Genomic DNA, 56,545 nt, shown 5'->3' with positions numbered 1-56,545 from the left:
CCGGTCGTGGCCCAGCGTCACGTGGGCGACCCCGTCCGGCAGGGCCAGGCCGATCTCCGGCCAGTCGTCGGCGACCACCACGTCGGCCCGGCCCCGGATCAGCGCGTCCATCGCCTCGTAGGGATTGGTCTCGGCGATCCGGGTGGCCAGCTGCGGGTGCTTCGCCGCCAGCTCGGCCAGCGATCGGGGGAGCAGGCCCCGGCACGCGGTCGCGAACGCCGCGATGGTGATCGTGCCCGTGACGTCCTGGTGGTACGCCGCGAGCGCCGACTCGGCCTCGTCGACGGCGGCCAGCACCCGGGCGGCGTGGGCGGCGAGGATGTGCCCGGCGTCGGTCAGCCGCAACCCGCGACCGTCTCGTTCCAGCAGCCGCGTACGCGTTTCCCGGTCGAGCTTGGCGAGCTGCTGGCTCACCGCCGACGGGGTGATGTGCAGGGCGTCGGCCGCGGCGAGCACGCTGCCGTAGGTCGCCACCGCGTCGAGGGCCCGAAGTCGTCCGAGATCCATGTAGCGCAGCTTAACTCAGAATGAAGAACAATTCGCTGGTGCTAAATCGTGCCGTGAGCTGGGATGAGACCATGCGACCGCGCGACATTCTGCTGGCCGTCGGCATCGCCGCCGTCTGGGGCCTGAACTTCCTGTCGATCAAGCTCGGCCTCGACCGGATGCCCGCCCTGCTGTTCTGCTCGCTGCGGCTCTTCGCGGTCGGCCTGCCCCTGCTGGTGCTGCGCCGGGGTCCGGGCGTTCCATGGCGGTGGGTCTTCGCCTCGGCGCTCGCCTTGGGCGTACTGCACTTCTCGCTGTTCTTCTGGGGCATCGCGGAAGGCATGCCGGCCGGGCTCACCTCGCTCGTGCTGCAGAGCCAGGCGATCTTCACCGTCCTGCTGGCCGCCCCGCTGCTCCGCGAACGCCCCGGCTTCCGCCAGATCGCCGGGCTGCTGCTGGCGACCGGTGGGATGGCCGTCGTCGCCGCCGGAGTGGGCGGCGAGCGTCCGCCCTTCGCCTTCGCGCTGGTCATCGCGTCGTCGGCGTTCTGGGGGCTGAACAACATCATCATGCGGAAGGCGGCCCCGCCCGACATGGCGCGCTTCCTGATGTGGGTCGGGGCGGTCGGCGCACTGCCACTGCTCGGAATCTCGTTCGCCGTCGACGGGTACGCCGCCGACCTGGCCGCGCTCCGTGGGATCGACGCGACCGCGGTCGGGGCGATCGCGTACACCAGCGCCCTGTCGACCATCCTGGGCTTCGGGCTGTGGGGCGTGCTGATCCGCCGTTACGGCGCGGGCACGGTCGCCCCGTTCTCGATGCTCGTCCCCTTCTTCGGGATGTCCAGCGCCGCCCTCTTCCTCGGCGAGCGGCTCGAACTCACCGACATCCTCGGCGGTCTGCTGGTCGTCGGCGGCATCCTCCTCGGCGCGATCCGGCGGGTGACGCGTTCGTCTCAGCGGCCGGACTCCGACCGGGCCGGCGCGCCGGAGCCTGTACTTTCGAGGACATGACGGTTGCCGTACGGGTCATCCCGTGTCTCGACGTCGACGCCGGACGGGTGGTGAAGGGCGTCAACTTCGTCGACCTCCGCGACGCCGGGGACCCGGTCGAGCTGGCCGCCGCGTACGACGCCGCCGGGGCGGACGAGGTGACCTTCCTCGACGTCAGCGCCAGCTCCGAGGGGCGCGGGACGATGCTGGAGGTCGTCCGGCGTACGGCGGAGACGGTGTTCATCCCGCTGACCGTCGGCGGCGGCGTCCGCAGCGTCGAGGACGTGGACGTGCTGCTGCGTGCGGGCGCGGACAAGGTCGGCGTGAACACCGCCGCACTGGCTCGCCCGGAGCTGATCAGCGAGATCGCCCAGCGCTTCGGCAACCAGGTGCTCGTGCTGTCTCTGGACGTCCGGCGTACGCTCGACCGTCTTCCGCACGCGCCGAGCGGCTTCGAGGTCACCACCCACGGCGGGCGCAAACCGGCCGGGGTGGACGCCGTCGAGTGGGCCCGCCGGGTCGCCGAGCTGGGCGCGGGCGAGATCCTGCTCAACTCGATGGACGCCGACGGCACCAAAGGCGGATTCGACCTGGAGCTGATCGCCGCGGTCCGGGCGGCCGTCGACATCCCGGTGATCGCCAGCGGCGGAGCGGGCCGCGCGGAGGACTTCCCACCGGCGATCGACGCCGGCGCCGACGCCGTGCTGGCGGCCAGTGTCTTCCACTTCGGTGAGGTCAGCATCGCCGAGGTCAAGGACGCGCTCGGCGCGGCCGGGTACCCCGTCAGAATCTGACGTTCTCCGATGTCTGCTGGTGCGGTAGCGTGCCGAGCGTGACCCAGACGACCCCCGTGCTGCGGCCACCGGCGCCCGGACCCCGCCCGCAGACCCTGCTGTGGGTGCTGCTCGGTGCCCTGCCGCTGCTCATCGCGATCGGGTACGCCTCCGGCGTACTGCTGGCCAAGCGAGCCAACGCGATCGACGCCGAAGCACGGCACCGCCCCTCGGCGGCTGCGCTCGCCCCGTCGGCGTCCGTCTCGCGTACGCCGTCCCCGTCGCCGGTGCCCGCGCCGACCTGGCTCACCTCGACGAAGGCACCCGTGCTGCGGCCGGTCACCGGCAAGCCGGTGCTGGGACCGGCGTACGTCGACCGGGACACCACCTACACGGCCGCCTTCCCCGGATGGCCGTTCGCGTTCCGCCTCCCGGACGGGTGGAACTGCGTCAACGGCGACACGCTCCGGTCCGCCCCCGCGGCGTACCGCAAAGTATGTGTGGACGAGCTGACCCACTCGCCGGACCGGGCGGTGGTCCTGAGCCTGCTGCGCTGCGAGCGGGACTGCACTACGGCCCGGATGCGCGCACTGGCCCTGAGCTGGCTCGCGCAGGCCGGGACCCCGGTACGCGACGGCACGCGGACCTGGCACGTCGAGACGCCGCAGGACGGCAAGGGGTTGTGGGTCCTGGACCTCGCGCACGTGTTCACCTGGAACGGCGACGACTACCTCGTGGTCCTGTACGCCAACATGCCGCCCGCCGAGAAGGACGTCGCCCTCAAGATCGTCAACGACATCGTTGCGCAGGCGGGCTAGCCTGCGTTGCGCGCGTTGCTTGGGGCGGCCGCGTTTTCCGGGGATAACGCGGCATTGCGCCGCCGCAAGGGGACGTCATCCCGGGATATCGCCCTCAGACCTCGACCGGGACGGGAGCAGAAGCGGGCGTGACCACCGGAGTGCTCCGCACCGCGAACAGCGGGATGAAGACCTGCGCCAGCGGCCCGATGGCCAGCGCATAGAGAACTGTGCCGATGCCGAAGGTTCCGCCGAGCAGGAAGCCGATGGCGACGACCACGACCTCGATCGAGGTACGCGCGACCCGGATCGACAGCCCGCGCTTGGCCAGGCCGGTCATGAGCCCGTCGCGGGGGCCGGGGCCGAAGTGGGCCCCGATGTAGAGGCCAGTCGCGATCGCGTTGAGCAGTACGCCCCCGAGCAAGTAGGCGATCCGCACCCACATGGCCCGGGGCTCGGGCAGGACCAGCGCGGTCAGGTCAACGAACGGGCCGATGAGCAACATGTTGGCGATGGTGCCGAGGCCGGGCTTCTGCCGGAGTGGGATCCAGCACAGCAGAACGACCGCCGCCACAATGACGACGATCGTGCCGATCGTGAGCCCGGTCTTGGTGTGTAAGCCCTGGTCAAGCACGCTCCACGGCTGGTTGCCGAGGTGGGCGGCGATCATCAGCTGGATGCTCACGCCGTACAGGGCGAGGCCGGTCACGAGGCGGAGCAGGCGGCTGACGGTCTTGTCACCAAAGCGCATGCATGCCACTCTAGGGCCGAGTGGCCTCACGTAAAGCGGCCAATCGGCGGGAGGTGGCCTGATGAGTGGCTTGGTACGCGGTGGCCAGCTGGCCCGGCTGCTCGGCGAATGGCACGCGCTGCCGGCCCGCCGGCGCAGTCCGGACTACCTGGCGCTCGCCGGGTCGGTGCGCGGCCTGCTGACCGACGGCCGCCTGGCTTTGGGCGTACGCCTTCCGGCGGAACGCGAACTCGCCGAGGCGCTCGGGATCTCCCGGACGACGGTGTCCGCGGCGTACCGGGAACTGCGCGACTCCGGGCACCTGGCCAGCCGCCGCGGTTCGGGCAGTTGGACGACCCTCCCCGAGGGTATGCGCGTCGGGGCGAGCGGGCTCTGGGGACCTTCGCCCCAGGTGGAGCCGGGCGTGATCGACCTGAGCTGTGCCGCACCGGCTGCTCCGCCGGAGTTGGTGGAAGTGGCGCGCGCCGCCGTCGACGACCTCCCGGCGTACCTGGGTCAGGTCGGGTACTGGCCGTGCGGGCTCGACGTGCTCCGGGAAGTCGTCGCCGACCGGTACACCGCGCGGGGTCTGCCCACCCGGCCCGAGCAGATCCTCATCACCAACGGCACTCAGCACGCCCTCGACCTGGTCATCCGGCTGCACGTCCACCCCGGCGCGCCGGTGCTGACCGAGTCGCCGACCTACCCGGGTGCGCTCGCGGCGCTCGCCGGGGCGCGGGCGCGGATCGCGACGCACGGGCTGGGACACGGCGGCTGGGACGGTGAGCTGCTGCTCGACACGCTCCGGCAGACCCGGCCGCGGCTTGCGTACCTGGTGCCCGAGTTCCAGAACCCGACCGGTCACCTGATGCCGGTCAAGCTGCGCGAACAGCTTCCCGCCGTGGCGCACAGCGCCGGAGTCGACCTCGTCATCGATGAGTCCTTCGTGGACATGCACCTGTTCGACGACCGCGGCTCGATGCCGCCGCCGGTGGCCGCTTTCGACCGGCACAGCCGGGTCATGACCATCGGGGGACTGTCCAAACCGTACTGGGGCGGCATGCGCATCGGCTGGATCCGGGCCGCCGCACCACTCGTCCAGCGCCTCGCCGCGGTGCGGGTCGGCGTCGACATGGCCAGCCCCGTGCTCGACCAGCTCGTCGCGGTGCGGCTGCTGGCATACGGGCCGGGGGTGGTCGACGCCCGTCGGCCAGGTCTGCGGGCCCGGCGCGACACCCTGGTCCAGGCGCTCGCCGACCGCCTGCCCGAGTGGCGGGTCAGCGTCCCGGAGGGCGGGCTGACCCTGTGGGCCGAACTCGACGCGCCCGTCTCCAGCGCCTTGGCACGTGCGGCCGAAGCTCATGGCGTACGCCTCGCGCCCGGCCCTCGATTCGGCGTCGACGGGACGCTGGAACGGTTCCTGCGCATCCCGTTCACGCTGCCCGAACCGGAGCTGGTGGACGCGGTGGACCGGATCTCCGCCGCACGCTTCGACCTCGATCGGGCGCCGGATCGGGCGATCTACGCCGCCGACCAAGCCCTCATCGCCTGACGCCTGCCCGCCCCGCTCGCGCTGCCAGCCCCGCTTGGCCTGCCCCTTTCCGCGCGCCCCGCCCCTTTCCGCGCGGCCCGCCCCTTTCCGCGCGATCATGAACTAATGGTCGTGATCGGCCGGCGTGTCGTGTCCCGGGTGCCCTGATCGACTCCCCGGCGGCATGATCGACAACGACGGAAAACGCCTCCGCGCCGGGCAGCGCGGAGGCGTCTGGAGCGGGTGGAGGTCAGACCTCGGCGAGGCTGCCGGCGTACATCGCCTCGATCTCGGCTTTGAAGTTCGCCTCGATGATCCGCCGCTTCAGCTTCAGCGACGGGGTGATCTCGCCGTCTTCGATGGTGAGGTCCCGCGGCAGGATCGTGAACTTCTTGATGGTCTCCCACCGGTTGAGGCGGCCGTTCAGGTCTGCCACGGCGGCGGCGACGACCTCGTTCGCCTCCTTCGACGCGACGATGTCGGCGTACGACTTGCCTTCCAGCGGGCCGCCGTGCGACCAGGTCGTGACGGCCTCGGGATCGAGCGTGACGACCATCGTGCAGTAGTTGCGCGACTGGCCGATGACCAGGACCTGAGAGACCAGCGGGCACAGCGCCTTGAAGACGCCCTCGATGTGGCTGGGCGCGATGTACTTGCCGCCGGACGTCTTGACGAGGTCCTTCTTGCGGTCGGTGATCTTCAGGAAGCCGGCGTCGTCGAGTTCGCCGATGTCGCCGGTCCGGAAGTAGCCGTCCTCGGTGAACGCCGCGGCGGTCTCGTCGGCCAGGTTGTGGTACCCGCGCATGATCGGCGCGCCCCGCAGGAGCACCTCACCGTCGGTGTCGATCTTGATCTCGAGGTCGCCCAGGGCCGGGCCGACCGTCCCGATCCGCAGCGCTCCCGGCCGGTTGACGCAGTTGCCCGCGCTGGACTCGGTCAGGCCGTAGCCCTCCGAGATGGGCAGGCCTGCCGCAGCGAAGAACTCGGCGATCGGCACCGACAGCGGCGCCGAGCCGGAGACGAGGTAGCGGATGCGACCGCCGAGGCGGGCGCGCAGCTTTGAGAAGACCAGCTTGTCGGCGATCCGGTACTTCAGCGCCAGGCCGCCGGGCACCGGCCGGCCGGCCTGTTCGAGGGCCACCTTCTGCTTGCCGACGGCCACGGCCCAGCCGAAGATCTTCAGCTTCGCGCCGCCGTCTTCTTGTACGCCGGTGACGACGCGGTTGTAGACCTTCTCGAAGATGCGGGGCGCGGCCGCCATCAGCGTCGGGCGTACGAGGCCGAGGTTCTCGCTGATCTTGTCGACCCGTCCGTCCACATAGGTCTTCACGCCGACGTGGATGATGCCGCAGATCAGCGTCTTGCCGAAGGAGTGCGACAGCGGCAGCCAGAGGAACTGCAGGTCCTCGGGGATCAGTACGCCGACCTCGCCCTGCACGACACCTTCCCAGCACCAGCCGCGGTGGAGGAGCTCCACGCCCTTCGGGCGGCCGGTGGTGCCGGAGGTGTAGATGAGCGTCGCCAGATGGTCGGGCTCGATGCCGGCGACGAGGTCGTCGATGAGGCCGGGGTTGTCGGCGAGCGCCTGAGCGCCCTTGACCTCCAGATCGGCCAGGGTCAGCTGCGGTACGCCCGCCGCCGGGTCGGCCTCGCCGTCGATCAGCACGACGTGGGTGATCGACGGAACCGGGGCGGCGGCGAGCTTGGCGGCCTGCGCCGGGTTCTCGGCGATGAGCACCTTGGAGCCGGAGTCGGCGATGATGTAGCAGGCGTCTTCGGGCTCGGTAGTGGGGTAGACGGTCGTGGTCGCGCCGCCCGCGCACATGATGCCGAGGTCGGCCAGGATCCACTCGAGCCGAGTGCCGGCCAGGATCGCGACCCGGTCCTCGTGACCGATGCCGAGCGTGGTCAGCCCGGCGGCGATCTGCCGAGCCTGCTCACCGACCTGGGCCCAGGTGAGGTACTGGGGCTGCCCGTCCGGACCGGGACCGCCGAACGCCTCCTTGTCCGGGGTGGCGGCCACCCGGCTCAAGAACATCTCCGGAATCGACCGGTAGGGGACCTGGGTCGTGGTCATGGCCGAGCTGCCCTCCGAAATTCGGAACGTGATTATGGGTGACGTGCGCCACGTTTCTCTGGTGTTACCGAAGGGTAGCCGCACGTTCTCCCCTAAGCCATACCCGGCCGTATGGTTTCGGCTGCGTTGTGTGTTCGGCTGAGCCGTTCTTGGCCGGATTGTGACGCCACCCACAGCGGATTCCGGATAGCTTCGGCGCGCACTCTCAGTAAGGATGAACACCGGGTTAGGAACTTACGAGGGACAAGCGGGGCGTGGTGGCCGAGAGCGCGGCAGGCAGCAAGTCAACGGAGGACGGCCGAAAAGAGATCACCGGGCGCGACGTCATCGGTCGCGGCCTGCGGGTTCTCTGGGCCGGCGTACGTCATGAACCGAAGATCTTCACGATCGCGACGATCGGGAGCATCCTGTTCGGTCTCCTGACGATCGGGACGGCGTACGCGCTGGGCTACGTGGTGGGCCACGTGGTCGAGCCGGCTTTCGCCACGAAGCGTTACGAGTGGGGGACGCTGCTCCTCGCCGCCGGCCTCGTCCTGGCGGTCAGCGCCGGGAAGGTGATCGGCATCTTCGGCCGGCGGCTGGGCTCGGGGTTCATGCAGTTCCGGCTGCAAGCGGCGTACCGGCGCAAGGTGACGCGGCGCTATCTGGAGCTGCCGCCCGCCTGGCACGCCCGGCACTCGACCGGCTCGCTGCTGTCCAACGCCAACTCCGACGTCGAGGCGACCTGGTGGCCCATCGCGCCGCTGCCGTTCGCCATCGGCAGCATCGTGATGATGTTCGCCGCCGTCGTGGTCCTCTTCTTCACCGACTGGGTGCTGGCGCTGGTCGGCCTGGCGGTGTTCCCCGCGCTGTTCACCCTCAACGTCGTCTACTCCCGCCGGATGGCCCCCCGCCAGGCGAAGGCCCAGTCGTTGCGGGCGGCCGTCAGCGGGATCGCGCACGAGAGCTTCGACGGCGCGCTCGTCGTCAAGACGATGGGCCGCGAGCAGGCGGAGACCGAGCGGTTCGCGGCGAAGGCGCGCGAGCTTCGTGACGCGCTGATCCGGGTCGGCCGGCTGCGCGGCGTCTTCGACCCGTCGCTGGAGAGCCTGCCGAGCGTCGGCACCCTCGCCGTACTGGTGGCGGGGGCCTGGCGGGTCAAGACGGGTGCGATCGACCTGCAAGAACTCATCTCGGTGACGCTGCTGTTCACGGTGATGGCCTTTCCCGTCCGCTCGATCGGCTGGGTCCTCGGCGAGTTGCCCCGCTCGGTCGCGGGCTGGGACCGGGTGCAGCGGGTGCTGACCGCCACGGGGGAGATGGCGTACGGGGAAAGCGGTGTCCCGGGCAGCGGAGCGGCCGAGATCGCCTTCGACCGGGTCGACTTCGCGTACGTGGCCGGCGAACCCGTGCTGCACGACGTGACGTTCAAAGTGAAGCCCGGCAAGACGGTGGCCCTCGTCGGCCCGACCGGATCGGGCAAGTCCACCGTCGCCACGTTGGCCGCGCGCCTGCTCGACCCCGACTCCGGCGAGATCCGGCTGGGCGGCGTACCGGCGCCGAGTCTCGCGGCCGCCGACCTCGCGCAGACCGTGGCGCTCGTGCCGCAGCTGTCGTTCGCCTTCGACGACACCGTCCGGGCGAACGTCACATTGGACCGGCAGCACGCCGACGGCACGCCCATCTCCGACGAAGAAGCGTGGGCGGCGCTCGCGACGGCCCAGGTGAAGCCGTTCGTCGAGCGGTTGCCCGAAGGGCTCGACACCGAGCTCGGGGAGCGCGGCACGACGTTGTCCGGCGGACAGCGGCAGCGGCTGGTGCTCGCCCGCGCCCTGGCCGGGAAGCCGCGCGTACTGATCCTCGACGACGCGACCAGCGCGGTCGACCCCCGCGTCGAAGCGGCCATCCTCCGGTCGCTTCGGTCCGGCACCGACTCGGGCACCGGCGGGGCGACGATCCTCGTCGTCGCGTACCGGCGCGCGACCATCGCTCTTGCGGATGAAGTCGTCTATCTCGAGCAAGGCCGGGTTGTCGCGCACGGCACGCACACGCAACTCTTGGAGAGCGTCCCCGGGTACGCAGGCCTCGTGACCGCGTACGAGAAGGCGGAAGCCGAGCGGGACCGGTCCTATGACGCGGAGGAGCCCGAAGACGACCTCGAGGAGCCCGACACAGCGATGGAGATCGTCCGATGACCGCAGCGGCCGTACCTGACTCGACCGCCACCGCGACCACTTGGCAGACCCTGAAACGAGGCCTGTCGCTCTCGCCCGAGCTGCGTACCGGTCTGCTCGGCACATTGGGGCTCGCCATCTTGTCGATGGTCGGCCGGGTCGCCGTCCCGATCGCCATCCAGCAGGGCATCGACGAGGGCCTGCAGGCCGAGCACGGACCGGACCTGGCCCGCATCACCATCGGCGCGCTGCTCACCGTCGCCATCCTCGTCTGCACTACGGCCTGCGGCTACCTGATGATGAAGCGACTCTTCACGGTGTCCGAGACGGCGCTGGCCTCGTTGCGCGTACGCACCTTCCGGCACATCCACGATCTGTCGATGCTGCACCAGCAGACCCAGCGGCGGGGCGTACTGGTCGCCCGGGTCACCTCCGACGTGGACTCGATCACCCAGTTCCTCCAGTGGGGCGGCGTGATCCTGCTGGTCAACAGCGGCCAGATCCTCGTGACCACCCTCGTGATGGCGTTCTACTCGTGGGAACTGACGCTGGTGGTGCTCGCCGCGTTCGTGCCCTCGGCGTACCTGATCAAGAAGTTCCAGCCGATCCTGTCGACCTTCTACGTCGAGGTACGCAAGCGGGTCGGCGCGCTCTACGGTGCGGTCTCCGAGGCGGTCGTCGGCTCGGCGGTCATCCGCGCTTACGGCGTCGGTGCGCGTACCCAGGAGAAGCTGGACGAGACGATCGGCAGCTACGAGCGGGCCCAGAAGCGAGCCTTGCGGATGAGCGTGACCAGCTTCTCCACCGGTGAGCTGGCGGCGGGCCTGGCGATGTCCGCGGTCGTGATCGTCGGCGTGGTGCTGGGCGTGGGCAAGCACCTGGAGCTCGGTGAGCTGGTGGCGTTCCTCTTCCTGGTGACGCTGTTCATCCAGCCGGTGCAGATCGCGACCGAGGTGCTCAACGAGGCGCAGAACGCGATCTCGGGCTGGCGTCGCGTGCTGGACGTCCTCGACGAGAAGCCGGACGTGGCCGACCCGGCGCACGACGGTGTGGACCTGCCGTCCGGCGCGCTGGACCTCACCTTCGAGCACGTCAGCTTCAACTATCCGGCCGGGCCGCGCGTCCTGCACGACGTCCACCTCGAGATCCCGGCGAAGACCAAGGTCGCGGTGGTCGGCGAGACCGGCAGCGGCAAGACCACCTTCGCCAAGCTGCTCACCCGGCTGATGGACCCGACCGAGGGCCGCGTCCTGCTGTCCGGAGTGGACCTGGCGACCGTGCGCTTCGAGTCGCTGCGGTCGCACGTCGTGATGGTGCCGCAGGACGGCTTCCTCTTCGACGACACCATCGGGGCGAACGTACGCTTCGCGCGGCCGTCGCTGACCGACGACGAGCTGACCGCCGCCTTCGCCGAACTCGGGCTCGGCGACTGGCTGGCCGGTCTCCCCGAAGGCCTCGCGACCTCGGTCGGGGAGCGGGGCGAGGCGCTCAGCGTCGGTGAACGGCAGCTCGTGGCCCTCGCCCGGGCGTACGTGGCCGACCCGGATCTGCTCGTCCTCGACGAGGCGACCAGCGCCGTCGACCCCGCCACCGAGGTGCGCCTCCAGCGCACCCTGGACGCGGTCACCCGCGGCCGGACGACCGTTGCCATCGCCCACCGGTTGTCCACGGCGCAAGCCGCGGACGAAGTGATCGTGGTGGACAAGGGCGTCATCGTCCAACGTGGACCGCACGAGGAGCTCGTGGCCCAAGAGGGTTCGGTGTACGCCCGCCTCTACGCCAGCTGGCTCGAACAAACCCGCTAGGTCGTTGCGACCGGATCAGGGATCTGGGTCGTATTCGCGCCAAGATTCGACCCGGAACCCTGATCCAGCGCGATAAAACGGGGGGTGGGAGGGCTCAGCCGAGCGGGTCGGCGAGCAACTGCTCGAAGGCGAGTTCGGCCGCGCCGAGCAGCGCCGCGTCGTCCCCGAGTTGCGGCGTACGCAGCCGAACGTGCTCCCGGCAGGCGGCCAGCGCGTTGTGGTTGAGGCGGCTACGGACCTGGGCGGCCGACGCGAGATAGACGTCGCGCATGGTGCCGCCGAAGACGACGAGTTCTGGGTTGAAGATGTTGACGAGGTTGGCGACGCCGAACCCGAGCCAGTCGCCGACGTGCCGGACGGCCGCCTGCGCTTCGGCGTCACCCCGGGCGGCGGCGTCCACGACGGCCAGTACGGCGTCCCGGCCGAGCTGACCGGTCCGCCCCGCGTGCCGGAGCAGTGATTCCTCGCCGATCTCGGTCTCCCAGCAACCCCGGGAACCGCACCCGCACGGCCGTCCGTTCGGGTTCACGACCATGTGGCCGACTTCGCCGCCGTAGCCGCCGTGCCCGGTGACGCGCCGGCCGCCGGCGATGATGCCCGCGCCGATGCCGACGTCGCTGTACACGTAGATGATGTTCGAGCAGCCCTGGGCCGAGCCCCGGGTGTGCTCGGCCAGCGCCGAGAGGTCGGCGACATTGCCCACGACCACGCTCGGCAGCAGATCGGGCAGCTTCTCCCGCAACTCCGCCCCGACCGGCTGATCTAGCCAGCCCAGGTGGGGACCGAGGCGTACGACGCCGTCGGCGCGGCGGACGAGGCCGCAGACGGCCACCCCCGCCCCGATGCAGCGAGCGCCGGGGCCGACGCCGGCCTCCATCGACTCGATGAACTCCCGCAACGGGGTGACGACGTCCTCCGCGGGACGTTCGGCCTCCCGGCGATCCATGATCACGCCGCCGAGCCCGATCCGGGCCGCGCTGATCCGGTCGACGCCGATGCTGGCGGCGTACGCGTAGACCTGCTCGGAGGACGCGCGGACCACAAGGGACGGACGGCCCGCGCGCCCGGTCTCCCGAGGCGCCTCCTCGCTGACGAGGCCGACGGCCGCGAGCTCCGCGGTGAGCGCGCCGATGGTGGAGCGGTTGAGACCGAGCTCGGAGGTGAGTTCCGCGCGGGAGATCTGGCCGCGCACATGCACGAAGCGCAGCAGCGCCCCGAGGTTCTGGCGCCGGATCTCCTCCTGGCTCGGTCCCGCCCGCATTCAGCGTCCTTTCCGGACAGTCATCTCGTCGCGTTCGCGCTGGATCACGGTTCCCGGTCGAATCTTGCCCCAAGATTCGACGCGGAACCCTGATCCAGCCAGCGGCATCTCAGTCGTCCTCGGCGCGCCCGGCTAGGAGACCGCCGAGCGTCGCCGAGACAGGGCGTCGACGCCCGCGGCGAGCAGCAGCACGGAGCCGGTCACAACGTACTTGACCCAGGAGCTGTAGCCCATCAAGCCCATGCCGTTGTTGATGACGGCGACCACCGCTCCGCCGAGGACGGCGTCGAGCACCCGGCCACGGCCGCCGAAGAGGCTGGTGCCGCCGACGACCGCTGCGCCGACGGCGTACAGCAGGACGTTGGAACCACCGGTGTTCGGGTCCACCGAGCGGGCTTGGCTCGCCGCGATGATGCCGCCGATCGCCGCCATGCCGGAGCAGATGACGAACGCCGAGATGCGGATGCGGTCCACCGAGATGCCGGCTCGGCGGGCCGCCTCGACGTTGCCGCCGACGGCGTACACGTGGCGACCGAACCTGGTGCGGCGCAACACGACCGTCCAGAGGATGAGCAACACCGCGATGATCGGGACGATGATCGGCATGCCCTTGAGCGAGCCGAAGATCAACGGATTGCGCGAGCGCTCCTGATTGAGCACGGCGACGGCGACCCCGAGCAGGACGGCCAGACCGCCGATGCGGACGGCGATGATCTCCCACGGGTCGGAGTTCAGGCCGCGGCCCATTCGCTTGATCTTGATGACGATCTGGACGACGGCGAGTGCGGCCACGGCGACAGCGGCGAAGACCCAGCCGAGCAGCGGCGAGAGGAACTCGTTCTCCAGCGCGATGATGACCGTCTGGTTGTCGCGGATGGAGATGTTGGTGCCCTCCTTCAGCAGCTTGAGGACGACACCCTGGAAGGCGAGGAAGGCGGCCAGCGTGACGACGAACGAGGGGATGCCCACCTTCGCCACGAGGAACCCGAGCAGGAAGCCGATCGCGACGCCGGTTGCGATCGAGACGCCGACGGCGGCGTACCAGGGCCAGCCCTCGTTGGTCAGCAGGATCGCGAGCACGGCCGCGCAGACCCCGGAGGTGAACCCGGCCGACAGGTCGATCTCGCCGAGCAGCAGGACGAAGACCAGGCCCATCGCGATGACCGTGATCGGCCCGCCCTGGGTGAACAGGTTCGCCATGTTGGAGGGCGTCAGGAAGTTCGGATTGGCCAGCGTGAAGACCGCGCACAGCACGATCAGGCCGGCGACCGCAGGCAACGCGCCCATTTCACCGCCGCGCAACTTACGGCCGTAGTTCTTCGCGTACGCGAAGAGCGGGCTGTCGGCGCCCCCGTCGGACGGGGCGACCGTCGTGGTGGTCGTCGCGGTGCTCACAGTGCCTCCTCCGGCTGCAGGCCGAGGCTGCCGCTGCGACCGGCGGTGATCAGCTCTACGACTTGGGCGTGGGTGACGTCGGTCGTCTTGACCTGGGCCGCCATACGTCCCAAGTAGAGGGCGGCGATCCGGTCGGAGACGGCGAAGACGTCGTTCATGTTGTGCGAGATGAGCACGACGGCGAGGCCGTTGTCGGCCAGGCGGCGTACCAGTTCGAGAACCTGGGCGGTCTGCGCGACACCGAGCGCCGCGGTCGGTTCGTCGAGGATGACCAGGCGGCTGTTCCACAGCACGGCCTTGGCGATGGCCACGGTCTGGCGCTGACCGCCGGAGAGGCTGGAGACCAGCTGGCGCACCGATTTCACGGTACGCACCGACAGCCCGGCCAGGGTCTTCTGGGCCAGTTCCTCCATGCTCGGCTCGTCCAGGATGATGCCGCTCAGGCGTTCCCGGCCGAGGAACATGTTCTGGACGATGTCGAGGTTGTCGCAGAGCGCGAGGTCCTGGTAGACGATCTCGATGCCGTGGTGGGCGGCGTCCCGCGGGCCGTGGATGTGCACGCGTTCGCCGGCGACCAGCACTTCGCCGGAGTCGCTGGTGTATATGCCGCTGATGCACTTGACCAGGGTGGACTTGCCGGCGCCGTTGTCACCGACGAGCGCGGTCACCTCGCCGGCCCGGACGGTGAAGTCGACGTCGCGCAGCACGTGCACGGGGCCGAAGCTCTTGTTCACGCCCCGTAGCTCCAGCAGGGGAGGGGCGGTGGTGTCGCTCACTGGTGGTTCTCCTCGGGGTGGGGCGCCGCGACGGGGTACGGGCGGAGGAAAGGCTCGCCGACGTCAGCAAACGCCGGCGAGCCGTCCAGTCTTGCAGCGGAAGGTCAGCTGATGCCGGCCTCGGTGCACTTGGCCGCGAACTCGGCGGTGCACAGCTCAGCCTTGGTGACGTAGCCGTCCGTGACGACGTCCTTCACGTTGGCGAAGGTGATGGCCTGCGGCTCGAGCAGAACCGACGGGATGGCCTTCTGGGTGGTGGGGTCGGTGACCGTCTTGCCGGTCTCCTTCTTCTCCCCCTTGGCCAGCGCGATCGCCAGGGCGGCGGCGTTGTCCGCCTCCTTCTTGACCGCCTTGTAGACCGTCATGCACTGGTCACCCGCGAGGATGTTCTGCAGACCCTGCACGGTCGCGTCCTGGCCGGTCACCGGGACCTTGCCGTTCAGCTTGTTCTTCTTGAGGATGGTGATCGCCGCGTTGCCCAGACCGTCGTTGGCCGCGAGGACCCCGTCGATCTTGCCCTTCTGCCGGGTCAGCATCTGCTCGAAGATCGTGCCCGCGGTGGTGTTGTCCCAGTCCGGGACGGACTCGTCCGGACCCTTGACGTAGTCGCCGCTGTCGTACTTCGGCTTGAGGATCGAGTCGTAGCCGTTCTTGAAGAGCGTCGCGTTGTTGTCCGTCGGCGAGCCGTTGAGCTCGGCGATGACCGGCTTGGTGGCGTTCTTCTTGGTCAGGCAGTCGACCAGGCCCTGGCCCTGCAGCTTGCCGACGGCCTCGTTGTCGAAGCTGACGTAGTACTGCGCGTTGCCACCGAGCGTCAGGCGGTCGTAGTCGATGGTGGCGACGCCCTGCTGGCGCGCCTTGTCGATGACGGCCTTGCCCGTACCCGAGTCCAGGTTGACGATCATCAGAACGGTCGCGCCGTTGGTGATCATCTGGTCGGCGATCGTCTGGAACGCCGCCTTGTCGTTCTGCGCGTTCTGGATGTCGTACTTGACTCCCGCGGCCTTGAACGCGGCCTCGAGGTACTTGCGGTCCGCGGTCTCCCAGCGGGCCGAGGACTTGCTGTCCGGCAGGATCACGCCGATCTTCGGCTCTTTCGTGGTGCCGGAACCGGTGTTGTCGTCGTTGCCGCCACAGGCGGCGAGGGTGCCGACCGTCATGACGCCGACGGCGGTCAGGGCAAGGAGGCTCCTGCGCATCTTCGCTCGGTTTCCTCTCGGGGGATGGGCGGGGCGCGGGTTAGGGGAAACGTGCGACCGGTCACACGATGGTTTGTTGTGCCCGGCAACGTATGTTGTCGCGAGGTGTCCGCGCAAGGGCATGGTTTGTTGCTGGCGATAACAATTCAGTCACACAGTTTTTACTTGCGAAGAAACCCAGGTGGCGTCGTATGCGGATCACGGATACGCAGGCTTCCGGGGCGGTCGGAAGCATGCATAACCGTGATCTGCAGCTAAAAGGGGCGCAGCGAGCGGCGCGAGCGGGCGGGCGAGCGAGGGGGCTACGGCGAGGAGCCCGCCAGGGCGTCGCCGATCGGCGTACGCCCATAAAGGACAGATCGCCCGTCCCGGGCCCGCCGAACGAGTCCGGCCCGCAGCAGGACGGCGAGGTGATCGCCGACGGCTCCGGTGGCCAGGCCGAGGCTGCGGGCGAGTTGGGTCGTGCTGGCCGGATCGTCGAGGGCCAGCAGCAACCGGGCGCGTGACCGTCCTAAGAGGTCGGCCAATGCGTCCGGGGCGGCCGGTGGCTGCCGCTCCCACAGCGCGGCCACCCCTCGGGCCGGATAGATGATCGCCTTCGGCCACGGCGAGTCGGAGTACGCCGCCAGCCCAGGCCAGATGTGTGCGGACGGGATCAGCAGCAGGCCCTCGCCGCCGAGGTCGACGTGGCCCCGGCTGCGCAGCGCGCGTACGTCGATGCCGCCGTCGCGCCAGCTGACCTCGGGATGCAGCCCGTCCAGCGCCGCCGCCCAGCCGGATCGGGCGAGCAGTCCGGCCCGATGGACGACGTCGCGTTCGCAGATCGCCCGCAGCTGCGGCCAGTCCGGTGCGATCAGTTCGTGCCAGGCGGCGTCGAGCGCCGTCGCGATCCGTTCGACGACGTTCCGGCTGCGCAGGACTGCGAGCACCCGGGGCTCGGCGGTGGGCCGGCGGCGGAGGCAGTCGGCGATGTCGGCTCGGGCCACCCGCAGCGGAGTCGCCCGGGTGGCGGCCAGGTCGTCGGCCCAGGTCTGGGCCAGGCCCGACGGTGGCCAGGCGGTGAAGTTCGGCCCGCCATGGGCGTAGTTCAGCGCCAGCATGGCGTCCAGTTCGGTCTCCCGGCGCAGACGCTCGAAGGCGGGCCGGAACCGGTCCAGCGACGGACGCGTACCGGAGTGGCGGTCGAAGCCGCAGAGCCGGCGCAGCACCTGTGCCAGCTCCATCGCGGGGGACAGGGCGAACCGGCTGTGCAGCAGGTCGTCCGGTCCGGCCTCGAATCGCATCACAACTTGACCTTACGTCGCTCGGCGAATCATTCGAGCCGGTCCGCCGCCGCCACCAGGCTGTCCCCGTGACGACACTGCTCCAGCCCGAGGTCCAGCGGGCGACCTACCGCGAGGTACTCGCCGACCCGATCTACCGCCTGCTCTTCGTGACGCGCTCGCTCGCGATCGCGGCCGACTCGCTGCGCATACTCGCGCTGTCCGTGCTCATCTACGCGGCCACGTCGTCGCCGCTCCTGGGTGCGCTCGCGTTCGGCGCGGGGTTCCTGCCCCAGCTCATCGGCTCGACGCTCGTCGGGTCGCTCGCGGATCGCGTCCGCCCGCGCTTCGTGATCTTCATCGGGTACGCCGTGGAATGCGTCTCGGCGGTGCTCCTGGCGACGGTTCCGCTCCCGGCGTGGGCCTGTCTCGTGCTGGTGGCGGTCATCGCGACCTTCGTACCCGTCTTCGGCGGCGCGTCGGCGCGGGTCGTCGCCGAGACGCTGACCGGGGACGCGTACGTGCTCGGGCGGGCGCTCACCTCGATGTCGGCCTCGGCGGCGCAGCTCGTCGGCCTGGCCGGTGGCGGGGCGGCGATCGCCCTGCTGGGCAGTCCGCAGCACGCGTTGCTGGTGAGCGCGGTGCTCCACGCGATCGCCGCGATCACGATCCGGCTGCGGATGCCGAACCTCCCCGCCGTCCCGGCGGCTCCCGGCGGTGGCGTCGTCCGGCACAGCTGGCAGGCCAACCGCACCCTGCTCGGGGATCGCGCCGTACGCCGTCTCATGCTCGCGCAATGGCTCCCACCGGCGTTCTCCGTCGGCGCGGAGGGGCTGCTCGTCGCGTACGCGGCGGAGCGGGGATTCCCGGCGGGGACGGCCGGCTATCTGCTGGCCTGCCTGCCCGTCGGGATGTTCGCCGGGGACCTCGTCGTCGGGCGGTTCGTCGCTCCGCGTACGCGAGAACGGCTGGCCGCGCCGCTCGTGGTGCTGCTGGGGTTGCCCGTGGTCGTGCTCGGCCTGGAGATACCCGTGGTGGTCGTCGCCGCTTTGCTGGTGCTGTCCGGCGCCGGTTTCGCATACACGTTGGGCTTGCAACGGAGCTTCGTCGACGCGTTGCCGGAGGAGCTGCGCGGCCAGGCGTTCGGCGTGCTCGGCTCGGGTTTGATGACCGCGCAAGGCCTGGGTCCGGCGGTCTTCGGGGCCATCGCGCTGACCACCGGAGCAACCGCGGCCGTAGCGCTGGCGGGTGCGGCCGCCGCGGCCTGTGCGCTGATCGTCCGCGCGAGTTCCGCGCGATCATGAACTAGTCGGGGTGATCAACGGCGTTTTCCCAGGTCGCCATTCCGGTTTCCGGGTGATCAACTCCACGACCGAGTGATCACCCGCCGAGCGTCGGAAGCGGGTCGCTGATGTAGCGCTGAATCGTCGGCCCGATCATGGCGACGAGGTCCTCGACCGGCGCGCTGGCGATCGGTTCGAGCTTGATGATGTACCGCATCATGGCGAGCCCGGCGAGCTGCGAGGCGACAAGCGCCGCCCGGGCCGGAGCTTCGGCCGGATCGAGGCCCAGCTGCTTGATGACTCGCCGAAGGATCTGGGTGACGAGGAATTCGCGCAGCATCCGCGCGCCTAGTTCGTTGCTCATTCCCGACCGGATCAGCGCCGCGCCGACACTGCCGGCAGGGGAGTCCCATACTTTGACGAACATCCGGATCAGCGTCTCGCCCGCGTGCTCCACGCCGTTGCCGGCGATTCCGTCGATGATGGTGCGCGGGTCGATCGGCACCTTCATCGTGGCGAGGAACAATTGCTCCTTGGAGCCGAAATAGTGGTGTACCAGGGCGGGGTCGACCTCGGCTCCGGCGGCGATCTGGCGTACGGTCGCCCCGTCGAAGCCGCGCTCGGCGAAGGCCTGCCGCGCCGACGCCAGAATCGCCTCACGCGTGTCCGGGCTGCCAGGGCGGCGGCCGGTCCTCTTCGCCATCACGGTGATCCACCTTAACGTCGCGCTGCTTGCCGATCGGCGCCCCGCGCCCCCTCCCGCCCCGAGCCCCGAGCCGCCTCCCGCCCCGCCCCGAGCCCCGCGCCGCTTCCCGCGTTGATCATGGACTTCGGGGCGGCGAATCGCCGGCGAACCGAACCCTAGGTTCATGATCAACGCGGGAGGGGGTCACGGCGTACGCCGTCGCAGGGTCAGCGAGGCGAGCACCAGGGCCAGCACCACGACTCCGGCGACGATGCCGAGGTCACGCCACATCGTCGCGGTGGCGTCGGCGTGCGCGCCCACTTGCTGGAGGGCTTCGACGGCGTACGTCAGCGGCATGACGTCGCTGATCGCCTGGAGCCACCCGGCCATCTGGTCCCGGGGGACGAACAGCCCGCACAGGAGGATCTGCGGCAGGGCGACCACTGGCATGAACTGGACCGCCTGGAACTCCGTCTGGGCGAACGCGCTGGCCAGCAGCCCGAGCGCCACCCCCAGGACGGCGTTGGTGACGGCGATCAGGATGACCAGCGCCGGACTGCCCGCGGTGTCGAGATCCAGCAACCAGTACGCCAAAGCGCTGGCGATGGTCGCCTGGATCGCGGCGGCCAGGCCGAACGCGATGCCGTACCCGAACAGCAGATCCGTCCGCCGCAACGGCGTCGTCAACAGTCGTTCCAGCGTTCCGGTGGTCCGCTCGCGGAGCATCGCGATGCTGGTCACCAGGAACATGATGATGAACGGGAACAGCCCCAGCATGATCAGGGCGACCCGGTCGAAGACCATCTCCTGGTTGTCGTACATGAAGTACAGCAACGTCAGCAGTAGCGTCGGGACCGCCACGAGCAGCGCGATCGTGCGCTTGTCGTGCCGCAGTTGCCGGAGGATCCGGGCAGTGGTGTGCAGCAGCGTCATCGCGACTCACCCTTCTGCGGGGCACCCTGATCCAAGGCGTCGCCGTGGCGGCGGATGAGCGTCAGGAACGCCTGGTCGAGGTCTTCGGTTCCGGCGGAAGCCTTGACCGCCGCCGGAGTGTCGTCGGCGATCAGCTCGCCGCGGCGGATCAGCAGCAACCGGTCGCACCGGTTGGCCTCGTCCATCACGTGACTCGAGACCAACACGGTCGCACCGTCGGCCGCCAGCTGCCGGAAACGCGCCCACAACTCGTCCCGGAGGACGGGGTCCTGCCCGACCGTGGGCTCGTCGAGCACCAGGATCTCCGGCTTACCGACCAGTGCACACGCCAGCGAGGCCCGGCTGCGCTGGCCGCCGGACAGGTCGCCGACGAGCTGGGTGGCCGCGCCGCCGAGGCCGACGTCGACGACCACCTGATCGGCATGCGCACTGTCGAGCCCGTGCAGTGCGGCGAAGTAACGCGCGTTCTCCCGGACCGTCAGGTCGGCGTACACGCTGGGTGCTTGGGTCAGATAACCGATCTTGTGGCGGAGCGCGGCCGACCCGGCGGGCTGGCCGAGCACGGTCACGGTGCCGCTCCGGACGAGCTGGACCCCGACCACCGCGCGCATCAGCGTGGTCTTGCCGGAGCCGCTGGGGCCGAGCAGCCCGGTGATGCTGCCGGTCGGGACGCTGCACGTGAACCCGTCGAGTACGCGCAGCTTGCCGCGATCGACCACCAGGTCTTTGACCTCGATCACTGAATACTCAGCTCCTCCCAGATTTCATTGCCTGTTGAATTCAACGCTAGATGAGTTCCGAGGGATGGTCAAGCCTGCCCCTGTCGCAGATCCCCGACAGAGCGCGGGAGAATCGTGGGATGCCGGACTCGACCCTCGACCCAGCCATCGCCCAGCAGCTCAAACGGGACGAGCACGGGCTCGTCGCCGCCATCGCCCGGCGGCACGACACCGGCGAGGTGCTGATGCTGGCCTGGATGGACGACGAGGCGTTGGCGCGTACGCTCCGGACCGGCCGGGCCACCTACTGGTCGCGCAGCCGCCAGGCGTACTGGGTCAAGGGCGAGACCTCCGGGCACGTGCAGCACGTCAAGGCGGTTCGGCTCGACTGCGACGGCGACGCGCTGCTGCTCGACGTCGACCAGGTCGGGGCGGCCTGCCACACGGGCGCGCCCACGTGCTTCTTCACCGAACTGCCGTTGGGGGCCTGATGCTGTCTGGTGCCGTAACCCCGGACCTCGAAGACTTCGAGAAGCGGGCGCAGGGACGGCGGGTGCTGCCCGTCGCGCGGCGGTTGCTCGCCGACGGGGAGACTCCGGTCGGCGTCTATCAGAAGCTCGGCGGTGGCCCCGGCACTTTCCTGCTCGAATCGGCCGAACCCGCCGCCGGTGCTGCTTGGTCGCGCTACAGCTTCATCGGCGTACGCTCGCTGGCCACCCTCACCGAACGCGACGGTCAGGCGGTCTGGCTCGGCAATCCGCCCGCCGACCTGCCCAGCGCCGGTGATCCCCTCGAAGTCCTGCGGGCCACCCTCGACGCGCTGGGGCACGACCACCTCGACGACGGCCTCCCGCCGTTGACCGGTGGACTCGTGGGGTTCCTCGGCTACGACTTCGTCCGCCGCCTGGAACGGTTGCCGAGTCTCGCCGAAGACGACCTCCACCTGCCCGAGCTCGGCCTGATGCTGGCCACCGACCTGGTGGTCCTCGACCATTACGCCGGAGCCGCGATCCTCATCGCGAACGCGGTTCTCCCCGCGGACGGCACCACCGAGGACGCTCGGGCGGCGTACCACATGGCAGTCGGCCGGCTGGACGCGATGACGACGGCCTTGTCGCGGCCGACACCACCGCTGGTATCGACGGTGAGCGGGGGCGTGCCCGCGTTGCGTAGCCGTACCGCGGACGGTGAGTTCCCGAAGGCGGTCGAGGCGGCCAAGGCCGCGATCCGCGCGGGCGACTGCTTCCAAATCGTTGTGGCGCAACGGTTCGAGGCCGAGTGCGAGGCCGACGCGCTGGACGTCTACCGGGTGTTGCGGACGACGAACCCGAGTCCTTACATGTACCTGCTTCGCTACGACGGCTTCGACATCGTCGGATCGTCGCCCGAGGCGCACCTGAAGGTCAACGCGTCGGGCAGGGCGCTGCTGCACCCGATCGCGGGCACGCGACCGCGCGGCGTCTCCGCAGAGGACGACACGCGCCTGGCGAACGAGCTGATCGCGGACCCGAAGGAACGCTCCGAGCACGTCATGCTCGTCGATCTCGGCCGCAACGACCTCGGCCGGGTCTGCCGGCCGGGCACCGTTGAAGTGCCGGAGTTCGCCACCATCGAGTTCTACAGCCACGTCATGCACATCGTCTCGACCGTGACCGGCGAACTGCGCCCGGAACAGTCGGCCTTCGACGCGCTTTGCGCGACCTTCCCGGCCGGCACGCTGTCCGGCGCGCCCAAGGTCCGCGCGATGGAGATCATCGAGGAGCTCGAACCCACGCGCCGCGGCCTCTACGGCGGCACCGTCGGCTACTTCGGCTTCGGCGGCGACCTCGACATGGCCATCGCCATCCGCACCGCGCTCATCCGCGACCGGCGAGCATATGTGCAGGCCGGGGCCGGTATCGTCGCCGACTCCGACCCCGCCGCCGAGGAACAGGAGACGCGCAACAAGGCCATGGCGGTCCTGTCGGCCATCGCCGCCGCGCAGACCCTGCGGGCCGCGCGATGAAGAACCGCGTACTGCTCGTCGTGGTGGTCGCCGCCGGCATCACCTGGCTCGTGAGTTCTTCAGTGGTACGCGCAGTGGCGCTGGCGGCGTTCGCCGGTGCGTTGGCCCTCCTGCTGTGGCCGCGCATCCGCGGTACCGGGCGGGCTTCCTCGCCCTCTCCTTCGTCCCCCTCTTCGTCGTCTTCGCCTTCGTCTTCGGCTTCGGCTAAGGACCTGTGGGACGCCATCGATCGCGGCGAGGATCCCACCGCCCCTCCCCGTTGATCATGAACCTAAGGTCCTTCTCGTCCGGCGTGTCGTGTCCCGAGCGCCCTGATCGACTCCGTCGGACCCTGATCAACCAGCTGGCTGGCGCGCGTCCGCGAGCCTGTCCGTCCGTGCCCGCCCCAAGATCATGTGCCCTTGGTCAGCGGAAAAAGGCCGCTAAGCGCTGATGGTCGGAACATGATCTCGCTTGGGCCGCTCGAATCGCCGGCCAAGGGCACATGATCTTGTCCTTGGCGACTGCGACAACCGCGACGGCGACCGCAACCGCAGCGGTGACCTACGCGCGCGGACCGATGATCAACGCCGACTCATGATCGAGTTCCCGTGATCAGCGATCGGCGGCCCGTTTTGAAGATCGATCCGGCCCCCCGGGCGCATACGGCGGGAACTGATCTCCGTTTCGGATCGTAAAACGGCACCGGATCTAGCCGCAGCGAGGTCCGTAGGTGCCTTGTCGATCAGGGAGTCGGAGGATCGATCAGGCTGCTGCGAACACGACACGCCGGGCGATCAAGACGGAAAGTTCATGATCGCGCGGAAAAGGCGGGGGAGGTGCGGTGCCTCAGGGGCGGCGAAGACGGGCGCGAAGGTCGGCCCGTTCGGCGGCGCGGGCACGGTCGGCGCAGACCGCGTCCCAGGCGTTGCCCTGCGCGGTGGAGATCGCCTTCTCGTCCACGAGGGCGCGTTGCAGCTGGCCGAGGAGCCGGGCGCTGAACACGATGACGGCGCGCGGTACCGCGGTGATGTCCCGTTCGGGTGCGATTGTGGACATGACGACCGCCTCCTGACGAATGCCCGACGACCATTCTGGTCAGCCGAGGCCAAGAACGCATCTCAACGTGCCGGGCGTCTCAAGTGTTCTGAGACATACCTTCTACGCTGCGGATTTCCGATTCGTGACACTGGCGTGACAACTGCCTCGCTCGATCGGCCGAGCGTTCACTAGGTAATTAAGTAGTTAAGTTTCTTTCCATGAGAAGGTTGCTCGCATTTCTCCTGGCCGTGACCGTTGGGATGGTGGCCGCTCCGGCCCCGGCGCAGGCGGCCGGAACACCACCGCAGATCTATGGGGCTTGGCACTGCAGCGACGACGCCTGCATCTGGGGCACCGTACGCACGGTCGCCGAGTTCGACTCGAAGAACCACTGGCTCATCGACCGCGGGGACGGGCGGCCGAGCGTCAACGTGGTCGTGCTGAGTTTCGTCGAACCGCTCAAGCTGCTGCACCAGACGAACGACACGGCGACGGTGAACGGCGTACCCCGAGGGATGACGCCGGAGATCGTCAACTACTTCACCTCGCACGGCATTCGCGTGATGCTGTCGATCGGCGGGATCACCTACACCGACGAGTGGGACGCGGCGCTCGCCGAGAACGGGACCCTGCTCGGGCAGCGGGCGGCGGCGGTCGCGACTCAGCTCGGCGTCGGCATCGAGATCGACTACGAGCAGAACTCGAACCCGAACCTCGTCCAGCTGCAGAACTTCATCACGGCGTACCGGGCGGCGCACCCGTATGACGCCTCCGGGGCGGACCCGAAGGCCCGGCTGACGATCGACACCGCCGCCGGGGACCGGTGGCTCATCGACATCAACCGCAAGGCGACCGCCGACTGGCTGCGTACCGACACTCCGGTGCTGGACTACGCCAACGCCATGGTCCCGGCCCGGCAGCCGTCGACCTCCGGCGCGATCGCCAACTGGCAGGAGCACCTCGACGGCAAGTCGACCTACTCCCCGCCGGTCCTGCCGCTGGCTCCGGCGAAGTTCACCGGCGGCCTCTACGTCGCCGAGGGCAGCAAGGTCCGGCCGGAGTGCACGAACTTCTCGGCCTCGCTGCAGAACAGCACCGGTTCGTGGCTGACCACCGCCGCCCCGAACGGCGCCGGGACGAGTTCCGGACTGCTCGGATACATGTTCTGGGCGGCCGAGCGGCCATCGACGCGGGGCGTCACGACTCAGCCGCCGAACACCTGTGAGGGTGGCATGGGCGCGGGAGCGACCTTCTACAACATCCCGATCCCGATGCCGGCGCTGCGACAGAGTTGAGCTGCGAGATCGTGCCGGGCCGTCACGGGGGCGGCCCGGCATTATGCACCATTCCACTCGGTGGCGCGCGCCATACCCCCGAGTCCGAGGCCGACATCTCGCCGCCTAGCATCCACCCATGGCACCTGGAGATGGGAAAACGCAGGTGACGGGGAGCGTTCTCGACGAGATCATCGCCGGCGTCCGGGAGGACGTCGAGGCACGTCAGCGTGAGGTTCCGCTGGAGGAGATCCGGCGGCGGGCGGAGGCTGCGACAGCACCGCTCGACGCGTACGCCGCGCTCCGGCGCCCGGGTGTGGGCGTCATCGCGGAGGTCAAGCGGTCCTCGCCGTCGAAGGGAGCGCTCGCCGAGATCCCCGACCCGGCCGAGCTGGCCGGGGAGTACGCCGCGGGCGGAGCTCGCTGTGTCAGCGTGCTCACCGAGGGCCGCTGGTTCGGCGGTTCGCTGGACGACCTCGCCGCCGTCCGGGCGACGATCGACATCCCGGTACTGCGCAAGGACTTCATCGTCTCCACGTATCAAGTGCACGAGGCCCGGGCGTTCGGCGCCGACCTCGTCCTGCTGATCGTGGCAGCGCTGGACCAGAAGGTGCTGGTCGGGCTGCTGGAGCGGATCGAGTCCCTCGGCATGACCGCCCTCGTGGAGGTGCACACCGAGGAGGAGGCCGACCGGGCGCTGGAGGCCGGGGCCCGGGTCATCGGCGTCAACGCCCGTGACCTGCGTACGCTGGAAGTCGACCGCTCGGTCTTCGAGCGGATCGCGCCCGGCCTGCCGAACCAGGTCGTCAAGATCGCCGAGTCGGGCGTACGCGGCCCGCTGGACCTGATCCGGTACGCGAGCGCCGGCGCCGATGCCGTCCTCGTCGGGGAGGGTCTCGTCACGCAGAAGAGCCCGCGCGAGGCGGTCGCCGAACTGGTCAACGCCGGAAACCACCCGGCGACGCCGCGACCGGCTCGGTAGACCAAGACGCCGCGACCGGCTCGATAGACCAAGACACCGCGACCGGCTCGGTAGACCAAGACACCGCGACCCGTCCGCTGAGGAAAAACGGAGGAGCGCCGATGCAGCCCGACGCCCGGGGCCACTTCGGCCCGTACGGCGGCCGTTTCGTGCCGGAGGCGCTCGTCGCCGCCCTGGACGAGCTGGACGCGCATTACCGCAAGGCGATGGCCGATCCGGAGTTCACCGGGGAGTTCTCCCGGATGCTCCGGGAGTACGCCGGAACTCCGTCGTTGCTGTTCGACGCCACCCGGCTGTCGGAGCGGGCGGGCGCGCGCATCCTGCTCAAGCGGGAGGATCTCAACCACACCGGCGCGCACAAGGTACGCAACGTGCTCGGCCAGGCGCTGCTCACCAAGCGCATGGGCAAGCAGCGGGTGATCGCCGAGACGGGCGCGGGCCAGCACGGCGTCGCGAGCGCCACTGCGGCGGCATACCTCGATCTTGAGTGTGTCGTCTACATGGGCGAGGTCGACACCCAGCGGCAGGCGCTGAACGTGGCGCGCATGAAGATGCTCGGCGCGAAGGTCATTCCGGTGACCCACGGTTCCCGCACCCTCAAGGACGCGATCAACGAGGCGCTGCGCGACTGGGTGACCAATGTGGATTCCACGCACTACCTGCTCGGCACGGCGGCCGGTCCGCATCCGTTCCCCGCGATGGTCCGCGACTTCGTCAGCGGCATCGGCGTCGAGGCCCGGGAGCAGTGCCTGGCCCTGACCGGTACGCTCCCCGACGCCGTCGCAGCCTGCATCGGCGGCGGGTCGAACGCGATCGGCGCGTTCCACGCGTTCGTCCCCGACGAGTCGGTACGCCTCTACGGCTTCGAGGCCGGTGGCGACGGCTTCGAGACCGGCCGGCACGCGGCGAGCATCACCGCCGGGGAGACCGGCGTACTGCACGGCGCTCGGACGTACCTGCTGCAGGACGAGGACGGGCAGACCATCGAGTCGCACTCGATCTCGGCCGGGCTGGACTACCCGGCGGTCGGCCCGGAGCACGCCTGGCTGCACGACACCGGCCGGGCGAGCTACGAGCCGGTGACCGACGCCGAGGCGATGGACGCGTTCGCGCTGCTCTGCCGCACCGAGGGGATCATCCCGGCGATCGAGAGCGCGCACGCGCTCGCCGGTGCGCTGCGGATCGCTCCCACGCTCGCGAAGGAACTCGGCCGCAAGCCGACCATCGTCGTCAACCTCTCCGGACGCGGTGACAAGGACATGCACACCGCCGGGGCGTACTTCGGGCTGTTCGAGAACGGAGAGGACGTATGAGCCTGTTCCAGAAGGCCTTGGCCGAGGGCCGCCCCGCGCTCGTCGGCTACCTGCCGGCCGGTTTCCCGACGGTCCAGGGCGGCATCGACGCCATCGACGCCCTGATCGACTCCGGCGTCGACCTCGTCGAGGTCGGACTGCCCTACTCCGATCCGGTCATGGACGGACCGGTGATCCAGCGGGCCACCGAGCGAGCGCTGGCGAGCGGTGTGCGTACCAAAGATGTGCTGGCGACCGTCGAGGCCGTGACCGGCAAGGGCGTGCCGGTAGTCGTGATGACCTATTGGAATCCCGTGGACCGCTACGGCGTCGATGCTTTCGCGCGCGATCTGGCCGCGGCGGGCGGCGCAGGCCTGATCACCCCGGACCTGATCCCGGACGAGGCCGAGGACTGGCTGGCCGCGTCGGACGAGCACAAGCTCGACCGGATCTTCCTGGTCTCGCCCTCGTCGACCGACGAGCGCATCGCGATGACGGTCGCGCATTGCCGCGGGTTCGTCTATGCCACGGCGGTCATGGGCGTCACGGGCGCGCGCGACGCCGTCTCGGACGCGGCCCCCGACCTGGTCGCGCGGGTCAAGGCGGCTCACTCTCCGGTTCCGGTCGGCGTTGGTCTAGGGGTACGCGACGGGGCGCAGGCGGCGCAGGTAGGCCGGTACGCAGATGGCGTCATCGTGGGAAGCGCCCTGGTGAAGGCCGTGGCAGACGACCCGACCCTCGCCTCGTTGCGCGCCCTGACTTCAGAGTTGGCGGCAGGCGTCCGGTCCGCTCGCGCCTCGTGACCCGGCGGGGGCTCGGTGAGCCGCTGCCGGTGCACGATCTCGCCGACCGGTACGCCAAATGGCACGCCGAGAAGGTCTACGAGTGGGAGGCCGGTCGGCCGACGTATCGGCTGACCAGCCCGGACGGCTCCGTTCGCTACGTGAAGCTGACCCCTTCGACCGGTCGGCTGCACGACGAGGCACTGCGTACGCGCTGGGCCCTGTCGTGGGTGCGCGTGCCGGAGGTGGTGGAGTTCGGCAGCGACGGCGACCACGACTGGCTCATGACCGCTTCACTGTCCGGTGTGGACGCTTCGACGCATCCGCTGCGGTCGTCCGATCCGGTTGCGCTGGTGACCGCGTTCGCCCAGGGGCTGCGGTTCTTCCACGACACCGTGCCGGTGGACGAATGCCCGTTCTGGTTCCCACTTTCAGGGGAGTCCACCGATCTCGTCGTATGCCACGGGGACTACGTACTGCCGAACGCGTTCCTGACCGGGGACGTCGTCACGGGGTACATCGATCTCGGGGACCTCTGCGTCGCCGACCGGTGGCTCGATCTGGCTGTTGCGCTGCGCAGCCTTGAACAGCCCTACAACCTTGGTCCCGGGTACGCCGACGTCTTCCTCGCCGCCTACGGCGTTTCGCTCGACTCCGCTCGCGCCGCTCGCTGGCTCTCGCTCTACGACGCGGCCTTCTCCTAGCGCGCCCCCGCCCCCCGCCTTTCTCTGCGCGATCATGAACTATCGGGCGTGATCGGCCGGCGTGTCGTGTCCCCAGGGCCCTGATCGACTCCCGAACGTCGTGATCAACTCCGCTGTGCCATGGCGACCGCCGCCAGGTCCGAGACGGCGTGGCAGGCTGAGAGGCGTGGCCCGTCTACTCGTCGTGCACCACACGACTTCGCCCGTACTCCAGGAGATGCTCGAAGCCGTGCTCGGCGGAGCGCGTACGGACGAGATCGAAGGGGTCGAGGTCCTCACGCGGCCGGCGTTGACCGCGACCGTCCCCGATCTACTGGCCGCCGACGCTGTGCTGCTCGGCACTCCGGCGAACATCGGGTACATGTCCGGCGCGCTGAAGCACTTCTTCGACACCGTCTACTACCCGTGCCTCACTGACACGGCGGGGTTGGCGTACGGGCTGTATGTCCACGGCAACAACGACACCGCCGGAGCGGTGCGGGCGGTCGAGACGATCGCGGGCGGGATGTCCTGGGTGCGTACGCGGGAACCGGTGGCCGTCGTCGGTGCGCCCGGCCCGGCCGACCGGGAGTCGCTCTGGGATCTCGGGGCCGTGACGGCGTACGCCGCAGCGTCGCGGGTCACGGGGTGATCGAGGGGCGCTATGTATTTCGGCGCACGGACGGTAGCGTGTGCCCGTGAACCTCGCCGCTGAGCTGACCCAGGGCCTGTCGAGTCAGGTGCTGGCCTGGATTCCGAGCCCTTCCGTCGCCGTGTGGAAGGTCGGGCCGATCCCGATCCGGGCCTACGCGCTCTGCATCATCCTGGGCATCATCGCCGCCGCGGTCATCTCCGATTACCGCATGCGACGCCGGGGCGCCCCGCGCTGGGCGGTTCTCGACATCGCGGTGTACGCCGTCCCATTCGGCATCATCGGCGGCCGGATCTATCACGTGATCACCTCGCCCGAGGCGTACTTCGGGGAGGGCGGCGAGCCGATCAAGGCGCTCTACATCTGGGAGGGCGGCCTCGGCATCTGGGGCGCGATCGCGCTCGGCGCGCTCGGGGCCTGGCTGGCCTGCAAGCAGATGGGCCTGCCGCTGGCGCTGGTCGCCGACGCGATGGCGGTCGGTATCCCGGTCGGGCAGGCGATCGGCCGGCTCGGCAACTGGTTCAACAACGAGCTCTACGGTGGCCCTACCACCGCTCCCTGGGGGCTGGAAGTCCACAAGATGGACCCCGGCAACCAGGGTCACGCGCTGATCGGGCCGGACGGCAAGGCGGTCCTGCTGGAGGGCCTCTACCAGCCGACCTTCCTCTACGAGCTGGTCTGGGACCTGCTCGTCGCGGTCTTCGTCCTGCTGGCCGACCGCCGGTTCAAGTTCGGCCGCGGCCGCGCGTTCGCGCTGTACGTGATGGCGTACACGGTCGGGCGGGGGGTCATCGAGACCATCCGCACCGACGAGGCGAACCACTTCTTCGGCGTACGCCTCAACGTCTGGACCTCGATCGTCGTCTTCCTCGGCGCGCTGATCTTCTTCCTGCTGCGCAAGGGCCCGCAGGAGTTCGTGATCCCGGCGGTCGACGGCGGCAAGGGATTCCAGGTCGTCACCGAGGCCCAGTACGACGAGTTCACCGCCTCGGGCACCCGGCCGGAGAGCACGGGCGAGTCCCCGGGTGAGTCCGAAGTGGACGACGATGACCCGCCTGCGGAAGACTCGGCGAGCGAGCCAGGGAAACAGGAAGAAGAGCAGAAGGGCTGAGGTCCGCATGGGTCAGGCGGTGGTGGTCGGAGCCGGCGTCGGCGGGCTCGCCGCCGCCGGAGCGCTGGCCCGCAACGGGTGGCGCGTCACCCTGCTGGAACGCAACGATCGGCTGCGGGCCGATTCGGCCGCGATGCTGTTGTGGCCCAACGGCGTACGGGCGCTGCGGGCGCTCGGCCTCGCCGACGGGCTCGACTCCATCGCCACGCCGGTCCCGCCCAGTGGCATCCGGCGGGCGGACGGCAGTTGGCTGGTCCAGCCCGGTGCGGCGGCGGCCCTCTCGCCGCGCTCGGCTCCGCTCGTCGTGCACAGCGAAGACCTCCACGACGCGCTGATCGCCCGGCTCACCGCCACGGTCGACGTGCGTACCGGGATCGACGTGCGCCAGGTCCGCGTCACGCCTCGCGACCGGCCCAGCGTCACCGACGGTCGCGCCACGTGGGAGGCCGACCTGCTCATCGGGGCCGACGGCAGCCAGTCCGCCGTCCGGCGCGCGGTTTCGCCGGAGTCCGGCGTGATCAGCAGCGGGTACGCCGCCTGGCGGGCCGTCATCCCCTGGTATCGAGCGCCCCACCTGGCGACGGAGGTGGCCCTGGGCACGGAGATCCTCGGCGGGGATTACCGCTTCTTCGCGGCGTCCCTCGGCGAACGTGGTTCCGCCGGGGCGTCCACTCGAGGCGGCATCTACTGGCAGGCGACCGTCGCCGGGGCGGCCCGGCCGGAGGCTCCGGCCACTCAGCTGGCCCTGCTGCGGCGGTGGTTCGAACGCTGGCCGGCCCCGGTCGGGGATCTGCTCGGCGCGACCGAACCGGACGACCTCGTCCAGCACGACGTACGCGAGATCAATCCGCCGCTGACCGAGTTCGGCAAGCCCGCCGGCTCCGGCGGTGTGGCGCTCATCGGTGACGCCGCCCACGGGATGGCTCACCACCTGGCGCAGGGCGCCTGCCTGGCGTTCGAGGATGTGGCGACGCTGGTGGCGCTGGCCAACCAGACCCAACCAGGGGACGGGCTACGTGCTGCGGTCACGGCGTACTCGAAGACGCGGGTGCCCCGATCGGCGGCGGTGGCCCGGCAGACCAAACGGGTCGGGGCCGTGCTCGCACCTCGGGGCAGATTCGGGACCAGGGCTCGGGACGCCGCGTTCGGCGTGCTCTCGACCCGGGTGCTCGATCGCGCCCGGGCCGAGGCCGCCAACTGGTTCCCGCCGAACTGACCCCTTCGCGTTGATCATGAACCTAAGGTCCCGCCTGGCGGCGTGTCGCCGCCCCTAGCGTCTTGATCAACGCGGGGCGTCAGGTTGTCGGCGGGATCGGCATGGTGACGTCGCCCCCCGATGCTGAGCCGCCGGTGGACGGTTCGCTCTTGAGATGGGTCGAGACCTTCGTCATCTCGGCCTCGCCCTTGGTGAGCATGCGCTCCCAGCGCTCCCGCATCGGCTGGATGAGACCGCCGCCGACGCCGACCACCAGGATGCCGCCGATCGTGGCGAGGATCGTGATGAGCACCGGCATCGTGACCGTGGTGGCCACGCCGATCTGGTTGAGCGCGGCGACCGCGCCCAGGACGATGATCGCGATCTGCGCCGCCCGGCCCAGCCCCTTGCCGTAGGAGAACTGCGAAAGGGCGTTGCGGATGATGTCGAAGACCGCGCCGGCGATGGCGACCGCCACGACGAGGATCACGCAGGCCACGATGAGGCGCGGGATCCAGGCGATGATCGCGTCGATCAGGTCGCTGATCGCGTTCGGCCCGAAGACGCCGAAGGCCAGTTGCAGCGTGATCAGCAAGATGATGTAGCGCACGATTCGGCCGACGAGCGCGCTGGGCGCGTACCGGCCGGTCCAGCGGCGCAGGCCGGTCCGTTCGGCCAGCCGGTCGAACCCGACCTTGGCCAGCAACCGGCTCACCGCCGAGTCGACCGCGCGGGCGATCAGCCAGCCGACGAAGAAGATGATCAGGAACACGATGCACTTGAGCGCCGCGTTGCCGACCGTCGCCAGCCAGTTCTGCAAGGTGTCGGAGATGTCGTTGGTAGCCCCGGCGACGCCGCTCAGCGGTGCACCGGCGCGGATGATGCTCCCCATCGCGTCCTGCCTTCCTCCAGATGGACAGTGGACGGCAAGGACGCACCACAGCTGCCGTCTATCGCACATTAATCCGAATTACGGCAATTTGTACGGCGAAAGACGTGAATACCCGCCATCTCAGCTTGTGGACATGTGATCTATCTGTGTCTGGCGGAATGACGGGGGAGTTAACGTAGACTCACTTTCACTCCCCGTACGGGGCGAGCAACACTTGCCATAGGTGGCAACCTTGCCGCGCGGCGGACCGGCGATCCCGGTCGGCGACCGTAACCGGGAAATTCTTCCCTCAGGGCCGATGTCGTCCCGATTTCATGACCCACATGAGCAAGCCGGCGTTTCACACGCCCGACTCTCGTGACGACGACAGGAGGCCGGTGTGGCATACCCGTACCCCCAGGGCCTTTACGATCCGGCCAATGAGAAGGACGCCTGCGGCGTCGCCTTCGTCGCCGACCTCCATGGCCGGCGCGCACACGACGTCGTGGCCAAGGGCCTGGCCGCGTTGTGCCGGTTGGATCACCGAGGAGCCCGCGGCGCCGAGCCGGAGACGGGGGACGGCGCCGGGATCATGATCCAGATCCCGGACGAGTTCTACCGGGCGGTGCTGGCCGACGAGGGCGCCTCGTTCGAGCTGCCCCCGGCCGGGCAGTACGTCACCGGTCTCGTCTTCCTGCCGACCAACGGCGCGGACGAGGCCCGGGCGCTGACCGTCCTGGAGAAGTACGCCCTCGTCGAGGGCGCGGAGATCATCGGCTGGCGCGACGTCCCGGTACGCCCCCGGGGCCTGGGCGCGACGGCCGAGCGCGCGCGGCCGCGGATTCGCCAGGTGTTCCTGAAGGCGCACAGCCTCGCCGCGCCGTACCGGCCGCTCGACGGGCTGGAGCTGGAGCGCGTCGCGTTCTGCGTACGCAAGCAGACCGAGCGGGAGACCCGTGAGCGCGGTGTTCCGCTCTACTTCCCGTCGCTGTCCGGCCGGACGGTCGTCTACAAGGGCATGCTCACGCCGGAGCAGCTCACCACGTTCTTCCCGGATCTGGCCGACGAGCGGGTGGTCTCCGCGATCGCGCTGGTGCACTCGCGGTTCTCGACGAACACCTTCCCGAGCTGGCCGCTGGCCCACCCGTACCGGTTCATCGCGCACAACGGCGAGATCAACACCATCCGGGGGAACAAGAACTGGATGCAGGCCCGGGAATCGTTGCTGGCCAGCCCCTTGATCCCCGGCAACCTCAAGCGCCTGTTCCCGATCTGCACGCCGGACGGCTCGGACTCGGCGAACTTCGACGAGGTGCTGGAGCTGCTGCACCTGACCGGGCGCAGCCTGCCGCACGCGGTGCTGATGATGATCCCCGAGGCGTGGGAGAACGACGCCAGCCTCGCGACCACCCCCGAAGGCGCTGCTCGCAAGGCGTTCTACCAGTTCCATGCGAGCCTGATGGAGCCGTGGGACGGCCCGGCCGACGTCGCCTTCTGCGATGGCACCGTGGTGGGCTCGGTGCTCGACCGCAACGGCCTGCGCCCCGGTCGTTGGTCGCTGACCAGCGACGGCCTGGTCGTGCTGGGCAGCGAGTCCGGCATGCTCGACCTCGACCCCGCAACGGTGGTCGCCAAGGGCCGGGTGCAGCCGGGCCGGATGTTCCTCGTGGACACCGCGGCCGGCCGGATCATCGGCGACGACGAGATCAAGGGCGACCTGGCCGCCGACGCCCCGTACGCGGACTGGCTGCACGCTGGGCTCATCCACCTCGAGTCGCTGCCCGAGCGGGAGCACATCGTCTACGCGCACGACTCGGTGCAGCGGCGGCAGCAGACCTTCGGCTACACCGAGGAGGAGCTCAAGATCCTCGTCGGGCCGATGGCGCGCGCCGGGGCCGAGCCGCTCGGCTCGATGGGCACCGACACGCCGATCTCGCCGCTGTCGACCCGGCCGCGGTTGCTCTACGACTACTTCCACCAGCTCTTCGCGCAGGTGACCAACCCGCCGCTGGACGCCATCCGTGAGGAGATGGTGACCAGCCTCGCCGGTACGATCGGGCCGGAGGGCAACCTGCTCGACCCGGGCCCGGCGAGCTGCCGGCAGATCGTGCTGCCGTTCCCGATCATCGACAACGACGAGCTGGCCAAGATCCTCTCGATCGACGACGACGGGGACATGCCCGGTTACCAGGCGGTTCGCGTCTCCGGCCTCTATCCGCTGCGAGACGGTGCGGCCGGGCTCAAGGCGCGGCTGACCGAGATCTGCCGGCACGTCTCGGAGGCGATCGAGGACGGCGTACGCATCCTCGTGCTGTCCGACCGCGACTCGACCGCCGATCTCGCCCCCATCCCGTCGTTGCTGCTCACCGCGGCGGTGCATCAGCACCTGATCCGGGAGCAGACGCGTACGCAGGTCGCCCTGATCGTCGAGTCCGGTGACTGCCGAGAGGTCCACCACGCCGCAGTGCTCATCGGGTACGGCGCGGCGGCGGTCAACCCGTACCTCGCGTTCGAGAGCGCCGAGGACCTGATCCGCGAGGGCGCGCTGGCCGGCGTGACGCCGGAGAAGGCGATCCGCAACTACGTGAAGGCGCTCGGCAAGGGCGTCCAGAAGATCATGTCCAAGATGGGCATCTCGACGGTGTCGTCCTACTGCGGCGCCCAGGTGTTCGAGGCGGTCGGCCTGGATTCGCGGCTGGTGGAGCGGTATTTCACCAGTACGTCGTCGAAGATCGGCGGCATCGGGCTCGCCGAGATCCACGCCGAGGTGGCCGCCCGCCACTCGGTGGCGTACCCGTTGAATGTCGCGGAGCAGGCACATCGCCGCCTGGAGGTGGGCGGCGAGTATCAATGGCGTCGCGAGGGTGAGCTGCACCTGTTCAACCCGGAGACGGTCTTCCTGCTGCAGCACGCGACGCGGGCCAAGCAGGAGGGCGTCTTCCGCGAGTACACCGCGAAGGTCGACGACCTCGCGGCCCAGGCGGGTTCGTTGCGCGGCCTGTTCAGTTTCGCGGACCGTGAGCCGATCTCGATCGACGAGGTCGAGCCGGTCGAGGCGATCGTCAAGCGGTTCGCGACCGGCGCGATGAGCTATGGCTCGATCTCGGCGGAGGCGCACGAGACGCTGGCCATCGCGATGAACAACCTGGGCGCGAAGTCGAACACGGGCGAGGGCGGCGAGGACGTCGAGCGGCTCTATGACCCGACTCGGCGTTCCGCGGTCAAGCAGATCGCCTCGGGCCGCTTCGGCGTGACCACCGAGTACCTGGTCAATGCCGACGACCTGCAGATCAAGATGGCGCAGGGGGCCAAGCCCGGCGAGGGCGGCCAGCTGCCGGGCAACAAGGTCTGGCCGTGGATCGCCAAGACCCGGCACGCCACCGCGGGGGTCGGGCTGATCTCGCCGCCGCCGCACCACGACATCTACTCGATCGAAGACCTCGCGCAGCTCGTCTTCGACCTCAAGAGCGTCAACCCGGCCTCGCGCGTCCACGTCAAGCTGGTCAGCGAGACCGGCGTGGGCACGGTCGCCGCGGGTGTCGCGAAGCTCAAGGCCGACGTCATCCTCATCTCCGGCCACGACGGCGGCACCGGCGCGTCTCCCCTCAACAGCCTCAAACACGCTGGTACGCCGTGGGAGCTGGGCTTGGCGGAGACGCAGCAGACGCTGCTCCTGAACGGGCTGCGCGACCGGGTGACGGTGCAGGTCGACGGGCAGCTCAAGACCGGCCGCGACGTCGTGATCGCCGCGTTGCTCGGTGCGGAGGAGTTCGGCTTCGCCACCGCGCCGCTGATCGTCGCCGGGTGTGTGATGATGCGCGTGTGCCATCTGGACACCTGTCCGGTCGGCATCGCGACGCAGAACCCGCGCCTGCGCGAGCGGTTCACGGGCAAGCCGGAGTTCGTCGAGAACTTCTTCCTGTTCCTCGCTCAGGAGGTGCGCGAGTACCTGGCCGCGCTCGGCCTGCGCAGCATCGACGAGGCCGTCGGCCGGGTCGACCTGCTGAACTTCGCCCCGGCGGTGGATCACTGGAAGGGGCACGGGCTCGACCTGGGCGCCGTGCTGCACCAGCCGTCGCTGCCGGTCGGCGCGGCCCTGCGCAAGGTCCGCGACCAGGACCACCAGCTGCACAAGTCGCTCGACAACCAGCTGCTGGAACTCGCCGCACCGGCGTTGGAGAGCGGCACCCGCGTCGCAGCGACGGTCGCCGTACGCAACGAGCACCGCAGCGTCGGCGCGATGCTGGGCGGCGAAGTCGTCCGGCGTTACCGGGGCGAGGGGCTGCCGGACGGCACGATCGACCTCACCCTGGTCGGCACGGCCGGGCAGTCGTTCGGCGCGTTCGTGCCGCGCGGGGTGACGCTGAAGCTGCTCGGCGACGCCAACGACTACGTCGGCAAGGGGCTGTCCGGGGGCCGGCTGATCATCCGGCCGCATACGAGCGCGCCGTTCGCCGCCGAGGCCAACGTCATCGCGGGCAACACCGTGCTCTACGGGGCGACCTCCGGTGAGGTGTACCTGCGCGGGCAGGCCGGGCAGCGGTTCGCCGTACGCAACTCCGGCGCGACCGCCGTGGTGGAGGGCGTCGGCGACCACGGCTGCGAGTACATGACCGGCGGCACGGTCGTCGTGCTCGGCCCGACCGGGCGCAACTTCGCCGCCGGCATGAGCGGCGGGCAGGCGTACCTGCTCGACCTGGACAGCGACCTGGTCAACCGCGATCTGGTCGACCTCGACCCGGTGACCGGTCCGGCGGCGTCGGCGCTGCGGGCGCTCGTCGACAAGCACTACGCGGAGACCGGTTCGACGGTGGCGGAGAAGCTGCTCGCCGACTGGGACGCCGCGCTCACCCGGTTCACTGCGGTGATCCCCCGGGACTACAAGAAGGTACTGGAAGTCATGCGGGCCGCCGAAGCCGCCGGTCGCGACGTAGACGCCGCGGTCATGGAGGTCTCTCGTGCCTGATCCCAATGGTTTCCTGCGCTACGGCCGGCGGCTGCCGGCCCGCCGCCCCGTCCCGGTACGCATCATGGACTGGCAGGAGGTCTACCCGCCCGCCGATCAGGAGCTCGTCCGCGAGCAGGCCACCCGGTGCATGGACTGCGGCATCCCGTTCTGCCACGACGGCTGTCCGCTCGGGAACCGGATTCCGGACTGGAACGACCTTGTGCGTACGGGGTCGTGGGGGTCGGCGATCGAGTCCCTGCACGCCACCAACAACTTCCCGGAGTTCACCGGGCGGCTGTGCCCGGCGCCGTGTGAGGCTGCGTGCGTACTCGGGATCGGCGACGACCCCGTTGCGATCAAGCAGGTCGAAGTCTCCATCATCGACCAGGCGTTCGCCGACGGCTCGGTCGTCGCCCAGCCCGCGCCCGCATCTTCGGGCAAGACGGTTGCGGTCGTCGGCTCCGGCCCGGCCGGGCTGGCCGCGGCCCAGCAGCTGGCCCGCGCCGGCCACCAGGTGACCGTCTACGAGCGGGACGAGAAGGTGGGCGGCCTGCTCCGGTACGGCATCCCCGACTTCAAGCTGGAGAAGCACCACATCGACCGCCGGGTCGCGCAGCTCTCGGCCGAAGGAGTCTCCTTCCGGACCGGCGTGAACGTCGGCGTGGACGTCTCGGCTTCCGAACTTCGGGCTTCGCACGACGCGGTGCTGCTGGCGACCGGTGCGCTCGCCGGGCGGGACACCCCGGAGACGCCGGGTCGCGCGCTGGCCGGCGTCCACCTGGCGATGGACCACCTCGTGCAGTCCAACCGGCACGTCGACGGCGGCCCCGCGCCGCAGATCACGGCCGAGGGCAAGCACGTCATCATCATCGGCGGCGGCGACACCGGCGCGGACTGCCTGGGCGTCGCGCACCGGCAGGGGGCCGCGTCGGTCACCCAGCTCGACCGCTACCCGTTGCCGCCGTCGGCGCGCGACGGCGACCGGGACCCGTGGCCGACCTGGCCCTGGATCCTGCGGAACTACCCGGCCCACGAGGAGGGCGGCGAGCGGGTCTTCTCCGTCGCCGTTCAGCGGTTCGTCGACGACGGCCAGGGCAACGTGCGGGCCATCGTGCTCGCCGACGTCACGGTTCAGCGCGTCGGCGGCCGAGGCGTCGTCACCGTCGTGCCGGGCAGCGAGCGGGAGATCCCGGCCGACCTCGTGCTGCTCGCGATCGGGTTCGAAGGCACCGACGCGTACGCCGCGTTGGAGCAGCTGGAGCTGCCGTCGCGGGGGACCGTCGCGGTCGACGCCGCCTGGCAGACCAGTACGCCGGGCGTCTTCGCCGCCGGTGATGTCCACAAGGGAGCGTCGCTCATCGTGTGGGCCATCGCCGAGGGGCGCTCCGCCGCTGCGGCGATCCATGCGTACCTGGGTGGGGAGGGTGCCTTGCCGGCTCCGGTACGCCCCTCGTCCCAGCCGCTCGCCGCCGCGCGCTGACGCGAAAAGGGGCCCCGAGGAGGGGCCCCTTTTGCAGCGCTCGCTATAGCAGGGCGGGCCAGTCGATCGACTTGTCCCCGGCGCCGATGGTCGGCCGGACGACGTGATTGCCGACCGTCGGCTCGACGATCGTCTTCTTGATCACCCAGTTCGTGGCGATGAGCTGGTAGCCGGTGCCAGTGGCGAACCGAGCCTTCGTCCACGCACTCACGCCGGTCGACTTCAACTTGGTGATCTTGTACGCCTTCGCGAAGTCGCTCATCGTCTTGAGGAACTTCTCGGCGGCCCGCAGCAGCTTGGCCAGCTTCGACGCGACGGTGGCGCAACGACCGGCGGCGACCGCGGATTCGGCCCAGCCCGCGGCGGTGCCGGCGGCGACCGAGGCGCCGAGGGTGATCCACGAAGACGCCAGCGCCACGATGATCGTGCAGATCAGCCAGGCGATGAGTTCCTTGATGATGTCGACGACCAAGTCTTCGGCCTGCTGCGCGCCGGTCGCGGTCTGCTCCAGCATCTCGGCGGTGCCCTTGAAGTGCTCGACGATCTCGGCGAGGTTGGTCGACAGCTCGCCGATCTCCTTGTCGAACGCCTTCGCGGCGTCGCCTTCCCACGCCGCGATCAGCTTGGCGCGGGCGTCGCTCTCCTGCGTGATGAGCCCGGAGACCGCGGTCGCGGCGTGCTTCCAGGCTTCCGCCTTGGCCCGCAACCCCTCGGGGTCGCCGGTCACCTGGTCGAGCGGGTGGGAGAGGAAGTCGACGATGGGCTTGATGATGTGCAGCGCGGCACCGGCGGGCGACAGCCAGCCGTCGATGCGCATCGCACCGGCTTCAGAGCGTGCCATGATCACTGACCTCCGTATCGCTGGGCGGCGGCCTTGTCGGCCGTGCGATACGCGTCGCGCACGGCTTCCATCGCGTCGGCCAGCGCGTCGAAGACGTCCCGGCCGTCGGTGAGCACCTGAAGCCCGGCTTCACACCGCTCGCTGTACTTCCCGGCGATGCCCTGCGACTCCTGGAGCAGCCCGAAACTGTCGCCGCTCACGTCGGCGTCGACCAGCCCCTGCCGGGCGCGGTCGAAACCGTCGGCGACCGACGACGCCGTCTGGCGGTAACTGTCGAGCGCCTGTAAGGCGATCTTGGTGGTATCCACTCGAGTTCCCTCCCCATGGAACCCCGTCGGCGGTGCGCGTCAGCCTCCCAGTGCGCGCAGCACGACGGACGATTGTTTCTTCAGCAGATTGACGACGCCGGTGGAGCCGTCGGCGTAACGCAGCTCCAGGCGCCCTCGCCGCATCAGGCCTTTGGGCGCCGGCCGCGCGCCCACGACCGCGGTCCGCGGCAGCGAGCCGACCAGGTCGAACTTGTAACTGCCGGGGCCGAGCAGCTCACCGCGCGCGATGATCACGCGCCGGTCGGTGAGCACCAGCTTGGCCCAGCTGGCCTCGTGGATCAGGTCGTGCAAGGTATGCGCCAGCGAGTTCGGCGGGCCGGTGACCGAGCGGCCCCAGAGCGCGCGCCGCATCAGCTGAGTGTTCTCGCCGACCAGCCCGAGGGTGAGCAGCCGCACGACGAAGTTGCCGAGCTCCGGGCCGACCCGGACCGGCCCGGTCGCGCCGGGATCGGAGGACGTGATGATCGCGGCCACCGACAGCTCCTCGCCCGGAGCGAGGATCGGCGCCACGTCACGGGCCATCGTCGCGGTGATGTCGTCGGGCACATCGGGAATCTTGGCATGGTTCGGCCCGGGTGGCTATGGTGCCTGCGCGCCCTGTGGATAACTTGCGGGGAGTCGGCTACGACCGGGGAGGCGGCTATGGCTGGACTGAACAATCTGGATGGACTCGCCCACTACGCGATGGACCAGGTGGACCGGCTGCGCCGGGCCCAGGAGCGGCTCGAGCACGCCAGCGCCGAGGGGCGGTCGCAGGACGGGCTCGTCGTCGCGCGTACAGGGGCCGGCGGGATGCTGCGGGAGCTGCGGATCGACGAGTCGGCCCTGCGTGGCGGAGCCGAGCAGGTGTCGCGGTCGGTCACCGCGGCGATCACGGCCGCTCAAGCGGCGTACAACGAGCAGGCCGACGAGATCATGGGCGGCGAGATGGGCATGCGGCCCAGCGAGTCGAGCAGCGAGTTCGACCGGGGGATCGCCCGCATCGACGACCTGACCGACCAGCTCGAATCGCTGACCCGGCGGATGGAGCACTGAACCGGCTCACCGGCGGCGTCAGGATCCGTGTCTCGGCGGCGTGAGCGTGTGCTCGTACCCGATCAGTTCGAACCCGGCCGCCCGGTATGCGCCGACGGCCGGTTCGAGGTCGGCCGGTGGCAGCACGGCGACCGCGCTCGCACCCAGCCTGCGCAGCTCCTCGGCTGCGGCCAGGACGACGGCCCGCCCGTAACCCCGGCGACGGTAGTCGGGATGGGTGCCGACCGGTTCGAGCACGGCGCAGCGGCCCGGCCCGGCGAACCAGCCGATCGCTGCGGCCGCCGCCGTCCCGCCCGGCGTACGCACGAGGACGTCGACGGCGTACTGCCCGGCCGGGGAGGAGTGCAGTTGCCGCCAGCGGGCCACGGTGAACGTCGAACGGGAGAACGCCGCGCGTTGCACATCCACTCGCGCGGCGGCGTCCGCCTCGCCGACCAGGGCGTACGGGAGATCCACCTCGATCGGGCCGGACAGCGGCAGCACGAGGTGCGCATCCGGCGCCCCGGCGGTCCAGCCGGACTTCACCAGCGCGGTCCACAGACCCGACTCGGCCGTCACCCCCACCGGCGTTCCGTCGGTACGCACCGCGTCTGCCAGGGCGACCAGCACCTCCGGGTCCTCCTCCGCTCGCGGTGCCAGGCTGATCCGGCGTAACTCGGGGTCCGACAACTCCACCGCGACCGGACCGGTGGCGTCCGACCAGACTGCGAGCGCGGCGCGCACTCGCTCCTCGTCGAAGCGCAGGAACCAGCCGACGTCACCGGCGTGCAGGCTGCCGTTGGATCGGCCGGGGGCAGCCCAGGCCCGCAGCGCGTCGAGAGCCAGCCCGGCGTCGGCACGGCCCAAGGCGTACCGGGTGAGCGGAGTGCGGAGGGGGATCATGCCGCCGACGCTAGAAGGCCGCGGCAACGGGCCGCATGCGAATATTCGGGCACACCGTCCGGTTAGCCGTCCCCGGACGAACGGTTAGGCGTAGCGGACAACTAAGAATCCCGCAGGTGAACCAGCGTTAAAGGGCCCATCCCGGCTTCGTGGTTCGCCGGGTTGAGGGCTAGGCTCAGTCAACGTGACACGCCGCGCGAAAATCGTCTGCACCCTCGGCCCTGCGACCAGTAGCCCCGAGCGGCTCAAGGGCCTCATCGACGCGGGCATGAACGTCGCCCGCCTCAACTTCAGCCACGGCGACCACGCCGACCACGAGGCCGTCTACGAGCAGGTACGCCGCCAGGCGCGGGCGGCCGGCGCGGCGGTGGCCATCCTCGCCGACCTCCAGGGCCCGAAGATCCGGCTCGGCCGGTTCGTCGACGGCCCGCACGAGTGGCGTACCGGTGACACGGTCACGATCACCAGTGAGGAGATCGAAGGGACCGCCGACCGCGTCTCGTGCACCTACAAGAAGCTGCCCGAGGAGGTACGCCCCGGCGACAAGCTGCTCATCGACGACGGCAAGGTGGCCGTCGAGGTGATCGCCGTGGACGGGCCGGACATCAAGTGCCGGGTCGTCGAGGGCGGCATGGTCTCGAACAACAAGGGCGTCTCGCTGCCGAACGTGGCGATCAGCGTACCGGCGCTGTCCGACAAGGACACCGAGGACCTGCGGTTCGCGCTCCAGCTCGGCGTCGACTGGATCGCGTTGTCGTTCGTACGCTCGCCCGAGGACATCAAGCTCGTCCACCAGATCATGGCGGAGGAGAACATCCACCGGCCGGTCATCGCGAAGGTGGAGAAGCCGGAGGCGGTCGCCAACCTCGAGGCGATCGTCGACGCGTTCGACGGCGTGATGGTGGCGCGCGGCGATCTCGGCGTGGAGATGCCGCTCGACCAGGTTCCGCTGGTGCAGAAGAAGGCCGTTCAGCTGTGCCGGGAGTTCGCCAAGCCGGTCATCGTGGCGACGCAGATGCTCGACTCGATGATCGAGAACTCGCGCCCGACCCGCGCGGAGGCCAGTGACGTCGCCAACGCCGTCCTCGACGGTGCGGACGCGGTGATGCTCTCCGGCGAGACCAGCGTCGGCAAGTATCCGGTGCTCACCGTCAGCACCATGGCCAAGATCATCACGACCACCGAGTCCGGTCAGGTCGGCGTGCCCCGGTTGCAGCACGACCCCCGTACGCGGGGTGGAGCGCTCACCGTGGCGGCGTCCAACATCGCCACCGCCGTCGGCGCGCGGGCGCTGGTCGCGTTCACGCAGACCGGCGACACCGTACGCCGTCTCGCCCGGCTCCACTGCACGCTGCCGCTGCTGGCGTTCACGCCGGAGGAGCACGTACGCAACCAGATGGCGCTGTCCTGGGGTGTCGAGACGTTCCTGGTGCCGTTCGTGCACCACACCGACGACATGTTCCGTCAGGTCGACCAGGCGCTGCTGGGCCTCGGCCGGGCCAAGCCGGGCGACATCGTCGTGATCGTGGCGGGCAGCCCGCCCGGCACCCCCGGTTCCACCAACACCCTCCGGGTGCACGAGCTGGGCTCCCTCACGCCCGCGCTGGCCGGTTACCGGTGACCTCGGACGCCGACGGCGGCCCGCTCGTCGGGCAGGCCGCCGTCGACGACCTGATCCGGCTGCTCGACCTGGAGCACCTGGACGAACTGCGGTTCCGGGGGCACAGCACGTCGCAGCTCCCGATGCGCGTCTACGGCGGGCAGGTCGCCGCGCAGGCGCTGGCCGCCGCCGGGCGTACGGTCGATCCGAGTCGGCACGTCCATTCGCTGCACGGCTACTTCGTCCGCCCCGGCGACCCACAAGAGCCGATCGACTACGCCGTCGAGGTCATCCGCGACGGGCGGTCGTTCTCCGTACGCCGCTCGGTGGCGCTGCAAGGCGGTAAGCCGATCTTCCTGATGTCGGCCTCGTTCCAGATCGAGGAACAGGGCCTGGACCATCACGCTCCGGGCCCGTCGGACGTGCCCGGCCCGGACGAGCTGCCGACCATGCTCGATCGCCTGGCCAAGTACCCCGAGCGCGTCGCAATCTGGTCGCAGATCCCGCGCCCGCTCGACGTCCGCTACGTCGGCGAGCCCGGCTGGGTCCGCCCCGGCGACCGCACGCCCGACCCTCACCAGCGGGTCTGGATGCGCATCGACGGCAAACTCCCGGCCGATCCGCTCGTGCACGCGTGCGCGCTGACCTACGCGTCCGATCTCACGCTGCTCGATTCCGTGCTCTCCTACCACGGCGAGGTCTGGGGTCCGGGCGGCGTCATCGGCGCCAGCCTCGACCACGCGCTGTGGTTCCACCGCCCGTTCCGCGCCGACGAGTGGTTCCTCTACGACTCGTGGTCGCCGTCCGCGTCCGGCGCGCGTGGGCTGGCCACCGGCCGGATGCTCGACGCCTCGGGCCGCCACATCGCGACCGCCGTCCAAGAAGGACTGCTCCGCAAGGTCTGACGCTCGCGTTTCGCTCTACGCGCGTCGGCTCTACGCGCGTCGGTTCTGCGCGGGGCCGCTTTTCTGCGAGGCTCGCGCGCCAACGCAAGGTTGTCGGATTCCGACGATCATCGCGCCGGGCCAGGCGGGTGCATCGCGCGGGGCACGGGTGAATAGCGCCAGGCCGGGTGGAAACGCGCCGGGCACGGGCTTATGAACGAGGTCCCGGGTTCGCCGGGCGCCAGATCGTCGCTCCCGCCGGGCACCGGCCGCGCCGGGACGGCCGCCGAAGCAGATCCGAGCCGTCGCCCGGCCCGGCCTGCCAGGTCCGCGGGCTGACGCCGCCCGGTCCGCGCTCAGGCGGCTCGACGCGTACTCGCCTCGCGCTCCGCCTGTCGAGCCTTGACGGCCTGCACGCCTTCGGTCCACGTCGGATCGTCAGGGACGTCCGTGCGGGCGGCGAAGAAGGTCTCCGTTTCGTCAGCCACGATGAGCCTGTTCATCCGGTAGAGCACGTAGAACAGGATGATCGGCGGCGTGAAGAGGAGCCAGTCGATTCCCGGCAACTTGAGCAGCGGCTCGATGGCCGCCTCCGGCGTTCCCGCACTGGTCCCGCTGAGTAGTAGCAGTCCGTTGGGTGACGAGATCATGAGGACTGCCTGCCCGATGAGCATGAGTACCCACAGCGACCAGAGCAGAAGACGAGTACCCCACCACCGGCGGCTAAGAATCGCGGCGGTGGGCAGCATCAGCATTCCGACTGCGCCGACGCCGGCGACCGTGTGAGCCAAATCCTGGAGGGCGTTGGAGAATCCCTCCGCAGACGTTAATTCGTATGGGAATCGATCCAGGAGGAGCTGCGTGGCCGCATCGGCGTTGGCGGCGGCGTGTGCCGCCTCGAGGAGACCGACGACGAACATCACCGCGCTCAATGCGCTACCGCAGAGGAGGACGCGGACGAGGCGGCGGACGGAGTCGGGAAGATCGCGATGCACGACGCGGGATCGTATCTGCTCCGGTGCCTGAGTGCGGACCCAAGAGCGCGCCTAGGACCCGACCGCCTCGAGCTCCAACTGTTCGGACGACGCCGGCTGCTTTGTGCGTACTCGTCGGTGGATGCGGAGGGCGATCGCGATCGCGCCGAACCACACGAGCCCGAGCAGCGGATAGAGCCAGCGGCCCACGGAGCTTTCGAGTTCGAACGCGCGCAGCAGCGTGCGGGTGTTGGTGAGGATGATGAGCCCGCCGACCGCGGCCCCGATCACCTGAGCCGGAACCGCGCGGACCAGCCAGGCGGCCAGCGGAGCTCCGACGACTCCGCCCGCGAGCAGCGCGATCACGGTGGGCAACACGAATCCGGACGTGCCGAGACCGACCAGGAACCCGGCGCTGGCGGCCGCCGCGACCAGGAACTCCGCGGTGTTGACCGAGCCGATCACCTTGCGGGGCTCCATGCGGCCCGAGGCCAGCAGCGTCGGCGTGGCGATCGGGCCCCAGCCGCCTCCACCCGTGGCGTCGACGAATCCCGCGACCAGCCCGAGAGGCGCGAGAAATCTCGTACGCACCGGGCGCGGCTGAGCCGGGCGCAGCGGCCGGGTGAACCGGGTGACGAGGAAGACGCCCAGCGCGAGGAGTACGCCTGACGTCCACGGCGCGGCGGCCGACGTCGAGATGGCGCTCAGCAGAGTCGCGCCGAGGAACGAGCCGACCGCGCCGGGGACCGCGATGCGCGTGACGACCCGCCAGTCGACGTTGCCGAATCGCCAGTGCGCGACTCCGGAGGCCAGCGTCGTGCCGATCTCGGAAAGGTGGACCGACGCGCTGGCGGAGGCGGGTGCCACCCCGGCGAGCAGCAACAACGTCGTCGACGTGACGCCGTACGCCATGCCGAGCGCGCCGTCGACGAGCTGGGCCGCCAGACCGACGAGGGCGAGCAGGACGAGCCGCGTCATGGGTCACCTCCAATTCCGGTCGAGAAGATTTAACCTATCGGCTTAGTAGGGTAATGGCAATCGCCTGGCCGGAGGCGCGAAGTGTGATACTGGTTCACATGCGCCTCTCCGCTCGCGTCGACTATGCGATCCGCGCCGTCATCGAACTGGCGACGATCGAACCTGTCGTGGCGGGGAAACCTCCGGCCGAGTTCCCGATCACCTCGGAGCGGATCGCGAAAGCGCAGGAGATCCCGCCGAAGTTCCTGGAAAGCATCCTGCTCCAGCTGCGGCGCGGGGGAGTGGTGAACGCCCAGCGCGGTCCCGAGGGCGGATACTGGCTCGCCCGGCCGGCCGACCAGATCAGCCTCGCCCAGGTCATCGAGATCATCGACGGGCCGCTGTCGCAGGTTCGCGGGCACGTTCCCGCCGAGCTCGACTACCAGGGGCCGGCGCGTACGCTCCAGGAAGTCTGGGTCGCCGTCGAGGCTCAGGAGCGGCGGATGCTTGAGCAGGTCACCTTCGCTCACCTTGCTAGTGGGCAGTTGCCCTTCTGACGCCCCTTCGTGCGTCATGCGGGGCGCTCCTTGCGCGTTGTGCGGGGGCGCTCCTTGCGCGTTATGCGGGATAACGTCCCTTAAATCGCGCGGATAAGCGCGTTATCCCGGGATAACGCGCCGCGTCCGCGCTGATAGCGCGCCGGTCCGCGTGGTCCGCACGGATAACGCGCCAGTCCGCGCCAGCCCGCCCCGGCGCGCGGCCGCCTGGCGAGCGTCGATGAACGGGTGACGGGGGTCACCCGAAAGTGCCTCTTCCCATCGGACCGCGCCTCGTGGCAAACTCAAAACCCATTAAGTCAGTAGGAAAACTATGGATGATGGGATTTGTAGGGATGGTCACCAGAAGGATTCTCGCCGGGCTCGCCGCGACCGCACTGGCGACGGCAGCACTCGCGGCGTGCGGCGACTCCGATTCCGGGTCCGGTTCGGGCGACAAGGCGGAGGTGACGCTGTCGCTGGTGGCGTACTCGACTCCGCAGGCGGCTTATGAGGCGCTCATCAAGGCCTTCCAGAAGACCGATGCCGGGAAGAACATCAAGTTCAAGACGTCGTTCGGAGCCTCCGGCGATCAGAGCCGGGCGGTCGCGGCCGGGTTGAAGGCCGACGTCGTGGCGCTGTCCCTGGAACCCGACCTCACCCGGCTCGTCACCGCCGGCCTCGTCGCCGAGGACTGGAACAGCGGCCCGACCAAGGGCTTCATCACCGATTCCGTCGTCGTCATCGCCACCCGCAAGGGCAACCCCAAGGGCCTCAAGACCTGGGACGACCTGATCAAGCCGGGCGTCGAGGTGATCACCCCGAACCCGTTCACCTCCGGCGGCGCGCGGTGGAACATCCTGGCGGCGTACGGGGCCAAGGCTGATGTGGGCAAGGACAAGGCGGCCGGGTTGGCGTACATCGACAGCCTGATCGGCAACGTCCCCGTGCAGGACGCCTCGGCCCGCGCTTCGCTGCAGACCTTCACCGGGGGCAAGGGCGACGCCATCCTGTCCTACGAGAACGAGGCGATCTTCGCCCAGCAGCACAACCAGGAGCTCGACTACACGGTTCCGGACTCGACCATCCTGATCGAGAACCCGATCGCGGTCACGAAGAACTCCGAGCACCCGGCCGAGGCGAAGGCGTTCCTCGACTTCCTCTACTCCGAGGCCGGACAGAAGATCTTCGCGCAGAACGGCTACCGCCCCACCGTTTCCGGGGTGAACACGGGCGTCACCTTCCCGACGCCGTCGGGCCTGTTCACCATCAAGGACCTGGGCGGCTGGTCGGCCGTGAACAAGGAGTTCTTCGACGCCAAGACCGGCTCGATCGCCCTCATCGAGGCCAAGCACGGCGTGGCGACCGTCGCGGCCAGCCCGAGCGCGAGCCCGAGCAAGTGATGTCCACCCCGGTTCTGACCCAGGCCGGCGCACCCACGGGTGTGCCGGCCTCGGCCCGTCGCCGACCGCGGGTGGGTCCCGGCCTCGGCCTGGGTCTCGCGGTGCTCTACCTCAGCCTGATCGTGCTCTTCCCGCTCACGGTGGTCGCGTGGAAGGGCGTCGAGGGCGGCGCCGGCGCGTTCTGGTCGGCGGTGACTACACCCGACTCGTGGGCGGCGCTGAAGCTGACCCTGGGGGCGTCGGCGCTGGTCGCCGTCATCAACGTGGTCATGGGTACGCTCATCGCCTGGGTTCTCGTCCGCGACCGGTTCCCCGGCAAGGCGCTCGTCGACACCCTGATCGACCTGCCGTTCGCGCTGCCCACCATCGTCGCCGGGCTCGTCCTGCTCGTGTTGTACGGGGTGAAGAGCCCACTGCACTTGAATCTGGCGTACACCCGGGCCGGAGTGGTCATCGCGCTGCTGTTCGTCACCCTGCCGTTCGTCGTACGCACGGTGCAGCCCGTTCTGCAGGAACTGGATCGCGACATGGAGCAGGCGGCGTTCTCCCTCGGGGCCGGGCCCTGGCTCACCTTCCGCCGGATCATCCTGCCCAACCTGGTCCCGGCCATGGTCTCGGGTGCGGGACTGGCCTTCACACGCGCGATCGCGGAGTTCGGCTCGACCGTGCTGCTGTCGGGCAACCTGCCGTTCAAGACGCAGGTCGCCGCGGTCAACATCTTCGGCCGCATCGAAAGCGACGACACCGCGTCGGCCGCCGCCGTCTCCACCGCGCTGCTGATCGTCGCGTTCGCCGTCCTCATCGGACTGGATCTCGTCCAGCGCTGGGGGTCTCGCCGTGGCTAAGTACCTGCTTCGCGCGATCGCGTTGCTCTACCTGCTGTTCCTGCTGATCCTGCCGGTGGGACTGATCGTCTGGCAGACCTTCGGCGACGGGCTGCAGAACGTGATCGACGCGCTGACCAGCGAAGAAGCGATCCACGCCTTCCAGGTGACCCTTCAGGTGGCGATCTGGGCGGTCGTGCTCAACACCGTCTTCGGCGTCGGCGTCGCACTGCTGCTGACCCGGACGAACTTTCCCGGCAAGCGGCTGCTCAACGCGTTGATCGACCTGCCGCTGGCGGTCTCCCCGGTCGTCGTCGGCCTCGCGCTGATCCTGGCGTACGGGCGCTATTCCACAGTGGGCGGCTGGCTGGAGAACGCCGGCATCCAGGTGATCTTCTCGATCCCGGGCATGGTCCTGGCCACCGTCTTCGTCTCGCTGCCACTGGTCGTCCGGGCGATCGTCCCCGTGCTCGAAGAGATGGGCGACGACCAGGAACAGGCCGCCCGGACCCTCGGCGCGGGCGGCTGGCAGACGTTCCGCCGCATCACGCTGCCGGGCATCCGCAGCGCGCTCGGCTACGGCATCGTGCTCTGCCTGGCCCGTGCCCTCGGCGAGTACGGCGCGGTGGCGGTCGTCTCCGGCAAGGTCGTCGGCGAGACCCAGACCCTGACGCTGTTCGTCGAAGAGCGCTACCTCAACTACGAGGTTCCGGCGGCGTTCGCCGCGGCGACTGTGCTGGCCCTGCTCGCCGTCGGCTCCCTTCTTCTGACCACCCTCCTGCGCCCCAAGGACGGCAACTGATGGCCATCGAAGTACGCGGCGTCTCCAAGTCGTTCGGCCGTACCCCGGTCCTCAAGGACGTCTCGGTCGACATCGTCTCCGGCTCGCTCACCGCGCTGCTCGGCCCGAGCGGTGGCGGCAAGTCGACGCTGCTCCGGGTGATCGCCGGGCTTGAGGTCCCGGACGCCGGCAACGTGCTCATCTCCGGCGTCGACGCCACCCGGTTGTCCCCGCAACGCCGCAACGTCGGCTTCGTGTTCCAGCACTACGCGGCGTTCAAGCACTTGAGCGTACGCCGGAACGTCGCGTTCGGACTGGAGATCCGGAAGCGGCCGAAGGCCGAGATCCGGGCCCGGGTCGACGAGCTGCTGCAGCTGGTCCACCTGGAGCAGTTCGCCGACCGGTATCCGGCGCAGCTGTCCGGCGGCCAGCGGCAGCGCATGGCACTGGCCCGCGCGCTCGCGGTGGAACCGCAGGTGCTGCTGCTCGACGAGCCGTTCGGCGCGCTCGACGCCCAGGTACGCAAAGAGCTCCGCACCTGGCTCCGGCGGCTCCACGACGAAGTGCACGTGACGACGGTGTTCGTGACCCACGATCAGGAGGAGGCGATGGATGTCGCCGACGAGATCGTGGTGCTCGCCGACGGGGAGGTGAAGCAGGCGGGGCGGCCGCAGGATCTCTACGACAACCCGGCCAGCCCGTTCGTCATGAGCTTCCTCGGCCCGGTGACCGAACTCGGCGGCCGCCTGGTCCGGCCGCACGACATCGACGTCACCGCCGAATCTGTCGAGGGTTCGACGGCAGCTGTCGTCAACCGCGTGGTGCACCTGGGATTCGAGGTACGCGTAGAGCTGACCGCCGGCGACCGCGACGTCTGGGCGCAGATCACCCGGGGCGCAGCGGGCCGGCTGGGCCTCCAACCCGGCGACACCGTCCACCTCAGACCCGTCCCGGCGGCGAAGTCGCTGGCGGCCGCCGACGCATGATCCGCCCGGCGCAGCCCGTGCCGGCGCGCATCGTGTACGCCGTGCGGGCGGCGGCCGCGCTGGCCGCCGCCGCGCCGGCCACGATCAAGGCGCAGGCTCTGGCGGAGGCGCACGACATTCCGCTCGCGTACCTGTATGAGCTGCTCACGGCGCTGCGCCGGGCCGGCTTGGTGCACACCCAACGGGGCTCGGACGGCGGCTACGGGCTGCACCGGCCGCCCGACCAGGTGACCCTGGGCGACATCGTGCGGGCACTGGACGGGCCGGCGGCGTACGCGGCGACCCCGGTAGCCGCCTCGACAGTGGACGAGCGGCTGTATCAGCTCTGGCGGAGCGCCGATCACGCGACCATGCGGGTCCTCGACGAGGTCACCCTGGCTGATCTTCCCGGCGGCTGACACAATCTCGGCGTGGAACGGTTGGCTCGGCGGCTCGGTCCGGTCGACGCGGTCGTCATCGGCCTCGGGTCGATGATCGGGGCCGGTGTCTTCGCCGCGTTCGCCCCGGCCGCCCGGGCGGCGGGGAGCCTGCTGCTCGCCGGGTTGGCCGTGGCCGCGGTCGTGGCGTACTGCAACGCGACCGCCTCCGCCCAGCTCGCCGCGCAGTATCCGACCTCGGGTGGCACCTACGTCTACGGCCGCGAACGGCTCGGCGAATGGTGGGGCTACGTCGCCGGCTGGGGGTTCGTCGTCGGCAAGACCGCCTCCTGCGCGGCCATGGCATTGACGTTCGCCGCCTACGCCGTACCCCCGGCCTGGCAGCGCCCGGCCGCCGTCGTGGCGGTGCTGGCGCTGGCCGCGGTCAACTACCGCGGCGTCACGCGTACCGCCCGGCTTGCAATGATCATCGTGGTCGCGGTCCTGGCCGTGCTCGCGGTCGTCGCGGCCGCGGGACTGCTCGGGCCCGCGGGCCCGGAAGCAGACGGCGGCGGCTCGGCCTACGGGGTTCTGCAATCGGCTGGTCTGCTGTTCTTCGCCTTCGCCGGGTACGCACGCATCGCGACCATGGGAGAAGAGGTACGCGAGCCGCAGCGCACGATTCCGCGGGCGATCCTCACCGCGCTGGCGCTCGCCGTCGCGGTGTACGCCGTGATCGGCGTCGCGTTGCTGCACGTCCTCGGGCCGCAGCGGCTCGCGTCGTCGACCGCGCCCCTGGCCGACGCCGTCCACGCGGCCGGCTGGGACTGGGCCGCCCCCGCCGTCCGGGCCGGAGCCGCCCTCGCGAGCCTGGGCGCGCTGCTGGCGCTGATCGCCGGGGTGGGGCGCACCGCGCTGGCCATGGCCCGCCACGACGACCTGCCCCGGTGGCTGTCGGCGGTGCATCCCCGGTACGCCGTCCCGCACCGCGCCGAGATCGCGCTGGCCGCGGTCGTCTGCGTTCTCGTGCTCACCGTCGACCTGCGGGGCGCGATCGGCTTCTCATCGTTCGGCGTCCTGGTGTACTACCTGATCGCCAACCTCGCCGCCTGGACCCAGACCGGCGGCGACCGGCGTTATCCCCGCGCTCTGCAGGCGCTCGGCGCGGCCGGGTGTGTGGCCCTGGTCGCCACGCTGCCCTGGCCTGCCGTCGTCGGCGGGCTCGCCGTCTTCGCCGTCGGGCTGCTCTACCGCGCGCTCCGCCTCCGCCTGTTTTCCGCGCGATCATGAACTAACCGGGGTGATCGATGGCGTTTCCGCAGGTCGGCAACCCCGCTCGCGGGTGATCGACTCCGCGAGCGGGTGATCAACGGGACGAGCCGGCCCGGTCAGGCGGGGCGGATCTCCTCGGCGAGGCGTACGGCGGCTTCACCGACCGGCACTTCGACGGTGTCGCCGGTCGACCGGCGGGTCACCTCGACGATGCCCCGGGCCAGCCCACGCGCGCCCACGGTCACCCGCAACGGGATGCCGACGAGCTCGGCGTCGCGGAACTTCACCCCGGGCCGTTCCTCGCGGTCGTCCCAGACGACTTCGACGCCGTTGTTGCCCAGCCGCTCATAGAGGTCGCGTGCAGCTTCCACCGTCGCCTCGTCCGTACCCAGCTGAACGATGACCACATGGAACGGGGCCACCGCCATCGGCCAGACGATGCCCCGGTCGTCGTGATGGGTCTCGACGATCGCAGCGATCGCGCGCTCCACCCCGATGCCGTACGAACCCATGATGGGCGCGACCCGGGAGCCGTCGGCGGTCAGCACGCTGACCCCCATCGACTCGCTGTACTTCCGGCCCAGTTTGAAGATGTGCCCGACCTCGACCGTCTTCGTCGCGTCCAGCGGGGTGGCACAGCGTACGCACGGCTCCCCGGCGACGACCTCCCGCAGGTCGGCCCAGCGCCCGACCACGATGTCGCGATCCACCTCGACACCGCGCAAGTGCACGTCGTCGGAGTTCGCGCCGGTCGCCATCCCGCGCCGTCCGCGCAACGCCTCGTCGGCGACGATCGGCAGCTCGGTGACCCCGACCGCGCCGAGACTGCCGGGCAGCGCACCGAGCGCCTGCCGGATCTCCTCCGGTTGAGCCGGCCGGATCGCGATCGCCCCGAGGGCGTCCACCAGCTTCTGCTCCACCAACGCGTGGTCGCCCCGCAGCAGCACCAGGGTCAGCTGATCGTCGACGACGTACACAAGGGTCTTGATCTGACGGTCGCCCGCGAACCCGTGGCCCACCGCGAGGTCTTCGATGGTGCGTACGCCGGGAGTGGCGAACCGCTCCGGCGCAGCCAGCAGATCCCGATCCTCGATCGGCGTGAGCGCCGCCTGTGCCGCCTCCACATTCGCCGCGTAACCGCAGCCAGGGCACACGATCGTGATGTCCTCGCCGGCCTCGGACGGGCACATGAACTCCCGGGAGTCGCTGCCGCCCATCGTCCCGTTCGACGCCTCGACCGCGACGACGGGAATCTCCAGCCGCCGGAAGATCCGCTGGTACGCCTCATAATGCCGGTCGAACGCGACGTCCAGCCCGGCTTCGTCCACATCGAACGTGTACGAATCCTTCATCGTGAACTCGCGTACGCGCATCAGACCGCTCTTCGGCCGGGGCTCGTCGCGGAACTTCGTCTGGAACTGATACCACGCCTGCGGAAGCTCCCGATAGGACCGCAACTCCGAAGCCACGGTCGCGAAGATCTCCTCGTGCGTCATCCCCAGCGCCAGGTCGGCCCCACGCCGGTCACGCAGCCGGAACATCTCCTGACCCATGACGTCCCAGCGCCCCGACTTGTGCCAGATCTCGGCCGGATGCATCGCCGGAAGCAGGAACTCCTGCGCCCCGATCCGATCCATCTCCGCCCGGATCACGGACATGACCTTCGCGCGTACGCGAATCGCCAACGGGAGAAGGCTGTAGTGCCCAGCCATCAACTGCCGGATGAACCCGGCGCGCAACAACAGCCGGTGACTCACCGCGTCGGCGTCCGCGGGATCCTGCCGCAAAGTAGGGACAAACATCTGTGACCAGCGCATAGCGGCCCAGCCTACCGGCCGCCCATCCGCCGGTCGCGCTGATTATTCAGCGCTTGGGGCCCACCTGCCGGTCCAGCATCTCCACGGCGGTACGCCGGGCGACGCTGAGCGAGTCCGGCCGCGCCATGCGCCAGTCGATCCCGAGGCGGTTCAGCGCCAGCTGACACAGCCGCATGATGTCGGCCGACTTGTTACTGAAGAAGTAGCGCGGGTACTCGTACACGCGGCCCTTCTTCGTGACCCGGTTGACCGCCCGGCAGCCGTCGGAATGGAACAGCCCGCGCAGGAAGCGACCCGCATGCTCGGCCACGATCTCCTCCTGCCACGGCTCGAGGACGATCGGGCGGTCGTGCTTCTTGCCTGGGCCGGCCTGCGGGAACAGACACGGCCAATGCTTCGCGTAGCTCTGGATGCCAGTGCAGCCCACCGACCGCACACGCTGCACCTTCCGGGCGAGCGTCGCTAACATCGCGGCTTCTGCCTCGACCATGATGCCGGGGTATTTGTCGTCACAAGCGATTCGCAGGACCGGCGTCTTCGCAGTCAGAGTCAGGTGACCGTCGCCGAGGTAGAGGCCCAGGAGATAGGCGTATGCCGCGGGATCGGGCGGCGGCTCGGGCGGGTCCTGACAGCGTGGGCAGGGGATCGTCGCCTGGGCCTCGAGATCGAGACGGCCGTTGCCGACGCACCAGTACCAGACGGTGTGGCGGGGGAGGGCCATGATCTTCGCCACGGAGGCGATACCGATCCCGGTCGCGTAGAGAGCACGAGCGCGGCGTCGCCGCTCGATGGGGTGCCGCTCAGCCATGCGGCAATTCTCGAACGCCAGTACGACATCGGTGCCGGGAACGGGATTCGAACCCGCACGTCCTTTCGGACAATGGATTTTGAGACCATCGCGTCAGCCAATTGCGCCATCCCGGCTCGGCTGGCTCACTGTACCCGACTAGGCTGCAACACTGAAACAGGGATAACAGCGTGTGGGGGTTGAGTCGGTGACCGAGGTGCAGGCGGCGCGCAAGCGGGTGCTGATCGCGGAGGACGAGGCGCTCATCCGGCTCGACCTCGCCGAGATGCTGGGCGAGGAGGGCTACGAGGTCGTCGGCGAGGCCGGTGACGGGGAGACCGCCGTACGCCTGGCCGAGGAGCTCAAGCCTGATCTGTGCATCTTCGACATCAAGATGCCGATCATGGACGGGCTGGCGGCGGCGGAGAAGGTGGCCGGCGCGCGGCTGGCTCCGGTGATCATTCTGACGGCGTTCAGCCAGCGGGACCTCGTCGAGCGGGCGCGGGCGGCCGGTGCCATGGCGTACCTGGTGAAGCCCTTCCAGAAGTCGGACCTGGTGCCGGCGATCGAGATCGCGTTGTCGCGGCACGCCGAGGTGGCGGCGCTGGAGGCCGAGGTCGCGGGGCTGACCGACCGGCTGGAGACCCGTAAGGCGGTGGAGCGCGCGAAGGGCGCGCTGATGACGCAGTACGGGATGACCGAGCCGCAGTCGTTCAAGTGGATCCAGCGGACGGCGATGGATCATCGGATGACGATGCGTGAGGTCGCCGAGCGGATCATCGAGGAAGCGGCGGCGGAAGCGGCCGAATAGACACCGCAAAGATCATGCCCGCAGGTCTCTGACCTGCGGGTTTTTGCTTTCATCTATTAAGTCGACCAGGTTTCGGTCATGTGATCGCATCGCCTTGGCCACCGTTGGGTTACGGGTTGGTCGCCAATGTCGGCGTGTGAGCGTCCCAAGCCTTGACATGGCTCCCGGCGAACACCTACGTTCGCGCCACCGGTGTCGCGCGTCACAGCCATGACCACGGAATTGGCTGTTGCGCCGGACATCCGACGTCTGCGGGTCGCCCGCAAGGCGGACATGGGTTGAGGAGTCGAGAGGAATAGGATGAACAGGCGCATCAAG

At 69.7% G+C, this 56,545-nt stretch carries 53 protein-coding genes and 1 tRNA gene (2 of these 54 only partly in view); 32 read left to right on the top strand and 22 right to left on the bottom strand.

What is annotated here, in order from left to right; genetic code table 11:
• Window positions 1–507, bottom strand: the 5' portion of a protein-coding gene (locus HOV77_RS20710; protein ID WP_290864100.1) for a LysR family transcriptional regulator. Its footprint begins 405 nt before the window's first position; 507 of the gene's 912 nt are visible here — the first part of the coding sequence; its start codon is at window positions 505–507; the stop codon falls past the left edge of the window.
• A gap of 71 nt (window positions 508–578) precedes the next feature.
• On the opposite strand from HOV77_RS20710, the gene HOV77_RS20705 reads away from it, so the two are divergent.
• From HOV77_RS20705 to HOV77_RS20695, 3 genes are read left to right on the top strand one after another with little or no spacing between them, the layout of a single operon-like run.
• Complete coding sequence (locus HOV77_RS20705) at window positions 579–1,499, top strand: EamA family transporter (protein WP_290864098.1); 921 nt, start codon at window positions 579–581, stop codon at window positions 1,497–1,499.
• The gene (gene hisF / locus HOV77_RS20700; RefSeq protein ID WP_290864096.1) at window positions 1,496–2,272 is read left to right on the top strand and encodes an imidazole glycerol phosphate synthase subunit HisF; all 777 of its coding nucleotides are present in this window, start codon (window positions 1,496–1,498) and stop codon (window positions 2,270–2,272) included. The genes HOV77_RS20705 and hisF overlap by 4 nt, the downstream gene beginning before the upstream one ends.
• Window positions 2,273–2,310: 38 nt before the next feature.
• The gene (locus tag HOV77_RS20695) at window positions 2,311–3,069 is read left to right on the top strand and encodes a hypothetical protein (protein WP_290864094.1); all 759 of its coding nucleotides are present in this window, start codon (window positions 2,311–2,313) and stop codon (window positions 3,067–3,069) included.
• 94 nt (window positions 3,070–3,163) lie between these two features.
• Here HOV77_RS20695 and HOV77_RS20690 read toward each other — a convergent pair whose 3' ends face one another.
• Window positions 3,164–3,799, bottom strand: a complete 636-nt coding sequence (locus HOV77_RS20690) for a hypothetical protein (RefSeq protein ID WP_290864092.1) — start codon at window positions 3,797–3,799, stop codon at window positions 3,164–3,166.
• Window positions 3,800–3,860: 61 nt separating this feature from the next.
• Between HOV77_RS20690 and HOV77_RS20685 the strand changes: the two genes are divergently transcribed.
• The gene (locus HOV77_RS20685; RefSeq protein WP_290864090.1) at window positions 3,861–5,330 is read left to right on the top strand and encodes a PLP-dependent aminotransferase family protein; all 1,470 of its coding nucleotides are present in this window, start codon (window positions 3,861–3,863) and stop codon (window positions 5,328–5,330) included.
• A gap of 229 nt (window positions 5,331–5,559) precedes the next feature.
• Here the strand turns inward: HOV77_RS20685 and HOV77_RS20680 are convergent, their stop codons facing one another.
• Window positions 5,560–7,386, bottom strand: a complete 1,827-nt coding sequence (locus HOV77_RS20680) for a long-chain fatty acid--CoA ligase (protein ID WP_290864088.1) — start codon at window positions 7,384–7,386, stop codon at window positions 5,560–5,562.
• Between the two features lie 308 nt (window positions 7,387–7,694).
• Here HOV77_RS20680 and HOV77_RS20675 point away from each other — a divergent pair, with 308 nt between their 5' ends.
• Both HOV77_RS20675 and HOV77_RS20670 read left to right on the top strand, forming a co-directional pair.
• Window positions 7,695–9,560, top strand: a complete 1,866-nt coding sequence (locus HOV77_RS20675; protein WP_290864237.1) for an ABC transporter ATP-binding protein — start codon at window positions 7,695–7,697, stop codon at window positions 9,558–9,560.
• Window positions 9,557–11,344 carry an ABC transporter ATP-binding protein gene (locus HOV77_RS20670; protein ID WP_290864086.1) on the top strand — a complete coding sequence of 596 codons (1,788 nt, stop codon included), beginning with the start codon at window positions 9,557–9,559 and terminating at the stop codon, window positions 11,342–11,344. The genes HOV77_RS20675 and HOV77_RS20670 overlap by 4 nt, the downstream gene beginning before the upstream one ends.
• A 94-nt stretch (window positions 11,345–11,438) precedes the next feature.
• On the opposite strand, the gene HOV77_RS20665 is transcribed toward HOV77_RS20670, so the two are convergent.
• From HOV77_RS20665 to HOV77_RS20645, 5 genes are all read right to left on the bottom strand, one after another.
• Window positions 11,439–12,605 carry an ROK family transcriptional regulator gene (locus HOV77_RS20665; RefSeq protein ID WP_290864084.1) on the bottom strand — a complete coding sequence of 389 codons (1,167 nt, stop codon included), beginning with the start codon at window positions 12,603–12,605 and terminating at the stop codon, window positions 11,439–11,441.
• Between the two features lie 132 nt (window positions 12,606–12,737).
• On the bottom strand, window positions 12,738–13,892 hold the full coding sequence (locus tag HOV77_RS20660) for an ABC transporter permease (RefSeq protein WP_290864235.1): 1,155 nt from the start codon (window positions 13,890–13,892) through the stop codon (window positions 12,738–12,740).
• Between the two features lie 104 nt (window positions 13,893–13,996).
• Window positions 13,997–14,776 carry an ATP-binding cassette domain-containing protein gene (locus HOV77_RS20655; protein ID WP_290864083.1) on the bottom strand — a complete coding sequence of 260 codons (780 nt, stop codon included), beginning with the start codon at window positions 14,774–14,776 and terminating at the stop codon, window positions 13,997–13,999.
• Between the two features lie 104 nt (window positions 14,777–14,880).
• Window positions 14,881–15,975 carry a substrate-binding domain-containing protein gene (locus HOV77_RS20650; protein ID WP_290864082.1) on the bottom strand — a complete coding sequence of 365 codons (1,095 nt, stop codon included), beginning with the start codon at window positions 15,973–15,975 and terminating at the stop codon, window positions 14,881–14,883.
• Between the two features lie 302 nt (window positions 15,976–16,277).
• Complete coding sequence (locus HOV77_RS20645; protein WP_290864233.1) at window positions 16,278–17,258, bottom strand: DUF5937 family protein; 981 nt, start codon at window positions 17,256–17,258, stop codon at window positions 16,278–16,280.
• Window positions 17,259–17,326: 68 nt separating this feature from the next.
• Between HOV77_RS20645 and HOV77_RS20640 the strand changes: the two genes are divergently transcribed.
• Window positions 17,327–18,541, top strand: a complete 1,215-nt coding sequence (locus tag HOV77_RS20640) for an MFS transporter (protein ID WP_290864081.1) — start codon at window positions 17,327–17,329, stop codon at window positions 18,539–18,541.
• A gap of 76 nt (window positions 18,542–18,617) precedes the next feature.
• Here HOV77_RS20640 and HOV77_RS20635 read toward each other — a convergent pair whose 3' ends face one another.
• From HOV77_RS20635 to HOV77_RS20625, 3 genes are all read right to left on the bottom strand, one after another.
• On the bottom strand, window positions 18,618–19,223 hold the full coding sequence (locus HOV77_RS20635; RefSeq protein ID WP_290864080.1) for a TetR family transcriptional regulator: 606 nt from the start codon (window positions 19,221–19,223) through the stop codon (window positions 18,618–18,620).
• 186 nt (window positions 19,224–19,409) lie between these two features.
• Window positions 19,410–20,138 (bottom strand): ABC transporter permease, encoded by a 729-nt coding sequence (locus HOV77_RS20630; RefSeq protein WP_290864079.1) that lies wholly within the window; start codon window positions 20,136–20,138, stop codon window positions 19,410–19,412.
• Window positions 20,135–20,878: an ABC transporter ATP-binding protein gene (locus HOV77_RS20625; RefSeq protein WP_290864078.1), complete on the bottom strand. Its 744-nt coding sequence runs from the start codon at window positions 20,876–20,878 to the stop codon at window positions 20,135–20,137. The genes HOV77_RS20630 and HOV77_RS20625 overlap by 4 nt, the downstream gene beginning before the upstream one ends.
• 119 nt (window positions 20,879–20,997) lie before the next feature.
• Between HOV77_RS20625 and hisI the strand changes: the two genes are divergently transcribed.
• The 3 genes from hisI to HOV77_RS20610 are packed head-to-tail and all read left to right on the top strand — an operon-like array spanning window position 20,998 to window position 23,125.
• The gene (hisI, locus tag HOV77_RS20620; protein WP_290864077.1) at window positions 20,998–21,348 is read left to right on the top strand and encodes a phosphoribosyl-AMP cyclohydrolase; all 351 of its coding nucleotides are present in this window, start codon (window positions 20,998–21,000) and stop codon (window positions 21,346–21,348) included.
• The gene (locus HOV77_RS20615; protein WP_290864076.1) at window positions 21,348–22,862 is read left to right on the top strand and encodes an anthranilate synthase component I; all 1,515 of its coding nucleotides are present in this window, start codon (window positions 21,348–21,350) and stop codon (window positions 22,860–22,862) included. Before hisI ends, HOV77_RS20615 begins: the two co-directional genes overlap by 1 nt.
• Window positions 22,859–23,125 carry a hypothetical protein gene (locus HOV77_RS20610; protein ID WP_290864075.1) on the top strand — a complete coding sequence of 89 codons (267 nt, stop codon included), beginning with the start codon at window positions 22,859–22,861 and terminating at the stop codon, window positions 23,123–23,125. The genes HOV77_RS20615 and HOV77_RS20610 overlap by 4 nt, the downstream gene beginning before the upstream one ends.
• Before the next feature lie 565 nt (window positions 23,126–23,690).
• On the opposite strand, the gene HOV77_RS20605 is transcribed toward HOV77_RS20610, so the two are convergent.
• Entirely contained in the window at window positions 23,691–23,900 is a 210-nt protein-coding gene (locus HOV77_RS20605) for a hypothetical protein (protein ID WP_290864074.1), read from the bottom strand.
• Window positions 23,901–24,100: 200 nt separating this feature from the next.
• On the opposite strand from HOV77_RS20605, the gene HOV77_RS20600 reads away from it, so the two are divergent.
• The 8 genes from HOV77_RS20600 (at window position 24,101) to HOV77_RS20565 (ending at window position 31,874) form a co-directional block, all read left to right on the top strand.
• On the top strand, window positions 24,101–25,177 hold the full coding sequence (locus HOV77_RS20600; protein WP_290864073.1) for a hypothetical protein: 1,077 nt from the start codon (window positions 24,101–24,103) through the stop codon (window positions 25,175–25,177).
• A gap of 118 nt (window positions 25,178–25,295) precedes the next feature.
• Window positions 25,296–26,138, top strand: coding sequence for an indole-3-glycerol phosphate synthase TrpC (gene trpC / locus HOV77_RS20595; protein ID WP_290864072.1), 843 nt, complete (start codon window positions 25,296–25,298; stop codon window positions 26,136–26,138).
• A gap of 101 nt (window positions 26,139–26,239) precedes the next feature.
• On the top strand, window positions 26,240–27,451 hold the full coding sequence (gene trpB, locus HOV77_RS20590) for a tryptophan synthase subunit beta (RefSeq protein ID WP_290864071.1): 1,212 nt from the start codon (window positions 26,240–26,242) through the stop codon (window positions 27,449–27,451).
• The gene (gene trpA, locus HOV77_RS20585) at window positions 27,448–28,233 is read left to right on the top strand and encodes a tryptophan synthase subunit alpha (protein WP_290864070.1); all 786 of its coding nucleotides are present in this window, start codon (window positions 27,448–27,450) and stop codon (window positions 28,231–28,233) included. The genes trpB and trpA overlap by 4 nt, the downstream gene beginning before the upstream one ends.
• Window positions 28,230–28,916: a phosphotransferase gene (locus HOV77_RS20580; RefSeq protein WP_290864069.1), complete on the top strand. Its 687-nt coding sequence runs from the start codon at window positions 28,230–28,232 to the stop codon at window positions 28,914–28,916. Before trpA ends, HOV77_RS20580 begins: the two co-directional genes overlap by 4 nt.
• Window positions 28,917–29,082: 166 nt before the next feature.
• Complete coding sequence (locus HOV77_RS20575) at window positions 29,083–29,547, top strand: NAD(P)H-dependent oxidoreductase (RefSeq protein ID WP_290864068.1); 465 nt, start codon at window positions 29,083–29,085, stop codon at window positions 29,545–29,547.
• Window positions 29,548–29,593: 46 nt separating this feature from the next.
• Window positions 29,594–30,658 (top strand): prolipoprotein diacylglyceryl transferase, encoded by a 1,065-nt coding sequence (gene lgt / locus HOV77_RS20570; RefSeq protein ID WP_290864067.1) that lies wholly within the window; start codon window positions 29,594–29,596, stop codon window positions 30,656–30,658.
• Window positions 30,659–30,665: 7 nt separating this feature from the next.
• Complete coding sequence (locus tag HOV77_RS20565) at window positions 30,666–31,874, top strand: NAD(P)/FAD-dependent oxidoreductase (protein WP_290864066.1); 1,209 nt, start codon at window positions 30,666–30,668, stop codon at window positions 31,872–31,874.
• Window positions 31,875–31,953: 79 nt separating this feature from the next.
• Here the strand turns inward: HOV77_RS20565 and HOV77_RS20560 are convergent, their stop codons facing one another.
• A complete protein-coding gene (locus tag HOV77_RS20560; RefSeq protein ID WP_290864065.1) occupies window positions 31,954–32,745 on the bottom strand; it encodes a hypothetical protein in 792 nt (263 codons plus the stop codon).
• Between the two features lie 379 nt (window positions 32,746–33,124).
• Here HOV77_RS20560 and gltB point away from each other — a divergent pair, with 379 nt between their 5' ends.
• The gene (gene gltB, locus HOV77_RS20555) at window positions 33,125–37,690 is read left to right on the top strand and encodes a glutamate synthase large subunit (RefSeq protein WP_290864064.1); all 4,566 of its coding nucleotides are present in this window, start codon (window positions 33,125–33,127) and stop codon (window positions 37,688–37,690) included.
• On the top strand, window positions 37,683–39,152 hold the full coding sequence (locus HOV77_RS20550; protein WP_290864063.1) for a glutamate synthase subunit beta: 1,470 nt from the start codon (window positions 37,683–37,685) through the stop codon (window positions 39,150–39,152). Before gltB ends, HOV77_RS20550 begins: the two co-directional genes overlap by 8 nt.
• A 43-nt stretch (window positions 39,153–39,195) precedes the next feature.
• Here HOV77_RS20550 and HOV77_RS20545 read toward each other — a convergent pair whose 3' ends face one another.
• Genes HOV77_RS20545 through HOV77_RS20535 form a run of 3 tightly spaced genes read right to left on the bottom strand, consistent with a single transcriptional unit; the run spans window position 39,196 to window position 40,868 of the window.
• Window positions 39,196–39,993, bottom strand: a complete 798-nt coding sequence (locus HOV77_RS20545) for a WXG100 family type VII secretion target (RefSeq protein ID WP_290864062.1) — start codon at window positions 39,991–39,993, stop codon at window positions 39,196–39,198.
• 2 nt (window positions 39,994–39,995) lie between these two features.
• Complete coding sequence (locus tag HOV77_RS20540; RefSeq protein ID WP_290864061.1) at window positions 39,996–40,301, bottom strand: hypothetical protein; 306 nt, start codon at window positions 40,299–40,301, stop codon at window positions 39,996–39,998.
• Between the two features lie 39 nt (window positions 40,302–40,340).
• A complete protein-coding gene (locus tag HOV77_RS20535; RefSeq protein ID WP_290864060.1) occupies window positions 40,341–40,868 on the bottom strand; it encodes a hypothetical protein in 528 nt (175 codons plus the stop codon).
• Between the two features lie 96 nt (window positions 40,869–40,964).
• Between HOV77_RS20535 and HOV77_RS20530 the strand changes: the two genes are divergently transcribed.
• Window positions 40,965–41,357, top strand: a complete 393-nt coding sequence (locus HOV77_RS20530; RefSeq protein WP_290864059.1) for a YbaB/EbfC family nucleoid-associated protein — start codon at window positions 40,965–40,967, stop codon at window positions 41,355–41,357.
• An 18-nt stretch (window positions 41,358–41,375) separates the two neighbouring features.
• Here the strand turns inward: HOV77_RS20530 and HOV77_RS20525 are convergent, their stop codons facing one another.
• On the bottom strand, window positions 41,376–42,239 hold the full coding sequence (locus HOV77_RS20525) for a GNAT family N-acetyltransferase (protein WP_290864058.1): 864 nt from the start codon (window positions 42,237–42,239) through the stop codon (window positions 41,376–41,378).
• A 184-nt stretch (window positions 42,240–42,423) separates the two neighbouring features.
• On the opposite strand from HOV77_RS20525, the gene pyk reads away from it, so the two are divergent.
• Window positions 42,424–43,860, top strand: a complete 1,437-nt coding sequence (gene pyk / locus HOV77_RS20520) for a pyruvate kinase (protein WP_290864057.1) — start codon at window positions 42,424–42,426, stop codon at window positions 43,858–43,860.
• The gene (locus HOV77_RS20515) at window positions 43,857–44,744 is read left to right on the top strand and encodes an acyl-CoA thioesterase II (protein WP_290864056.1); all 888 of its coding nucleotides are present in this window, start codon (window positions 43,857–43,859) and stop codon (window positions 44,742–44,744) included. Before pyk ends, HOV77_RS20515 begins: the two co-directional genes overlap by 4 nt.
• A gap of 335 nt (window positions 44,745–45,079) precedes the next feature.
• Here the strand turns inward: HOV77_RS20515 and HOV77_RS20510 are convergent, their stop codons facing one another.
• The gene (locus HOV77_RS20510; protein ID WP_290864055.1) at window positions 45,080–45,718 is read right to left on the bottom strand and encodes a hypothetical protein; all 639 of its coding nucleotides are present in this window, start codon (window positions 45,716–45,718) and stop codon (window positions 45,080–45,082) included.
• Between the two features lie 51 nt (window positions 45,719–45,769).
• A complete protein-coding gene (locus HOV77_RS20505) occupies window positions 45,770–46,675 on the bottom strand; it encodes a sulfite exporter TauE/SafE family protein (RefSeq protein WP_290864054.1) in 906 nt (301 codons plus the stop codon).
• Window positions 46,676–46,773: 98 nt separating this feature from the next.
• Between HOV77_RS20505 and HOV77_RS20500 the strand changes: the two genes are divergently transcribed.
• From HOV77_RS20500 to HOV77_RS20470, 7 genes are all read left to right on the top strand, one after another.
• A complete protein-coding gene (locus HOV77_RS20500; protein ID WP_290864053.1) occupies window positions 46,774–47,211 on the top strand; it encodes an Rrf2 family transcriptional regulator in 438 nt (145 codons plus the stop codon).
• A gap of 317 nt (window positions 47,212–47,528) precedes the next feature.
• Window positions 47,529–48,593: a sulfate ABC transporter substrate-binding protein gene (locus tag HOV77_RS20495; protein WP_290864052.1), complete on the top strand. Its 1,065-nt coding sequence runs from the start codon at window positions 47,529–47,531 to the stop codon at window positions 48,591–48,593.
• Window positions 48,593–49,438, top strand: coding sequence for a sulfate ABC transporter permease subunit CysT (cysT, locus tag HOV77_RS20490; protein WP_290864051.1), 846 nt, complete (start codon window positions 48,593–48,595; stop codon window positions 49,436–49,438). The genes HOV77_RS20495 and cysT overlap by 1 nt, the downstream gene beginning before the upstream one ends.
• Window positions 49,431–50,219: a sulfate ABC transporter permease subunit gene (locus HOV77_RS20485; RefSeq protein ID WP_290864050.1), complete on the top strand. Its 789-nt coding sequence runs from the start codon at window positions 49,431–49,433 to the stop codon at window positions 50,217–50,219. The genes cysT and HOV77_RS20485 overlap by 8 nt, the downstream gene beginning before the upstream one ends.
• Window positions 50,219–51,184 carry a TOBE-like domain-containing protein gene (locus HOV77_RS20480; RefSeq protein WP_290864049.1) on the top strand — a complete coding sequence of 322 codons (966 nt, stop codon included), beginning with the start codon at window positions 50,219–50,221 and terminating at the stop codon, window positions 51,182–51,184. The genes HOV77_RS20485 and HOV77_RS20480 overlap by 1 nt, the downstream gene beginning before the upstream one ends.
• Window positions 51,185–51,201: 17 nt before the next feature.
• Entirely contained in the window at window positions 51,202–51,582 is a 381-nt protein-coding gene (locus HOV77_RS20475) for an Rrf2 family transcriptional regulator (protein ID WP_290864048.1), read from the top strand.
• Between the two features lie 12 nt (window positions 51,583–51,594).
• Complete coding sequence (locus HOV77_RS20470) at window positions 51,595–52,830, top strand: APC family permease (protein WP_290864047.1); 1,236 nt, start codon at window positions 51,595–51,597, stop codon at window positions 52,828–52,830.
• Window positions 52,831–52,928: 98 nt separating this feature from the next.
• Here the strand turns inward: HOV77_RS20470 and HOV77_RS20465 are convergent, their stop codons facing one another.
• From HOV77_RS20465 to HOV77_RS20455, 3 genes are all read right to left on the bottom strand, one after another.
• On the bottom strand, window positions 52,929–54,629 hold the full coding sequence (locus HOV77_RS20465) for a proline--tRNA ligase (protein ID WP_290864046.1): 1,701 nt from the start codon (window positions 54,627–54,629) through the stop codon (window positions 52,929–52,931).
• 46 nt (window positions 54,630–54,675) lie between these two features.
• Window positions 54,676–55,437, bottom strand: coding sequence for an LAGLIDADG family homing endonuclease (locus tag HOV77_RS20460; RefSeq protein WP_290864045.1), 762 nt, complete (start codon window positions 55,435–55,437; stop codon window positions 54,676–54,678).
• Between the two features lie 32 nt (window positions 55,438–55,469).
• Window positions 55,470–55,553: transfer RNA gene (locus tag HOV77_RS20455), tRNA-Leu, on the bottom strand.
• Window positions 55,554–55,624: 71 nt separating this feature from the next.
• Between HOV77_RS20455 and HOV77_RS20450 the strand changes: the two genes are divergently transcribed.
• Together HOV77_RS20450 and HOV77_RS20445 are read left to right on the top strand one after the other, a co-directional pair.
• Window positions 55,625–56,227 carry a response regulator gene (locus HOV77_RS20450; RefSeq protein WP_290864044.1) on the top strand — a complete coding sequence of 201 codons (603 nt, stop codon included), beginning with the start codon at window positions 55,625–55,627 and terminating at the stop codon, window positions 56,225–56,227.
• A 300-nt stretch (window positions 56,228–56,527) separates the two neighbouring features.
• Window positions 56,528–56,545, top strand: the start of a protein-coding gene (locus HOV77_RS20445) for a branched-chain amino acid ABC transporter substrate-binding protein (protein WP_290864043.1). Its footprint extends 1,248 nt past the window's final position; only the first 18 of its 1,266 coding nucleotides appear in the window; the start codon lies at window positions 56,528–56,530; the stop codon falls past the right edge of the window.

The sequence above is a fragment of the Hamadaea sp. genome (genome assembly GCF_013362815.1).
Taxonomy (GTDB): Bacteria; Actinomycetota; Actinomycetes; order Mycobacteriales; family Micromonosporaceae; genus Hamadaea.
This window is presented reverse-complemented; position numbering and strand designations above follow the sequence as displayed.

Excerpts from the sequence above, each read along its gene's own strand:
- HOV77_RS20460 (WP_290864045.1), bottom strand. The coding sequence starts at position 55,437 with ATGGCTGAGCGGCACCCCATCGAGCGGCGACGCCGCGCTCGTGCTCTC.
- HOV77_RS20505 (WP_290864054.1), bottom strand. The coding sequence starts at position 46,675 with ATGACGCGGCTCGTCCTGCTCGCCCTCGTCGGTCTGGCGGCCCAGCTC.
- HOV77_RS20600 (WP_290864073.1), top strand. The coding sequence starts at position 24,101 with ATGAGAAGGTTGCTCGCATTTCTCCTGGCCGTGACCGTTGGGATGGTG.
- HOV77_RS20500 (WP_290864053.1), top strand. The coding sequence starts at position 46,774 with ATGCGCCTCTCCGCTCGCGTCGACTATGCGATCCGCGCCGTCATCGAA.
- HOV77_RS20525 (WP_290864058.1), bottom strand. The coding sequence starts at position 42,239 with ATGATCCCCCTCCGCACTCCGCTCACCCGGTACGCCTTGGGCCGTGCC.
- hisF (WP_290864096.1), top strand. The coding sequence starts at position 1,496 with ATGACGGTTGCCGTACGGGTCATCCCGTGTCTCGACGTCGACGCCGGA.
- HOV77_RS20650 (WP_290864082.1), bottom strand. The coding sequence starts at position 15,975 with ATGCGCAGGAGCCTCCTTGCCCTGACCGCCGTCGGCGTCATGACGGTC.
- HOV77_RS20680 (WP_290864088.1), bottom strand. The coding sequence starts at position 7,386 with ATGACCACGACCCAGGTCCCCTACCGGTCGATTCCGGAGATGTTCTTG.
- HOV77_RS20660 (WP_290864235.1), bottom strand. The coding sequence starts at position 13,892 with ATGGGCGCGTTGCCTGCGGTCGCCGGCCTGATCGTGCTGTGCGCGGTC.
- HOV77_RS20630 (WP_290864079.1), bottom strand. The coding sequence starts at position 20,138 with ATGACGCTGCTGCACACCACTGCCCGGATCCTCCGGCAACTGCGGCAC.
- HOV77_RS20635 (WP_290864080.1), bottom strand. The coding sequence starts at position 19,223 with ATGGCGAAGAGGACCGGCCGCCGCCCTGGCAGCCCGGACACGCGTGAG.
- HOV77_RS20480 (WP_290864049.1), top strand. The coding sequence starts at position 50,219 with ATGGCCATCGAAGTACGCGGCGTCTCCAAGTCGTTCGGCCGTACCCCG.
- hisI (WP_290864077.1), top strand. The coding sequence starts at position 20,998 with ATGCCGGACTCGACCCTCGACCCAGCCATCGCCCAGCAGCTCAAACGG.
- HOV77_RS20690 (WP_290864092.1), bottom strand. The coding sequence starts at position 3,799 with ATGCGCTTTGGTGACAAGACCGTCAGCCGCCTGCTCCGCCTCGTGACC.
- HOV77_RS20465 (WP_290864046.1), bottom strand. The coding sequence starts at position 54,629 with ATGCGCTGGTCACAGATGTTTGTCCCTACTTTGCGGCAGGATCCCGCG.
- trpA (WP_290864070.1), top strand. The coding sequence starts at position 27,448 with ATGAGCCTGTTCCAGAAGGCCTTGGCCGAGGGCCGCCCCGCGCTCGTC.
- HOV77_RS20610 (WP_290864075.1), top strand. The coding sequence starts at position 22,859 with ATGAAGAACCGCGTACTGCTCGTCGTGGTGGTCGCCGCCGGCATCACC.
- HOV77_RS20560 (WP_290864065.1), bottom strand. The coding sequence starts at position 32,745 with ATGGGGAGCATCATCCGCGCCGGTGCACCGCTGAGCGGCGTCGCCGGG.
- HOV77_RS20670 (WP_290864086.1), top strand. The coding sequence starts at position 9,557 with ATGACCGCAGCGGCCGTACCTGACTCGACCGCCACCGCGACCACTTGG.
- HOV77_RS20685 (WP_290864090.1), top strand. The coding sequence starts at position 3,861 with ATGAGTGGCTTGGTACGCGGTGGCCAGCTGGCCCGGCTGCTCGGCGAA.
- HOV77_RS20565 (WP_290864066.1), top strand. The coding sequence starts at position 30,666 with ATGGGTCAGGCGGTGGTGGTCGGAGCCGGCGTCGGCGGGCTCGCCGCC.
- HOV77_RS20545 (WP_290864062.1), bottom strand. The coding sequence starts at position 39,993 with ATGGCACGCTCTGAAGCCGGTGCGATGCGCATCGACGGCTGGCTGTCG.
- HOV77_RS20615 (WP_290864076.1), top strand. The coding sequence starts at position 21,348 with ATGCTGTCTGGTGCCGTAACCCCGGACCTCGAAGACTTCGAGAAGCGG.
- HOV77_RS20530 (WP_290864059.1), top strand. The coding sequence starts at position 40,965 with ATGGCTGGACTGAACAATCTGGATGGACTCGCCCACTACGCGATGGAC.
- HOV77_RS20705 (WP_290864098.1), top strand. The coding sequence starts at position 579 with ATGCGACCGCGCGACATTCTGCTGGCCGTCGGCATCGCCGCCGTCTGG.
- HOV77_RS20605 (WP_290864074.1), bottom strand. The coding sequence starts at position 23,900 with ATGTCCACAATCGCACCCGAACGGGACATCACCGCGGTACCGCGCGCC.
- trpC (WP_290864072.1), top strand. The coding sequence starts at position 25,296 with ATGGCACCTGGAGATGGGAAAACGCAGGTGACGGGGAGCGTTCTCGAC.
- HOV77_RS20665 (WP_290864084.1), bottom strand. The coding sequence starts at position 12,605 with ATGCGGGCGGGACCGAGCCAGGAGGAGATCCGGCGCCAGAACCTCGGG.
- cysT (WP_290864051.1), top strand. The coding sequence starts at position 48,593 with ATGTCCACCCCGGTTCTGACCCAGGCCGGCGCACCCACGGGTGTGCCG.
- HOV77_RS20645 (WP_290864233.1), bottom strand. The coding sequence starts at position 17,258 with ATGCGATTCGAGGCCGGACCGGACGACCTGCTGCACAGCCGGTTCGCC.
- HOV77_RS20495 (WP_290864052.1), top strand. The coding sequence starts at position 47,529 with ATGATGGGATTTGTAGGGATGGTCACCAGAAGGATTCTCGCCGGGCTC.
- trpB (WP_290864071.1), top strand. The coding sequence starts at position 26,240 with ATGCAGCCCGACGCCCGGGGCCACTTCGGCCCGTACGGCGGCCGTTTC.